The following is a 55759-nucleotide window of genomic DNA, read 5'->3' on the forward strand; positions in this document are numbered from 1 at the left end:
CGGACTCGATGAAGGCCTTCACCATCCACCCGTCCGCGGTGTAGCCGGGCACCTTGATGGCACCCTCGGCGAGGGACTTGTCCTCGTCGACGATCTCGCGCAGGTCCAGGTCGGAGACCGTGCCCCGGCCCTCGCATTGGGCGCACATCCCGCCGTGGTAGACGACGTCGCGCACCACCGTCTTCTGCCCGGCGCCCTTCGCTGTGGTCATCACGCCGCTGGCCTTGCGTTCGGGAACGTTGAACGAGAATGCGGTGGGCGGCCCGATCCTCGGCGTCCCGAGCCTGCTGAAGAGCACGCGCAGCATCGCGTTGGCGTCCGTGACCGTGCCGACGGTTGAGCGCGCGTTCGCGCCCAGCCGCTCCTGGTCCACCACGATCGCGGGTGTGATCCCCTCGAGGTAGTCGTAGTCAGGCCGGGCGAGGTTCGGCATGAACCCCTGCACGAACGTCGAGTACGTCTCGTTGATGAGCCGCTGGGACTCCGCTGCGATCGTGCCGAACACGAGCGAGCTCTTGCCCGAGCCGGAGACACCCGTGAAGACGGTCAGCCGGCGCTTGGGAATATCGAGGTCGATCCCCTGGAGGTTGTTCTCCCGGGCGCCCCGGACGCGGATCAGGTCATGGCTGTCGGCGGCGTGCATGGCAGCAGTCTAGGGTCGCTACCGGAGCCCCTTGGCGGCGGCGTACTGCGCGAGTCTCCCGCTCTGCAGGGCAGCGGCGACTTCGTCGATCCCTGCCTGGTCCGGGATCACGATCGACTGCCCGTCGGGCGAGGTCCCCGTGCCGGCCGTGGGGAGCGTGAAGAAGATGCTCCTGCCCGCGTCGACTCCGCGCAGGCCATACGCGAGCGTGGCCATCTCGCGCGCCGAGAACCCGGGCTCCCCCGTCACATACGGGGTGACCGCGGCGATGACGCGGATCGCGCTCGCGGGGTCGCGCACTTTCCCTCCCCGCAGCAGCGTGTCGATGATGCCGCGCACGAAGGCCTGCTGGTTGCGCACACGCTGGTAGTCGCCGTCCGGGAAGGTGTACCGCTCGCGCACGAACTCGAGCGCCGCCTGACCGCTGAGCGTCATGGGTCCTGCCTTGAAGGTGCTGTGCGTGTCGTGGGTCGCGGTGAAAGATACGGGGACGTTGACCTTGATCCCCCCGAGCGCCTGCGTGAGCCGCTTGAAGCCCTCGAAGTCGATCATGACCCAGTGGCTGATCCGCGTGTGGAGGAGGTTGCCGACGGTGAGGGAGGTCAGCGGAGGACCGCCCATCTCGAGTGCGGCATTGATCTTGGCCGGGCCGTGGCCGGGGATGTCGATCCAGGTGTCGCGCATGATCGAGATGCCGTACACGCGCTTCCGGTCCGCCGGGACGTGGACGAGCATGAGCATGTCCGAGCGGTGGTCCGCGCTTCCGCCGGCGGACTGCCGTGAGGCCGCCTCGCGCGCGTTGCCGCGGATGTCGCTGCCGATCACGAGGACGTTGAGTGCCCCGGGAGGGAGCGCGGGAAGGGTGGCCGCGGGCTTCGCGGTGGGCTTCGGGGTGGCCGACGCCGTAGGGCTGGGCGTCGCTGTCGGCTCGGCGGCGGGTTCGCCGCCCCGGGGCAGGGTGACGAGCATGGCGGCGACGAGTGCGCCGATGAGGGCGAGCAGGCCTGCCACCGCGAAGGCGAGCCGGCGCCGGCCGCCCGGACCACCGGGGGCGCCGCCCATGTCCTCCGGGCCGCCGGTCTCCTCCGCGCCGCTGCCGCCCGAGGCCCCCGCGTCGTCGGGGCCGCTGTTCCCATCGGGGCCGCTGCTCATGGAATCAGAATGGCACTCGGTGGCCGCCGCGGCGAGGGGTGTTTCCGGTTTGTGATGTGCCGGTCAGCAGCAGCCCCGCGCCCGCGCTGGAGGGCACATGCGGACGGCCGGACCGAGAGGTCGACCCCTCCGGTCCGGCCGTTCCTGCCAGTCTGGCTGTTTCCCGCCAGACGGCCTGTGGCCTCAGATGTCCTCGGCCGGGCTCACGGTGAAGGTGTCCGGCCCGCTGCGGGTCACGCGGACGTGCTCGCGCGGGGCGTTCGCCTTCGAGGAGACGTGGGCGATGGCCTCGTCAAGAGTGTGGTCGAGTGTCGCGCGGTCCCAGATCTTCAGGGTCACTGCGTGGGGGTGAGAGTCAAAGGTCATGCGTCGTTGCCTTCCCAGATCCTCAGGAGCGCCGCTCCTGGGCACCTCGTCCTTGAGGCAGCCGTGCTCCAGCCTAGGACGGGCGGCGCCCCACCGGACCCGGCCTGTGACCCACTCCACACGAGCTCTGCATCACACTCCGGGGGCTATCCCTCCCGCCACGTGTCGTCCGGCAGGTGCGAGCCGGCCTGCGGGCCCATCTGGAGCATCCCGCCGTCGACCGTCCATGAGGCGCCGGTGACGTACGCCGCCGCCGGGGAGGCGAGGAACGCGATGACGGCGGCGACCTCGCGCGCGTCGCCCGGGCGGCCCAGAGGGACGCCGGGGCGACGGATGCCGCGGGGATCCTCGTCCTCCTGCCCGGTCATGGGCGTCGCGATCTCCCCCGGAGCCACGGCGTTGGCGGTGATGCCGTGCGATCCCAGCTCGAGGGCCATGGTCTTGATGAGCCCCCCGAGGCCGTGCTTCGCCGCATCGTAGGCCGACGACCCGACGCGCGGCTGGTGCTCGTGGACGCTCGTCACCGCGATCAGCCGCCCGCCGCGGCCTGCGTCCACCATGCGGCGTGCTGCCCTCTGGAGGCAGACGAACGCGCCGTCCAGGTCCGTCGCGACGATCTCCCGCCAGCGCCCGTAGTCCATGTCGAGGAAGGGCTCGTTGGCGCCGGTGCCCGCATTGTTCACGAAGACGTCGAGCCCGCCCAGCTCGCCGGCGAGGCGGTCGACGACCTCACCGCATGCGGGCGCGTCCGCGACGTCGAGCTGGGCGACCACGGCCTTCCGCCCGGAGCGGCGCACCTCCTCGGCGGTCTCCTGGGCGCCCTTCTCGTCGCTGTGCCACGTGATGCCCACGTCCATTCCGGCCTCCGCAAGGGCGACGGCCGTGGCGCGTCCGATCCCGGAGTCCGAACCGGTCACGATCGCGGTGGTGGGCGTGAAGTCCCGCGTGCTCTCAGCGTGCTGTCCAGCGTTCATGGCTGCTCCCCGGTCGTCGACGGGGACGGGCTGCCCGTCCCGCACTCCCCCGAGGGCTACCCGCCGCGGCGTGGACGAAACCCGCGTCCACCGCAGGGCGACCGGTCAGCGACGGCGCGTCCAGTCGAGGAGCCGCTCGAGCGGCCAGGTCGTCACGATCCGCTCGGCCGGTACACCGTTCGCCTCGGCGCGGGCCGCTCCGAGGCGCAGGAAGTCGAGCTGCCCGGGAGCGTGCGCGTCGCTGTCGATCGCGAAGAGGCACCCCGCGTCGAGCGCGGTCTGGATCAGCCGATCCGGCGGGTCCTGGCGCTCCGGGCGCGAGTTGATCTCCACGGCGACCCCGTTCTCCGCGCAGGCCGCGAAGACGCGCTCGGCGTCGAAGGCCGACTCGGACCGGGTGCCGCGCGAGCCCTGGACGAGCCGCCCCGTGCAGTGCCCGAGGACGTCCGTGTGCGGGTCCTCGATTGCCGCGAGCATCCGGCGGGTCATGGGGCCCGCCTCGGAGCGCAGCTTCGAGTGGACGCTCGCCACCACGACGTCGAGGCGTCCGAGGACCTCGGGGGTCTGGTCGAGGGAGCCGTCCAGGAGGATGTCCACCTCGATCCCGGTCAGGAGCCGGAAGGGCCGGTCGCCGTCCTTGCGGAACCCGGCGTTGAGGTCCTCGACGATCCCGAGCTCCGTCTCGAGCCGCTCGGTGCTCAGCCCGTTCGCGATCGTCAGGCTCGGGGAATGGTCTGTCAGGGCGATGTACTCGCGGCCGAGCCTGCGCGCGGTGCGTGCCATGGCCGCGGGCGGCGAACCTCCGTCCGAGAAGTCGCTGTGGCTGTGGAGGTCTCCCCGCAGGAGCCCCTCGAGTTCGGTCGCGGCCCCCTCCTCCCCCGCGCGCTCCCGCAGGTCGGCCAGGTAGGAGGGGACCACGCCGTCGAGCGCCTCGCCGACCACCTGCGCGGTGCGCTCCCCGATGCCGGGGACGCGCCGGAGCGTCCCCGAGCGCACCCGGGAGGCGACGTCGTCGGGCGCCAGCGCCTCGAGCGCAGCGGCGGCGCGCCGGAACGCCTGGACCTTGAACGATGGCGCCTGGCTGCGCTCGAGCAGGAAGGCGATCTCCTCGAGGGCCTCGACCGGGTCCATGGCTCAGCCGTCCCCTCGTGCCGGGGCACGCCGGGCCACGGCGCCGACCGGGACCGTGAGCACCGCGAGCCCGGCCACGATGAGCCCCATCCCGCCCCAGGCAGGCAGGGTGAGCACCTCCCCCACGACGGCGACGGCGAGCACGGCGGCGACCACGGGCTCGGCGAGCGAGACGGTCGTCGCGGTGCTCGCGCCAACGCGGCCCAGCCCATGAGCGAAAAGGACATACCCGGCGAACATCGGCACGACCGCGAGGTAGGCGCCCACCGCAGCGTGCGCCCACGAATCCAGGAACGCCGCGCCGGTGGCTGCGAGGATCGCGAGCAGCGGCACTGCCGCGACGGCGAACATCGCGCCCATCCCCGCTCCGGAGGAGACCCCGCGCTGCATGACGCGGTGCCCTGCCCACGAGTAGAGGGCGTAGGAGGCGGCGGCGACAAGACCGAGGCCGGCCCCGACAACTGTGGACACGCCGTCGCCGGCCTCGCCGCCCTCGCGCGCGAGGCACAGGATGACTGCGCCGGCGATCCCGAGCGCTGCGCCCGCACCCCAGCGCGGCGAGAGGGGGCGGTGGTCCAGGAACCGCTCGAGGAGCGCCGCGATGATGGGCGCCGCGCCAATGGAGACAGCGGTGCCGATCGCGACGCCGGCGAGCCGCATGGACGAGTAGAACGCGAGGGCGTAGACCGCGATCGCGGCACCGCCGGACAGCACCGGACGCCACGAGCGCGCGAGCGCCGACCATCCGGCCTGGATCTGCCGGGACGCCACGGCCGCGAGCAGGAGGCCACCGAAGCCCATTGACGCGGCACCTATCGCCAAGGGGCTCACGGCGGGGGCGAGTGCGGAGGCGGTCCCCGTGGTGCCCCACAGGACCGCTGCGCCGAGGACGGCAGCGACCCCGAGCCCGTGGGCCGGCGGTCCGCCCGCACCGGGCGCGCCCGCGCCCCGCAGCGAATGCGCGGACGGAGGGGCCGAAGCGGTCATGACCTCGATGCTAGCCGCGGTCCGCCGCGCGCGGGAGGCGGCGGGCCCGTCCTAGGCTTGCCCCATGAAGAGCGCACCCCTCAGCACCTGGACCCCCGGCCGGCTGGCCGAGACGGCGGAGGCCCTCGTCGCCGCGGGGGCTCTCCCCCGGATCGTCCAGGCCGGGCATCCCGTGCTGCGCACCCGCGCCCTCCCGTTCGAAGGGCAGTTCTCCGGGGCCCTGCTGGGCGAGCTCGTCGACCTCATGCGGCGCACGATGCACGCGGCACCCGGCGTGGGACTCGCCGCACCGCAGATCGGGCTCCCCCTGCAGCTCGCGGTCCTCGAGGACCAGTGGCCGGTCGACGACGAGGCGGCCGCTGCCCGGGACCGCTCGCCGCTCGCGTTCACCGCGATGCTCAACCCCTCCTGGCATGCCGAGGGTGCGGGGACGGCCCGCTTCTACGAGGGCTGTCTCTCCGTTCGGGGGTACACGGCCGTGGTCGAGCGCGCCTCCCGTGTCGCGGCCCGCTGGACGAGTCCCGACGGCGCCGCCCGCAGCGCGGAGTTTTCGGGCTGGCAGGCGCGGATCGTCCAACACGAGACTGACCATCTGGCGGGGGCGCTCTATCTGGACCGCGCGGAGCTCCGCTCGCTGTGCGCCAACGAGGTGTACACGCAGCGCTGGGCCCACCCCACGCCGGAGCAGGCCGCACAGGAGCTGGGCTTCTAGGGCCGGCCCGGGCATCGGGCCAGCCTGGCCCCATCAGCCGCGCCGGGCCGGCACGGCTACGATGGAGGCCATGCTCTCCGACGCCCTCGACCTCCTGCGCTGCCCGCTATGCGCCGAGGGCTGGGACGCGCGGAGCGGGGACCGCGGTCTCGTGTGCAGGACGGGGCACCGGTTCGACGCCGCCAGGCAGGGATACGCCAACTTCCTCACGGGGCGCGGGAGCCAGTTCACCCCGGACTCGGCCCCCATGGTCCTCGCCCGCGAGCGGTTCCTCGGGTCCGGCCACTACGCCCCGATCGCCGCCGCTCTCGCGCGCGCCTGCGCGGACCTGCCGGAGGACGCAGCAGTCCTCGACGCCGGCGCCGGCACGGGCTACTACCTCGCCGCGGTGCTCAGGGCACGACGCCCGGCACGCGCCGTCGCGCTCGACCTGTCCCCGCACGCTCTGCGGAGGGCGGCGCGGATTCCGGGCACTGCTGCGATCGTCTGGGACCTCTGGCGCCCGTTGCCCCTGGCCGACTCGTGCCTCGACGCGATCCTGAGCGTCTTCGCGCCGCGGAACCTCCCGGAGTTCGCCCGCGTGGCGAAGCCCGGCGCCCTCCTATGTGCTGTCACCCCCCTGCCCGCGCACCTCGCCGAGCTGCGCGGCCGGCTCCCCATGCTGGACGTCCCCTCGGGCAAGGCCGACGCCCTTGAGCGCGAGGCCGCCGAGCACTGGGAGCCCGTGCGCCGGGAGCAGGTGGCCGTGGCGCTTGCCCTGACGCCGGACGACGCCGCGGACCTCGCGCTCATGGGTCCGGCGGGCCACCACGCGCGCCGGGAGGACCTCCGCGAGGCCGCAGAGGGCCCGGGCGCGGCTGGCGGGACGGGCTCGATCGGAACGACTGCCGCGGTCGAGCTCAGCGTGCTGCGGCGCCGCTGACCGGAAGCTCCGTGCCCTCGCCGGGCTCGCGCATGCGTGATGCCGGCTGGACACCCAGGACGCGCAGCGCGAGCTGCACGAGCGGACCGATCCCGAACGCGAACACCGCCGTCCCGATCCCGACCGTCCCGCCGAGGAGCCACCCTGCGATCACGACCGTGACCTCGATCCCGGACCGGACCGCCCATACGGGCCAGCCCGTCCGCGCGACGAGCCCGGTCATGAGTCCGTCGCGGGCGCCGGGCCCGAGCTGCGCCCCGATGTAGAGCGCCGTTGCGAACGCGAGGAGCACCAGGCCCGCGGCGAGGTCGGCGATCTGCCAGGCCACGCCGTCGGCCGCGGGGATCCACGCGAGCCCGAGGTCCGCGAAGACGCCAACGAGCGCGGCATTGGAGAGCGTCCCCCACCCGGGACGGAGCCGCAGCGGGATCCACAGGAGGAGCACGACGGCGCTGATCGCGATCGTTGCGACGCCGAACGTGGCCCCCACAGTCCTCGAGACGCCCTGCGCGAGCACGTCCCACGGCGAGGCCCCGAGCCCCGCGCGAACGATGAGGGCTATCGCGATCCCGTAGGCGAACAGACCCACGTAGAGGCGGAGGAGTCGGGAGGCGAGCCCCTGGCTCGAGAGGAACCGCGTCATGGCGGCTGCCGGGCGGACCGTGCCGCGGGAACGGGGAGTGGGAGAAGGCATGCGTCCATGATGGCGCGGGATTGGCACCGCCCGAAAAGGCCAATCGAGATACCGTGGCCTCATGGTCCGTCTCACTTCCGCGCGCCTCGCCGCCCTCCTCGGCCGCTGGGAGGGCGCCGGGCCCGCCTACGCTGACCTTGCCGACCGCATCCGGCTCCTCGCGCTCGACGGCAGGGTCCTCGACGGCACCCGCCTGCCAGCCGAGCGCGAGCTCGCCCTCGCCCTGGGCCTGAGCCGCACGACCGTCGCCGCGGCGTACGCCCGCCTGCGCGACCTCGGCTGCGCAGCCAGCGTGCGGGGCTCGGGGACCTACATCGCGCTGCCTGCGGCGCCGGCCGTGGCGGCACCGGACGGTGGCGGGCTCGTGGACCTCACCAAGGCGGCGATGCCCGCCGCGTCGATCGTGGCCGAGTGCCTCGGCCTCGCGGCGCGGTCCATCGGCGGCGAGCTCGGCAGCCTCGGCTACGAGCCGGTGGGCCTGCCCCGCCTCCGTGTCGCGGTCGCGGAGCACTTCGAGCGCCGCGGCGTCCCGACCGCTCCGGACCAGATCATGGTCACGACCGGCGCGCAGCACGCCATCTCCCTGCTCGCACGTCTGGCCCTGCGGTCTGGCGGCCGGGCACTCGTCGAGCAGCCCACCTACCCGCATGCTATGGACGTGCTTGCCTCTGTGAGGACACGGCTCGGTGCGCTCCCAGTCTCGGAGGCCGGGTGGGACCTGCCCGCGGCCGAGGCCGCCTTCGCGGCCCGTCCGGAGCTGGCCTATGTCATCCCCGACTTCCACAACCCCACCGGGGCCAGCCTCAGCCCGGAGGGCAGGGAACGCCTCGCGTGGCTCGCGCAGCGCAGCGGGACCCTGCTGGTGGCCGACGAGACCACCGCTCTCCTGGACATCTCCCGCGGTCCGCTCCTCCCCCTTGCGGCGTACTCGGCCCAGGCCGTGACGATCGGAGGGCTCTCCAAGCTCGCGTGGGGCGGCCTGCGCGTGGGATGGATCAGGGCGCCGCGTGCCGTCATCGCGCGACTCGCCCACCTCCGCACGGCCATGGACCTCGGCACCCCGGTGCTCGAGCAGCTCGCGGCCGTCGAACTCCTCGCCCGCGAGGCGCTGCTGGTCGCCGAGCGCCGCTCGGCCCTACGCGAGCGACACGCGGCCCTCACCGAGGCGCTCGCCCAGTCCTTCCCGGAATGGACCGTGCCCAAGGTCGACGGCGGGTCCGCGCTGTGGGTGGACTGCTCGCCCTACTCCTCGTCCCGGCTCGTGCTCGCGGCGAGGGGGCACGGGGTGGCTCTGACGGCCGGCCCGCGCTTCGGCCTGGGCGGGGCGTTCGAGCATCGGCTCCGGCTGCCGTTCACCGCCTCACCGGAAGACCTGCGCGGCGCCATCCTGGCCCTCCGGGCCGCCTCGTCCGAGGGCGGGCCGGCAGAGGTGGCGGCGCCGCTCGTCGCCGTGTGAGAACAGCCCTCCGCGCCCGCTGATTCCAGGGTCCGGTGGGCTAGTGTGGGAAGGGACGGCAGGCAGAGGGAGCGGGCGGAATGGACTGGTTCTCGCAGTACGGCTGGATGCTCTGGCTAGGGCTTGCCCTCGTGCTCGCCGGGGCCGAGACGGTGACGTTGGGCCTGGTGGCGGTGATGCTCAGCGGCGGAGCGCTGGCCGCCGCCGTCGCTGCGCTCCTCGGCGGCCCCGCGTGGCTCCAGGTCCTCCTCTTCGCCGCAGTCTCGGTGGCCATGATCGCGTTCGTGCGGCCCCTCGCGCTACGGCACATGCGGCCGGCGATCGAGGACTCGCGCACCAATGTGGACCGGCTCGTCGGGGCCCGCGCCACGGTCCTCGAGCCCGTGGACGCCTCGCGCGGCCTGGTCAAGATCGGCGGCGAAGTGTGGAGCGCGCGCGCCGAACGCGGGGAATTCCTCCCCGGAGACCCCGTGACCGTCGTCGCGATCGACGGCGCCACCGCGATCGTCGCCTCCACCGGGAACGGCTCCCCTTACAGGGCGCGACCCGGCGAGAGCTGATACCCCGCAAGAACTGACACCCCGCAAGAACCGACACCCGGCAAGAACTGACACACTACGAAGGGGGACCCGTGGAAGGCGTCCTGCTCACCGTCCTGTTCATCGCACTCATCGCGTTCGTCGCGACGGTCCTGGTGCGCGCGGTGCGGATCATCCCGCAGGCGCGCGCGGGGGTCGTGGAACGCCTCGGGAAGTACCAGAGGACGCTCAATCCGGGCCTGACCATCCTCATTCCCTTCGTGGACCGCCTCCTGCCGCTCCTGGACCTCCGCGAGCAGGTCGTCTCGTTCCCGCCCCAGCCCGTCATCACCTCGGACAACCTCGTCGTCTCGATCGACACGGTCGTCTACTTCCAGGTGACCGACCCGCGGGCGGCGACCTACGAGATCGCCAACTACATCCAGGCCGTCGAGCAGCTCACCATCACGACCCTGCGCAACGTCGTCGGCGGACTCAACCTCGAGGAGGCGCTCACCTCCCGCGACCAGATCAACGGCCAACTGCGCGGCGTCCTCGACGAGGCCACAGGGCGCTGGGGCCTGCGCGTGTCCCGCGTGGAGCTCAAGGCGATCGACCCGCCCCACTCCATCCAGGATTCGATGGAGAAGCAGATGCGCGCCGAGCGGGACCGCCGCGCGGCCATCCTGACCGCTGAGGGCACGAAGCAGTCCGCAATCCTCACGGCCGAGGGCGAGCGGCAGTCGCAGATCCTGCGGGCCGAGGGGCAGGCGAAGGCCGCGGTCCTCAAGGCCGACGGCGAGGCACAGGCCATCCAGAAGGTCTTCGACGCGATCCACGCCGGGAACCCGGACCAGAAGCTGCTCGCCTACCAGTACCTCCAGACCCTGCCCAAGATCGCCGAGGGCGACTCCAACAAGCTCTGGATCGTCCCGAGCGAGATCGGCGAGGCGCTCCGGGGGCTCGGCGGCGCGATCGGCGGCCTCGGTGCTGCGCCGGAGGCTCCCGCGGCGCGCCCGGGCTCCTCCCCCGCCGCGGGTTCTGCAACCGGGTCTCCCGCCGCGGGTTCCACGGGCGCAGGCTCGGCGGCCGCGGACGATGACGACCTTCCGCCGCTCACGGCTCCCGGCACCTGAGTCCCTGTGCGGCGGGTGGACAGTCCAGGCTTCAGGCGGCGCGGCGGCAGACGGCGCGCTGCGCACCTATAATGGAACGTCCGCCAGCAGAGACGACGGGAACCGGGCCCGGGGAACACCGCCGGCCCGTGGAGCGTTGGCATCGTCGTCAGGTCATTGCGACCGGCAGAACGCGAGGGAGTAGAAATGAGCGACCGCAGCCTGCGCGGCATGCGTCTGGGTGCACAGTCCATGGAGACCGAGGCCGGCGTCGAGCCGGCTCCGCGTCAGCGCGTCGAGTACCGGTGCGAGGACGGCGAGCAGGTCTTCGTGACCTTCTCGTCCGAGGCCGAGATCCCGCCCGTCTGGACGTCGAAGACCGGCAAGGAGGCCTTCCTCGTCGACGGCGAGCGGCCCACCGACGCCAACGAGAAGGCCGTCCGCACGCACTGGGACATGCTCCTCGAGCGCCGCAGCATTCCCGAGCTCGAGCAGATCCTCGCGGACCGGCTGGAGCTCCTGCGCAGCAAGCGCGGCGCCTGAACCAGAGCCCGCTGGCCCAACGGGTGCACTGAACAGAGGCCCTGAACAGAGGGGCTGAACAGGCTGAGGGGCGGGAACCACGGTTCCCGCCCCTCAGCCTGTCAGCAGCGCATCAGCGTCCTGCTGGCCAGCGCTTCCCTCAGCCGCGGCTCCCGCTCAGCCGCGCGCGGCCGGTGAGCTGCCGCCAGCGCTCGGCGAGGCCCCAGCGCGTGACGTTGAGCATGGCCTCGACCACGATGTTGCCGCTCATCTTCGAGCTGCCGAGCTCGCGCTCGACGAAGGTCACGGGGACCTCGACGACGGTGAGGCCCATCTTGGCAACGCGCCACGCGAGGTCGACCTGGAAGCCGTAGCCCTTCGACTCGATGGCATCGAAGTCGAGCTTCTCGAGCGTCGTGCGACGGAACGCCCGGTAGCCCGCAGTGATGTCCTTGAGGCGCAGGCCGAGCATGATCCGCGCGTAGGTGCTCCCGGTGCGGGAGATCAGCTGGCGGTAGAACGGCCAGTTGACGACCGAGCCGCCCTTGACCCAGCGGGAGCCGATCACGAGGTCCGCTCCGGCCTCGATCTGCGCGAGGAGCGAGGGAAGCTGCTCGGGCTGGTGCGACCCGTCCGCGTCCATCTCGACGACGACGTCGTAGCCGCGCTCGAGCGCCCAGCGGAAGCCCGCGATGTACGCGGCGCCGAGGCCTTCCTTGCCACGGCGGTGCATGACGTGCACCTGCGCGTCCTCGGCTGCGATCCTGTCGGCGAGGGCGCCGGTGCCGTCCGGGCTGTTGTCGTCGGCGACGAGGACATCCGAGGCGGGAACGGCGGAGCGCAGGCGTCCGAGGGTCTTCGGGAGCGACTCGAGCTCGTTGTACGTCGGGATGATCGTCAGGATGCGCACGCAGTCGGCCTTTCGGGGGCTGGATGGGGCAGCGCCGCCCACGGCGGCGCGACTGTCCATTATATCCACCCGATCCGAGGCCTTCCGGCCTGCCGCCCGCACAGCGTTCTGCAGCCGACCAGGCAGGCCCATGCGCCTTCGGGCCAGTGCGCGGGGCTGGCAGCTGGTCAGTCCCCCGAACTGTTTTCTACTGACGCACAGGCCCGCCCCCGTGGCACGTTCTGCCGGGTTGCCCAACCGAACGGGGCCAGCCGCGGGCCAAGAGCCCGATGACACTCGATCCTACGGCGTGTGCGTCCCCTGTCAACCACCGGTTCATCTGGGGTTTCTCGTGTTTGCCCAGTTCGGACCGGCCTTGCGCGGCCGGCCACGGATTTTCGGCCGGAAACCCTCCCGCGGGCCTGCCCAATGCCCCTCAGGCCCGCAGCGCGCCGCCTCAGCTGAGGGAGGGCGCCTGAGCTGAAGGAGGGCGCCTCAGTTGAAGGAGGGCGCCCTGTAGAGCTCCCGACCGTGGTGGAACGTCGCAAGGCACTCCGGGAGCGTCTCGGTGTCGAGCGCCGGCAGGAGCGGCGTCCGGGCCCGCGGATCCGTGCTCCAGGCCTGGACGCGCCCGTCGGCGACCTGGACCATGAGCTCGTCCGCCCGCCACACCGCGAAGCTCGCCGGCGCACCGGGAACGAGCTGGCCCAGCAGTGGATTGGCCGCCCGGGCCGCGCGCCACCCTGCCCGCGTGTGGCCGATGAAGGCCGCGCGCGCGGAGATGCGCTGGCCCGGGTCCGAGTGCATGAGGCACGCGCGCACACTCTCCCATGGGCTCATCGCACACACCGGCGAATCCGAGCCGAAGCAGACCGGGACGCCGGCCGCGTAGAACCGCGCGAACGGGTTCATGCCCGCCCTGCGGCTCCCGAGCCGCTGGTCGTAGAGGCCGCCGGGGTGCCCCCAGGCAGCGTCGAACAGGGGCTGCGCACTCACGGTGACGGCATACTGCGCGAGTGCGGCAGCCTCGGCGTCGCCCGCCAGCTCGACGTGTTCGAGGCGGTGCCCGCTGGCCCGGACCCGGCCCGCACCGACCTGTTCGGCGGCGAGGCCGAAGCCCTCGAGCGCGAGCGCCAGTGCGCCGTCGCCGATCACGTGGAAGCCTCCCTGCACTCCCAGCGTCGAGCACGCCGCGAGGTGGGCGCCGATCTCCCCTGCCGTGAGGTAGGCGTTGCCGCGGTGCCCGGGGGCATCGGCGTAGTCGTCGGAGAGCAGTGCGGTGCGGCTCCCGATCGAGCCGTCCACCGTGAGGTCCCCCGCGAGGCCGAGGACGGGGACACCGAGCGAGTCCAGGAGCGCGCGCGCCTCCTCGGCGCTGCCGACGAGCTCGCCCCAGTACGCCATGACCTCCGGCCGGCTGGCAGCATCCTCGCGCGCGCCGAGCACCTGCAGGTCCTGGAGCCCGCCCAGGTGCGGGGCTGCCTGCTCGACGACGGCGACATAGCCGTTCGCTGCCGCGTGCCCGAGGGCGCGCGAGTGGAGCGCGCGCAGCTCAGCGTCCGTCGCGGGGCGCACGGCGTGGCGCGCGGCCGCCAGGGCGTCCCGCGCCACGACGGCGTCGCGATCCCCCTCCCCCGCTCCGTCGAGCGCCGCGAGGCCGGCAGCGCCTGCGAGGGCCGTGGAGACGAGGGCCGAGTGGACGTCGGTGCGCGTCGCGAGGACCGGGAGGCCGCCGGCTGCGCGGGCCAGCTCGGCAGCGGTCGGGAGGGACGGGTCCTCCCACGCCGACTCGTCCCAGCCGTGCGCGCGCAGGGCGCCCTGGCCCTCGTGCCGGGCGGCTGCGCCTGCCACGGCGTCGAGGAGCTCGGCGCGCGACCGCACGCCCGAGAGGTCGAGAGATGCGAGGGCCTGGCCCGTGTCGGAGAGGTGCACGTGCGAATCGACGAATCCCGGCGCAATGAGGGCGCCGTCGAGGTCCACGATGCGCATCGATGCGTCCGCGAGGGACGCCGCCGCCTCCTCGGACCCGATCCACGCGACCGTCTCTCCGTCCACGAGCATCGCCGACGCGAAGGGGTCCGCCGCGGAGTACACGGAGCCGTTGCGGTAGAGGGTGAGCCTGCGCTCAGCGGACATGGGTGTTCCTTCTCTCGGCCGCGCCGGGCGGCCGCGCTCTCGGGGGGACTATTCGGCGACGGCGGAGTAGGCGACGACCCCGCGCCGCACTCCCCGGATCGCCTCATGGCACAGGCGCGACAGCCGCGGCTCAATGCCCGGGACGTCGGCGAGCTGGTCCAGGAGGTCGATCACCTGCCGCACCCAGCGCACGAAGTCTCCTGCCGCGAGCTCGGTGCCGGAGAGCACGTTCTGGAGGTCACGTCCGCGCGCCCACTTGTACATGGGCCACACGAGCCCGAACTCCGGCTCGGCCGTGCGCGGGAGCCGGTTCTGCTCCTCCACGTCCTCGAGCTCGGACCACTCCCGCAGGATCACGTCCACCGCGACGTCCAGCGAGACGCTCGGCATCTTCGGCGGGAGCCCGCGCTCCTCGCGCTTGGCCTGGTACACCAGGACGCTCACGAGGGCGGCGAGCTCGGCCGCGTCGACGTCCTCGAACGCACCTGCCCGGAGGGCGAGGGCGGTGAGGAGGTCACGGTCCCCGTAGATCCGGCGCAGCTGGGCGCCCGCGGCGGTCACCCCGGAGGCCGAGCCGGTCTCGTCGAGGCAGCCGTAGGCGGCCAGGACGTCGCACACGCGGTCGAACGTCTTCGCGATCGTGTTGGTCCGGTTCTGGATCTGGGAGAGCATCCGGTCGGTCTCCTTGCGGAGCCTGATCCAGCGCTCCGCCCAGCGGGCGTGGTCCTCGCGCTCAGCGCAGCCGTGGCAGGGGTGCGACCGGAGCCGGCGCCGCAGCTCCTGGATGCGCTTCTCGCTGTCCTCGTAGCCTCCGGCGAACGCGAAGTCGCGTCGCGACCGCTTGGGCCTGCGTGCCTCGTCGCCACCTGCGCGGGCACGGGCGACGGCGTGGGCAAGCGAGGCGGCGAGGTCGCGTCGGTCCTTGGGCCGCTTCGGGTCGAAGCCCTTGGGGATCCGGATCCGGGCGAGCGGCTCGAGCGGGCCGTCGACGTCGTGGAACCCGATCCGCCGCAGGTTCCGGTCGTCCGTGAGCACTTGGGGACGCGGGTCGCGCGCATTCGTGTCCGAATTGAGGACCACTGCGGTCCCGGCGAGGCGGCCCTGGCCGATCTCGACCACGTCCCCGGGCGCAAGGCGCGCGAGCGAGTCGACCGTCATGGTGCGCCGCGCACGGCCGGCCTCGCGGGACGCGAACTTCTCGGCGTCGCCGAGCTCCTCACGGATGCGGGAGTACTCGGAGAAGTCCCCGAGATGGCAGGTCATGGCCTTCTCGTAGCCGGCGAGCGACTCCTCGCGGCTGCGGACCTGGCGCGCGAGGCCCACGACGGAGCGGTCAGCCTGGAACTGCGCGAAGGACGTCTCGAGGATCTCCCGGGCACGCGACCGCCCGAACTGGGCCACGAGGTTGATGCTCATGTTGTATGTGGGCCGGAAGCTCGAGTTGAGCGGGTAGGTGCGCCGCGAGGCGAGGCCGGCAAGCGCAGCGGGGTCGAGTCCCGGCCGCCAGAGCACCACGGCATGGCCCTCGACGTCGATCCCCCGCCGGCCGGCGCGTCCTGTCAGCTGGGTGTACTCCCCCGCGGTGATGTCCACGTGGGCCTCGCCGTTGAACTTCTCGAGCTTCTCGATCACCACGCTCCGGGCGGGCATGTTGATCCCGAGGGCGAGGGTCTCGGTGGCGAAGACCGCCTTGACCAGACCGGCCGCGAAGAGCTTCTCGACGACCTCCTTGAACGTGGGCAGCAGGCCTGCATGGTGCGCGGCGATCCCCCGCAGGAGTCCCTCGCGCCACGACCAGAAGCCCAGGACGGCCATGTCCGCGGCCGGGATGTCCTTGGCTGCCTCGTCGACGGCGACCGCGATCTCCGCGCGCTCCCGCTCGTCGGTCAGGTCGAGGCCCGCGTCGAGGCACTGCTGGACGGCGGCGTCGCACCCGGCGCGGGAGAAGATGAACACGATGGCGGGAAGGAGGCCGCGGCGCGCGAGCGTCTGGATGGTCTGGGGCCGGCTCGAGCGGGTCCCCGCGAGCGGGCGCGCGTCATCGGGACGTCCGGGGCCCGTGCGAAGCGACTGCTTCTCGCCGCGCTGGCGCTCCTCACGACGGCGGGCCCGGCCGCCGTGCCCGAACCGCCCCCTGTACTGCTGCTGGGTCTCCCGGCGCGCAAGCTCGACGAGCTCCGGATTGACTGCGGTCAGCTCGCTCACGGCCGCCGACCGGACCCGGGGCGCACCGCCGTCCGCGCGGCTGTCCGCACCGGCAGGGGTCTCGGCACGGGGCTCCCGGCCGTCCGCAGCCGGCCCCTCGTCAGGATCCGGCCCGCGGTCGTGGGCGTCTGCGAGGGCCTCGAAGTCGCCGCGGGTCGCGAAGAGGTCCACGAGCTCCCGGCCTGCGAGGACGTGCTGCCACAGCGGCACGGGACGGTGCTCGGAGACGATGATGTCCGTCTCGCCGCGCACGGTGTCCAGCCATGCGCCGAACTCCTCGGCGTTGGACACCGTGGCGCTGAGGGAGACGAGCCGGACCTCCCGCGGGAGGTGGATGATGACCTCTTCCCACACCGCGCCGCGGAAGCGGTCGGCGAGGTAGTGCACCTCGTCCATCACCACGTAGCCGAGGCCGGCGAGGGTGTCCGAGTCCGCGTAGAGCATGTTCCGCAGCACCTCGGTGGTCATGACCACGATCGGTGCCTCTCCGTTGACCGTCGTGTCCCCCGTGAGGAGGCCCACGCGGTCCGCGCCGTGCACAGCGGAGAGCTCGGCGAACTTCTGGTTCGAGAGCGCCTTGATAGGGGTCGTGTAGAACGCCTTGAGGCCCTGGGTGAGGGCGAGGTGGACGGCGAACTCCCCGACGATCGTCTTCCCGGCCCCGGTAGGAGCCGCGACGAGCACGCCGCGGCCGGCCTCGAGGGACCGGCAGGCCTCCTTCTGGAACTCGTCGAGCGGGAAGCCGACGGTCGCGGCGAAGGCGCCGAGCTCGGTCTTGGCGAAGGCCCTGCGCTCTGCGGCGGCCGCGTAGCGCTCGGCGGGGGACGGGTTCTCGGCGGCCGTGGACATGCCACCAGCCTAGTCCCCCACAGGCTCAGAACTTCTCGAGATCCTCCCGGGAGGTCGCGGTGTCCGCGCCTGCCTCCGCCTCCGCGGTCCGCTTCGCGTCACGGCGCTCGCGGCGACGGTCGTTCAGGAGGCAGATGCCGATTGCCGCGAAGAACAGCACGAGCAGCGGCCCCGCGAGCATGAACATCGACAGCGCATCGGCGCCGGGGGCGGCGATCGCGGCGAGCACGAAGACGAGGAACACTGTGATGCGCCAGGCCTTGAGGATCGCCTTGCCGGAGACCAGGCCGATCGCGTTCACGGCGACCAGCAGGACCGGTACGAGGAACGCGAAGCCGAGGAAGAGCAGCATGCGCGTGACGAAGTCCACGTAGTCGCGTCCGTCGATGATGTTCGAGAAGCCCTCGGGGGTGAACTGGGTGAGCGCCCGGACGACCTGCGGCGTCACGAGCCAGCCGACCCACACGCCTGCGAGGAACAGCGGCACGCCCGCGGCCATGTAGCCGAGAGTGTAGCGCCGCTCCTTCCTCGTGAGCCCGGGGAGCACGAAGGCCCAGACCTGGTAGATCCACACCGGGCTCGAGACCACGATCCCAATGAGGATCGAGAGCTGGAGCTTGAAGTCGAAGGGCGAGGCGATGGATCCGAAGTTCACCGATGCAGTGCCGCCAGTGTGCTCCGAGATCTGCCGGACGGGCTCCTGGAGGGCCTCGAGCACCGGGTCGTAGAGGAACCATCCCGCGATCGCTCCGAGGACGATCCCGATCGCGGACTTGATCAGCCTGTTCTTGAGCTCCCTGAGGTGCTCGAGCAGCGGCATCCGGCCTTCAGGGTTGGCCTTCCGCCCCTTGACTGCGGCCACGCTCAGGCGCGAGGAGCAGGGCCGTTGCCCTGGTCAGTGCCCTTGGGCGGGATGACCTTGCCTTCCACAGGCTGCTCGCCCGACGCGGTGGAGGACGACGGCGTGTCCTTGCCGTCGTTCTTCATCTCCTTGACCTCGGATTTGAGGATGCGCATGGACTGGCCGAGGCTGCGTGCCATGCCGGGGAGCTTCGGCGCGGCAAAGAGGAGCAGCGCCACGATGATGATGATGACGATCGGCCAGGGCCCATCGAAGAGTCGTCCCACGAGGAATCCTTTCGTTGATGCAAGTCTAGTCGAGCCCGAGGTCGGCGAGGGACTGGGGCTGGCCCCTCAGGGCCCGCCGCTGCACCCGCCGGTCGCGCCGCGCGAGCCGGCGCTCCTCACGGCCTTCCGCATACTCCCGCCGCACCTGCGCCGGGTCCGCGAAGACCGCGCTCCCCGGTGCCGGGCCCGCGGACGGGGCGAGCCCGCCGTCGTCCGGGTCCAGGGCGCGCGAGGACGGCATGACCCGCTCGAGCTCGGTGCCGAATGCCTCCATGGTGCGCAGTCCCTTCCGCACGATGAACACCGCGCCGAGTACCAGGACGAGCAGGGCGCACGCGCCCAGCGCCACCCAGATGAGGACCCACGACCACCACGGCACCAGACCAGCCTACCGTCCGCTGGGGGCGCGCCCGTACCGCGCGAGGGCGCGCTCAAGCCATGCCCGGGAGGCCGTGATGGCCGCCTCCGGGGCCTCGAGCGCGATCGCGCCGCCGAACTGCGCGAGGAACGCCGCGAGCCACGCCGGGTCCGCCACTGTGAGCCGCACCCGCCTGCTGCCGTCCACGAGGTCGCGCCCCTCCTCGGCCTCGACGGTCGACTCCGCCCATCGAGCCTCGGGTGCGAACCGCACAGTGACGTCGAGGTCGCCCGGGTGGCGCATGAACACGGCCTCCCCTGCGGCCGCGGCACCCTCCGGGACGGGACGCTCCTCGGCCGGCTCGAGGGCGACGATCCGGTCCACCCGGAACATGCGGCCCTCCTGCGCGCGATGGCAGTAGCTGTTGGCGTACCAGCGGTCCCCATCGGAGATGACCCGGAGAGGCGTGATGTCCCGCGTGGTGACCTCGTCCTTGGTCGGGTTCATGTAGGTCAGCGAGAGCGTGCGGCCCTCGCGCGCCGCGTCGAGCAGCACCGGGAGGAGGTGCGCGTTGCGGGACGGGTCGGTACGGACAAGGACCTGGGGCACACCCCTCTCCCCGAGGGCGGCAGCGGCAACCCTGTCCATGAGCTGCATGAGGGTCCCGCTCGCAGCGCCCGCGAGCGGCAGCAGCGCCTGGAGCCCGAGCTGCAGGGTCACGGCCTCTGCGGCGCTCAGGCGGCGCGGGCGGGCGAGCTCGTCCGCGTTGGCAATCGAGACGACATCGTCCTCGACGAGCACCTCGATGTAGCTCTGGAAGCCGCCCGCGTCCGTGGGCCCGGTCTCGGCGAGCAGCTGAAGCTCCTGCCGGACCTGCCGAGGCTTCAGACCGAACCGTGCGGCGATCTCGCCCACCGTGACCGGCCCCGCGAGGAGGAAGGGGACGAGGTCGGTGAGCCGGTCGAGGCGCTCCGCGCTCGTGGTCATGCGCCGGGGCGCCGGCGCATGGGGTGCCTCCGGCGCACCGGGGGTGCCGAGGGCGCCGAGGGCGCCCTCGAGCCGGCGCACCACAGCGTCCGCGAGCTCGGGCGGGTCCTCGACCACGACCGCGTCGCCGAAGCCGGCGAGGGTCTCCGCCATGACCGTCACGTCGCGGAAGACGAGGTCGCCGAGGTCCCAGCCCTCCGGCCCCGCCCCGGCCGGCTTCCACTCGCGCCTGAGGCCGAGCGCCCGGTCCTCCGCAAGGCGTACCCGCGCGGTCCGCTCCGGCAGTGCCTCGAGGCTCTCGAGCGCAGCGTGCACCGCACCGGCCGGCGGGGGCGGGAACGCTTCCGGCTCTCCCGCAGTGACCTCTCCCCGGATGCGGGAAAGGCGGAACAGGCGGGTACCGCCCCTGTCCAGGTCATGCCCGGCAAGGTACCACTGGCCGTAGCGCTGCCCGAGGCCCCATGGCTGGACCCGCCGCCTCAGCAGTTCGCCCGTGCTCGCGGCCTCGTACTCGAACGTCACCTCGGCGCCGTTCTCCGCCGCCTCGAGGAGCGCCTCCCACGCCGGCTCGTCGAGCTTCAGGCGGGGCTGGATCGCCGAGGGCGGGGTCTCCGGAAGGGCCCCGGCCGCCTCGAGGCGCCGCAGGGCGCGCTGGGCGCCCTGCCCGGCAACGGCGCCGTCGCACGCGAGGGCGGCGAGGGCGAGCCACGCCGACTCCTCGGCGGTGAAGCGCTGGGGCGGAAGCTGGAAGCCCTGGGCGTCGATCGTGTACATCGTGGTCGTCTCGGCGCTCTCGAGGCGCTCGTAGCCTTCGAACTCGCGCAGGTCCGCGCCCATCGCCCGCAGTTCGGCCTTGTCCCGTTCGAACATCCGCAGCACTGACTCGAGCTCGTCGTCGGGCCCACGCGCGGCCCACGGCGAGGCGTCATGCCCGTACACGTCTCTGAGGATCCGCTCCCTGGACAGGCCGCGGTCGGTGCGCAGGAGTGCGATCAGCAGGTTGAGGAGGCGCGTGGTCTTTGCTTCGGACACATCCCTGAGGCTATACGGAAACGGGCGGAGGACAGCCCACGCTGCCCTCCGCCCGTCGCGCCGCTGCACGCGCCGCGGCCACCGGCGACGGAGGCGGCTGCTCCTAGCGGACGCCGACGAGGTCCACGACGAAGATGAGTGCCTCGTCGGGCTTGATCGCCCCGCCCGCGCCGCGCGAGCCGTAGGCCAGCTCGGAGGGGATCTCGAGGCGGCGGCGGCCGCCCACCTTCATGCCGAGCAGGCCCTGGTCCCAGCCCTGGATGACCTGGCCCACGCCGACACGGAAGTCGAGCGGGGTCCCGCGGTTCCACGAGGCGTCGAACTCCTCGCCCGTGGACCATGCCACGCCGACGTAGTGCGCTGAGACGGTGTCTCCGGGGGCGACCTCACGGCCCTCGCCCTCGATGAGGTCGATCACCTTGAGCTCCGCGGGGACCTCGCCCTCGGGGAAGTCGATCTCGGGCTTCGTGCGGTCGTACTCGCGCTGTCCGAAGGACATGGCGGCTCCTTCTCTCTCGTTGTTCAGGGTGTTTCCGTGCAGGTGAGACTACTTGACGCCGAGTATGTCCACGACGAAGACGAGGTCGCCCTTGGCCTTCCCCTTGCCTTCCTTGCCGTACGCCTGGTCGGCGGGGATCACGAGCAGCACGCGGGATCCGACCTTCTTCCCTGCAAGGCCCTTGGTCCACCCCTGGATCACACCCTGAAGGCTGAAGGTCGCGGGCTCGCCGCGGTCGAAGCTCGAATCGAACTTCACGCCATCGGAGAGGTTCACGCCCACGTAGTTGGCAACGACGGAATCGGTTTCCTCGACGGTGTCCCCGGACCCCTTGATGAGGTCCTGCGAGACAAGCTCGGTCGGCTTCGCCGCGCCCTTCACGTCGATCTGGGGAACGCCCTTGTCGTCCTCGGTCACCGTGGGCAGGCCCTCGGGGAGCTCGGTCACGGCCTCGCCCTCCGGCTTCGAGAGCGGCTGCGGTGTGTCCTTCGCGGAGAGGACCTTGATGACCAGAAGAGTCGACGCAGGCGCGGGGGTCGCGCCTGCCTGCTGCTGGGGCGGAGCGGCGAACGCGAGGTAGGAGCCGACCTTGGCCCCCAGGAAGCCGTTGTACACCGCGGCCCCATTGGTCTTGAGGTCCTCGGAGAGCTCGACCTCCTCGGTGGCCCCATCCTTGAAGGTGTCCTTGAGGACCTTCCCGTCTCTCCCGTCGAGGGCGACATAGCCGATCTCGACGGTCTGGCCCTCCTTCACCCGGTCTCCGTCGCCCTCGTGGACCATCTTGATGGTCTGCTCGTTGACGGCGAGGGGCTTGTCGAATTCGACGGCGGGAGCCTGCTCCCCCGGCGTGACCTTGAGAGAGTCGAAGGCCGCTAGCTCTCCTGCCGCGGTGCTGGTGGGCTCGGAGCCGCCGCAGCCGGCCACGAAGAGGGCGAGCGGCAGCAGCAGGGCGATGAGTCGGCGCACTGGTCAACTTCCTGTGGTGGGATCCGCCGGAGGGCGGGGGTCAAGTGCCGCGAAGGCCACTCTAGGCTAGCGGATCAGCCTGTGAAGGGCCTGAGGGAGTCCAGGAGCTCGTCGACCCGTGGGTCCTCGTTCACGAACGGGTCCTTGCACAGGATGGTGTGGTGGGCGCGGTCGTTGAGCTTCAGGTGGACCCAGTCGACCGTGTAGTCGACGCCCGCCGCCTGGGCGGCCTTGACGAAGCGGCCTCGCAGTCTGGCCCGGGTGGTCTGGGGCGGTGAGGCCACGGCCCGGGCGACCGCGGCGTCGTCGACCACCCTCGCCGCGTCGCCGCGCTTCTGGAGGAGGAAGAACAGGCCACGGTCCGGGCTGATGTCGTGGTAGGTGAGGTCGAGCTGTGCGACGCGTGCCGAGTCCAGATCCACCCCGTGCCCCTGCATGTACCGGTCGATGAGCTTCTTCTTGATCGCCCAGTCCACCTCGGTGTCGATCGCGGAGGCGTCCTGCGACTCGACCGCGTCCAGAGTCCGCTCCCACAGGTCCAGGATGCGCGGCACATGGGGCGTGTGTGCGCCGTTCGCCTGCACGAACTCCCCCGCCTTCGCCAGGTACATGCGCTGCAGCTCGAGGGCCGTGGTCTGCTGGCCGTTGGCGAGCCGTACCGGTGCGCGGCCCGTGATGTCGTGGGAGATCTCCCTGATGCTGCGGATCGGGTTCTCCATGCGGGTGTCGCGCATGATCACACCAGCCTCGATCATGCGCAGCACGAGGTCCACTGTGCCGAGCTTCATCATGGTGGTCGTCTCGGACATCGAGGAGTCGCCCACGATCACGTGGAGCCGCCGGTAGTGCTCGGCGTCCGCGTGCGGCTCGTCCCGGGTGTTGATGATCGGCCGCGAACGCGTCGTGGCGGAGGAGAGGCCCTCCCAGATGTGGTCGGCGCGCTGCGAGAACGCGTACAGGGGCCCGTGTGCGGTGCGCAGCACTTTGCCTGCTCCGCACAGGAGCTGGCGCGTGACCAGGAACGGGATGAGGATCTCGGCGAGCCGGGCGAACTCCGTCCGCCGCGGGATGAGGTAGTTCTCATGGCTGCCGTAGGAGTTCCCCGCGGTGTCCGTGTTGTTCTTGAACAGGTACACCCGCCCGTCGAAGCCCTCCTCGGCGAGCCTGCGCTCGGCCTCTCCGATCAGTTCGACGAGGATGCGCTCGCCCGCCCGGTCATGCGCGACGAGCTGGGCGATGTCGTCGCACTCAGCGGTCGCGTACTCGGGGTGGGAGCCGACGTCGAGGTACAGCCGGGACCCGTTCGCGAGGAAGACATTGGAGGAGCGGCCCCAGCTCACCACCTTCCGGAACAGGTAGCGGGCCACTTCCTCGGGGGCGAGAGGCCGGCCGTTGGGGCTCGAGTACGCGATCCCGAACTCGGTCTCCACTCCGTAGATGCGCCGGTCCACTCAGCTGGCCCTGTCTGTCGTCGAGTCGTCGAGGAACCTGTGGAGCTCGTCCTCGGTGATCCGGCGGAAAGCCCTGCGCACGCCCCGCGCGGTCTCGGCGTCGCGGTCCAGGACGGCGACCTCGAGGCTGACCGGGTCGGTCCGGTCTTCGCGCAGCGCTGCTGCCGCGAGCCTGATGGCCTCGCCGTAGGACGCCTGCGCGTCCCACCCCCTGACCATCGTCTCGGCGACGCGCTCGGCAGCGCCGCCCATCACCACGAAGCGGCTCTCGTCCGCGATCGAGCCGTCGAACGTGAGCCTGAAGAGGTGGTCCTCCTCGACCCCGCCCCCGACCTCCGCGACGGTGAGCTCGACCTCGAACGGCTTCTGCTCGGCTGTGAACACCGCGCCGAGGCTCTGGGCGTACACGCTCGCGAGGCCTCGGCCCGTCACGTCCTCGCGGTCGTACGAATACCCCCGGACATCCGCATAGCGCACGCCGGCCTGGCGCAGGCTCTCGAACTCGTTGTACTTGCCGACGGCGGCGAATGCGATCCGGTCGTAGATCTCGCCGATCTTGTGCAGCGAGGGCGAGGGGTTCTCGGCCACGAGCGCGATCCCCTCGCGACACGAGACCACCACGACCGAGCGGCCGCGGGCGATCCCCTTCCGGGCGAAGTCCGCCCGGTCCTTCATGAGCTGCTCGGGCGAGACGTAGAACGGCTGGGTCATCTCACGCCTCCCGTCCAGCCACGCTGCGGGCCGCGATCACGTCGCCGGCGACCGCGGCGAGCTCCCGCTCCCCCACGCGGCGGCCGCCCGCGCGGGTCACGGTATGAACCACGGGCCAGAGCTGGCGGACCGGGTCCGGCCCGCCTGTCGCGGAGTCGTCGTCGGCTGCGTCGTAGAGCGCCTCGACGGCGACCCGCACGGCGTCGTCCTCCGAGAGGCCGGGACGCCAGAGCTTCTTGAGCGCGCCCCGCGCGAACACGGAGCCGGAGCCCACCGAGTGGTGCTCGATCTCCTCGTAGCGCCCGCCGGTGACGTCGTAGGAGAAGAGCCGGCCCACGCCGGAGTCCAGGTCGAAGCCCGCGAAGAGCGGCACGACCGCGAGGCCCTGGAGGGCGAGGGGAAGGTTGCCGCGGATCATCGCCCCGAGCCTCGTCGCCTTGCCCTCGAGGCTCAGCAGCGTGCCCTCCATCTTCTCGTAGTGCTCGAGCTCGACCTGGAAGAGGCGGGCGATGTCGATCGCGATACCGGCCGTGCCCGCGATGCCGAGAACCGAGAAGCGGTCCGCAGCGAACACCTTCTCGATGTGGCGGCTTGCAATCACGTTGCCCATCGTCGCGCGGCGGTCGCCCGCCATAAGTACGCCACCGGCGAAAGAGCAGGCCACGATCGTGGTGCCGTGGGGGGCGATCGCCGACGCGTCCGCAGGCAGGCTCCGGGAAGCGGGCAGGAGGTCAGGACGCGAGGCGGCCAGATGCTCCATGAAGGACGAGGTGGCGCCGGCCACGACGCGCTGCGCGAGGAAGTCGTTCATGGGCGCCCTACTGGCCGCCCTTCTGGACGAAGCCGCGGACGAACTCCTCGGCATTCGTCTCCAGGACATCGTCGATCTCGTCCAGCAGATCGTCGACACCCTGCGTGGCCGCGGACTCCTGTGCACCGGCGGCCGGGGCTGCGGGGACGTCGGCCTCGACAGCTTCCTCGTCGGTGCGCGGCTGACTGCTCTTGTGCTCCTGACCGGCCATGGTCATCTCCTTGCGTCGGGCGCCGTGGGGGCGGCGCCGGGGTCTGACAGTCTCCCTGCTCCTCATACTGCCACGTTTGGCGGCTATGTCACGGGCCCTGTCACAGGCCCTGCGCGCCGCGCCCCCGCGCTACGTCCTCCGCTCCCCGAGGAGCGCCGCGAGGAACCCCTCCAGGTCCGCGTGCTCCTCGAAGAGGCGCCCGGTCAGCGCCTTCGTCCCCCGCAGCGGCTCGCGGGTCGGGACGCGCTGCAGGCGGTAGCTGTTGGGCGGCGCGAACACCACCGAGTCCCAGCTCGCGCTCGCGACGCCGTCGGGAAAGCGCTGGATGCTCTTCCCACGGAACCACGCGCGGGTGTCTTCCGGAGGCTCGACGACGGCGGCAGCAACGGCGTCGTCCGAGGCCAGCGTCTCGAGCGCGCCGCGGGCGGCGAGGCGCCTCGCGATCCCGCGCTCGGGACGCACGTCCGACCACTGGATGTCGACCAGGCCGAGGCGCGCGTCGCCCCACGCGAGCCCGTCCCTCGCGCGGTACCCGTCCAGGACACGCATCTTGGCGAGCCACTCGACGCTGCGGGCCGCCGAATCGAGATCGTCGCCGAGGTCCGTGAGCGCCGCCTCCCATCTCCGGAGGACGTCCGCGGTGTGGCCGTCCCCGCCGTGCTCGGCGCCGACACCCTCGTCCGCCGCCAGCTTGGCAGCGGCCTCGAGGTACATCCACTGGAGCTCGAGCGCACTCACGCGCCGCCCGTCGATGAGGCGGACAGTCTCCGCAAGGGACGTGTCGTGGCTGATGCGGTGCATCGCGTCGACGGGCTCGTGGACCCGCACCTGGGGCGCGCGGCCCGCCTCGATGAGGCTCAGCACGAGAGCGGTGGTGCCGAACTTGAGGTAGTTGGACACGTGGCTCACGTTCGCATCGCCCACGATCACGTGGAGGCGACGGTACTTCTCCGCGACCGCATGCGGCTCGTCCCTCGTGTTGATGATGGGACGGCGCATGGTCGTCTCGAGGCCGACCTCCGCCTCGAAGTAGTCGGCACGCTGGCTGATCTGGTAGCCGGGCTTGGAACCGTCCTGCCCGAGCCCCACCCGCCCGGCGCCGCAGACGATCTGGCGTGAGACGAAGAAGGGTGTAAGGCCGGCGACCAGCTCCCCGAACGGCACCGAGCGCGGCACGAGGTAGTTCTCGTGGGACCCGTACGAGGCTCCCTTGCCGTCCGTGTTGTTCTTGTACAGGTTGACCGGGCTCTCGCTCGTGGCGAGGGCCCGGACGGCGGCGAGGGCCACGGAGTCCCCCGCGACGTCCCAGACGAGCGCGTCGCGGGGATTGGTCACTTCAGGGCTCGAGTACTCGGGATGGGCGTGGTCGACGTACAGACGGGCCCCGTTGCCGAGGACGAGGTTCATGAGCGCGGGCTCCTGGTCGCCGTCGAGCTCGATCTCCGCCGGTCCGTGGGCCAGGGCCACCGCCTCGGCAGTCAGGACGGGCTCGGCGTCGGTCAGCTGGTCCGGTGTCGCGTCCGCACGGCTCACCGTCCACCCCCGGGCGTCGCGCAGAGGCGACTCGTCGGTGTAGTCCCAGCCCGTACCGGCCTCGGCGCGCCCCTGGCCCTTCGTCGCGCGCGAGTAGGCGGCAATCACCTGGGACGAGAGGTAGGTGGCATTCGCGCCGAGGTGTCCCGGAGCGTGGATCCCGTACTCGGTCTCTGAGCCCATGACGCGCAGGGCGCCTCCTGCCGGGAGGCCGGCGCTCGTGTCGCTCGTCATCGTGCTCCCTAGAGGTACTGGCCGGTGCTCGGCGTCGTCTCGATGGTCCTGCCCGGTTCGCTGCCTTCCTTGCCCTGGATGATCGTGCGGATGTAGGTGATCCGCTCGCCCTTCTTGCCCGAGATGCGGGCCCAGTCGTCGGGGTTGGTCGTGTTCGGCATGTCCTCGTGCTCGCGGAACTCGTCCGCGACGGCGCGCAGGAGATGGTCCATCCTCAGGCCCTTCGACCCGGTGGTGAGGAGCTCCTTGATCGCGGCCTTCTTCGCCCTGTCCACGACGTTCTGGATGACCGCGCCCGAGTTGAAGTCCTTGAAGTAGAGGATCTCGGTGTCGCCGTTCGCGTAGGTGACCTCGAGGTACTCGGTGGACCTGTCCGCCGCGTACATCGCCTCGACCGTGCGCTGGATCATCATCTGCACCGTGGCGTCCGCATCCCCTCCGTGCTCGGCGAGGTCCGAGGGGTGCAGCGGCAGGTCTGCCGTGAGGTACTTCGAGAAGATGTCCGCCGCAGCCTCGGCATCGGGGCGGTGGATCTTGATCTTCACATCCAGGCGGCCGGGCCGCAGGATGGCCGGGTCGATCATGTCCTCGCGGTTGGACGCGCCGATGACGATGACGTTGTCGAGCCGCTCCACGCCGTCGATCTCGCTCAGCAGCTGCGGCACGATCGTCGTCTCGACGTCGGAGGACACGCCCGTCCCGCGCGTGCGGAACAGCGAGTCCATCTCGTCGAAGAAGACCACGACCGGGCTGCCGTCCGAGGCCTTCTCGCGCGCACGCGAGAAGATGAGCCGGATGTGCCGCTCCGTCTCGCCGACGTACTTGTCGAGGAGCTCCGGCCCCTTGATGTTGAGGAAGTAGCTCTTGACGTCGGTGCTGCCGGCACGCTCCATCGCCCGGCCCGCGAGCGAGTTCGCGACCGCCTTGGCGATGAGGGTCTTGCCGCAGCCCGGAGGACCGTAGAGCAGGATGCCCTTGGGCGCCTTGAGCCCGTGCTCACGGTAGAGGTCGGGATGGAGGAACGGCAGCTCGACGGCGTCGCGGATCTGCTCGATCTGGGAGGCGAGGCCCCCGATGTCCTGGTAGCTGATGTCCGGGACCTCTTCGAGGACGAGGTTCTCGACCTCCGAGCGCGGGACCTTCTCGAGGGCGTAGCCCGTGCGGTTGTCCACGGAGACGGCATCCCCGACGCGCAGGTGCTCGAGCTGGAGCGGGCCCGAGAGGCGGACAACGCGCTCCTCGTCGCCCCTGCCGATGACGAGGATGCGGTCGCTCCCGAGGAGCTCCTTGACGGTCACGAGCTCGCCGGAACGCTCGTATCCGAGGCCGGCCACGATCTCGAAGGCCTCGTTGAGCAGGACCTCCTGCCCAACGCTGAGCTCCTGGATCGAGACGAGGGGGCTCAGGCCCACGCGCATCTTGCGCCCCGAGGTCACCACGTCCGCGCTCTCATCCGTCACTGCGGCGGCCGCGCCGCCGGCGGGACGCCTGCGGTTGAGCTGGACGATGCTCCCGAAGCTGTACGGCGGCTGTCCCTCATGCTCGAGGGCGGACTTGAGGCGGACGATCTCCGCCTTGGCTGCCTTGAGCATCTCGGTCATGCGCGTGTTGTTGCCTGTCGCCGAGGCCAGCTGCCGGTCCAGCGCCCGGAGCTTGTCCCGGAGCACGTTGATCTGCCGCTCGGCGATCCCCAGCTGCTCGGCGTGCGCCGACGGCGGCGTGTCGGGGCCGCTGCCGGCCTTCTCGTTCTCCACCATCGCGATCACTCCCTCTCCATCTGGGGCTGGCCCGCGCGGACCGTTCCTGTATCCGTCTACTGCCCGGATCTGCCCTGATGAAAAGACAGTAGCGCTCCCGGACCGCGACGGCGGGCCCGCGGCCGGTCGGTAACCGAAGAGTTACACCGAGGTGTCCTGCTGGCCCTCCTGTCCGGGCACGCCCGCCCGGGCGTCCCGCGCGGCGCGGCGCAGCTTGCGGTCCGAGACGGGCCGCTCCCCCACGGACTCGGGCGTCCAGGCGTTGAGGTCCTCCTCGCTGAACTCGGCCTTGTTGCGCTTCTTGCGGACGAGGGGCGAGACGCCCTCCGCGAGGCGCCGGGTCACGAGGAGGAACCCGGTGTGGCCGACCATGCGGTGCTCGGGGCGGACGGCGAGGCCCTCGAGGTGCCACCCGCGCACCATGGACTCCCACGCGTCGGGCTCCGTGAACCGGCCGTCGGCGCGGATGGCCTCGGCGGTGCGGGAGAGCTGGGTGGCCGTGGCGACGTAGTTGACCCACACCCCGCCCGGGGCGAGGACGGTCGCGACGGCGTCGAGGCACTCCCAGGGCGCCAGCATGTCCAGGACCACGCGGTCCACGCTGCCCGGCTCCTCGGCCTTGACCACCTCGTCCTGGAAGTCGCCAAGGGAGATGCGCCATGCCGGGTGCGGGCCGCCGAAGATCGTCTCGACGTTGCCGCGCGCGATGTCCGCGAACTCCTGGCGCCGTTCGAACGAGTGGAGGTACCCGCCGTCGCCCACGGCCCGCAGCAGCGAGATGGAGAGCGCCCCCGAACCCACGCCGGCCTCGACGACGCGCGCACCCGGGAAGATGTCCGCCATCGTCACGATCTGGCCGGCGTCCTTGGGGTAGACGACGGCGGCGCCGCGCGGCATCGACAGGACGAAGTCGGACAGGAGGGGGCGCAGCGCCTGGTACTGGTGTCCTGCCGTGTTGGTCACGACCGACCCGTCCGGGCGCCCGATGATCTCGCTGTGGTTCAGGAAGCCCTTGTGGGTGTGGAACGCTCCGCCTTCGGCGAGGGTCACGGTATTCATGCGTCCCCGCTCGTCGGTCAGCTGCACGCGCTCGCCCGCACGGAAGGGGCCGCGGCGGAAGGCCGCCCCGGTGGGTCCGTCCGCTGCGGCGGGCTGGGTGCTCTCGGTCATGGTGTCCTCTCTGCATCTCCGCCGGGACGCCGGCGGGTGGTCGGGGGAAGGCTAGCGGCCGGAGCGGCCGGAGATCGCGGCGATGACGTCCCGCTGGGTCAGGAGGCCGATGACGCGGCCTGCAGCGTCCACGACCGCATACTCCGTGCCGGAGAGCTGGGCGAGGTACTGCACGAGCTCCTGCCCCGCCGCCGTCTCCGGCACATAGGACCCGGGCGCGAGCGCGTAGCCGACCGCCGTCACGGGAGTCGTGGCACGGAGCGCGGGGGGCACCCGCTCCACGGCGGAGGGGTCGATGACGCCCTGCGGCTTCCCGTCCGGTGCGCAGAGGACGACGGCGATCCCGTCCAGGGCGCCGACGCCGACCGCCTGCTCGACCGTGGCCGAGTTCGGGATGCCGACAGCGGGCGCCGCGAGCTGGCCCGCGACGACGGCGGGGAGCCGGGTCCGGATGCCGGCGTGCCGGATGGCTGCGGACGCGCCCTGCCACAGGAACGCCGAGACGAGGATGAGCACCATGGCGAACGGCAGGTCGACCGGCTGGCCCTGGAGCCCGGGGAGCACCACGCCGAGGAGGATGATCCCGACGACGATCGCGCGGCCTGCCCAACCGGCGGCGATGGTGCCCTTCTCCTGCGAGCCGGTGGCCCGCCACACGGCGCTCTCGACGATCCGCCCGCCGTCCAGCGGGAGCCCGGGGAGGACGTTGAACACCGCGATGAGGAAGTTGGCCCACATGAAGATGTTCACGAGGATGTCCGCGACCCCGGTGAGGTGCACGAAGGTCACGACGAGCCATGCGCCGCCGGCGAGCACGAAATTGGCCGCAGGGCCGGCCAGGGCGACCGCGACGGACTTGCCGGGGCTCGCGGTGAAGGCCTCGAACTGGGTGTGCCCGCCCCACAGGTTCAGGACGATCTTCTGGCTGGGCCAGCCGAAGGACTTCGCCGTGAGGGCGTGTGCGAGCTCGTGCACGAGGACGGAGAGCAGCAGAAGAACCGCGTACGCGAAGGCGACGAGGTAGGCGCCTGCCCCGAGGTACGGCTGGCGGTCCTGGAGCGTGGGCCCGTACACGACGACCGTGAACGCTGCGATGACGAACCACGAGTACGCGAGGATGACGGGGACTCCGGCGATCCGGCCGAGGCGGATGCCCTCGCGGCGCCCCTCGGCCTCATGGCCGCCGCTCACGAACCGCTCTCCCCCGCCGGGCCGGGGCCGCGCTCGGCCGCGAGGGCACACCGGTCCAGAACGGCCGCGAGGTCGGCCGGCGTACGGCCCTCGAGGGTCTGCCAGTGCTCGGCGCCGAGGTCCACGGGGATGGCGAGTGCATTGGGCACCACAATGGTCGTCAGGCCCGCGGCAACGGCGGAGGCCGCCCCGGGCAGTGAGTCCTCGACGGCGATGCAGTCGGCAGGGCTGAGCGTCTCGCCCAGCGCCGCAGAGAGGAGCTCGACGCCGCGCTCGTAGGGCTCGGGGTGCGGCTTGCCCTGGGACACGGCGTCGCCCGTCACGGTCGCGGTGAACGTCCCGGCGGGAAGGTGGCCGAGGATCCGGCGGACCATGGGCGCCTCCGACATCGTCACGAGGGCGCACGGCACGCCCTCGGCGGAGAGGGCCTCGAGCATCTCGCGTGCGCCCGGCCGCCACGGGACGGCCTCGCTGAGCCGCTCGACCACTCGGGCGGTGAGCGTGTCGATGATCTCGCGCACCTCGAGCCGGACTCCTGCCTCCTGCAGGATGCCCGCCGAGGTCGGCAGCGCCTGGCCCACGAGGCGCATCGCCTGCTCGTGGGTCCACGTCCCGCCGAAGCGGTCGACCAGCTCGTGCTCGGCCTCGATCCAGTAGGGCTCCGTGTCCACGAGCGTGCCGTCCATGTCCCACAGGACTGCGCGCAGCGGGGCGTGCCCGCTCTGCGCAGAGGCAGTCGGGGCAGGCTGGATCTCGGCGGGGCCGTGGGCGGGGAGGCGCATGGGGACAAGTCTACGGTGGCTGGGCCGGCCCTCCGGCCGCTGGCGCTAGTCTGGACCGATGAACGAGTTCGACGCCGACGCCCCGGCACCGCACCCCGGTCTCTTCCCGACGCCGCAGGCCGGCGAACGGGTCACCGTGATGCTGGCCGCGTTCGAGGGCTGGAACGACGCCGGCGAGGCCGCGAGCGATGCGCTGCGGTTCCTCCGCCGGCACTTCTCTGCGCAGAAGGTCGGCGCGATCGACGCCGACGACTACTACGACTTCCAGTTCACCCGCCCCACCGTGCGCCGTTCCGGCACGGGGCGGCGGCGCATCAAGTGGCCCACCACCAAGGTCTCCACGGCGCGACTCGAGAACCTGCCCGTCGACCTCGTGTTCGTCCAGGGCACGGAGCCGTCCTACCGGTGGCGTGCCTTCACGGACGAGCTCCTCGAGTACGTCGAGGACCTCGAGGTGGACTACCTCGTGGTCATCGGGGCACTGCTGGCCGACGTCCCGCATTCGCGCCCGATCCCCGTCACGGCGACCTCCGAGGACGAGACGCTGCGCGAGCGGCTCTCGATCGAGGCCAGCCAGTACGAGGGCCCGACCGGGATCGTGGGGGTCTTCGCCGACGTCGCGGACCACCATGGGACCCCGACCGTCTCGCTCTGGGCGGCCGTCCCGCACTACGTGGCACAGGCCCCCTCGCCCAAGGCCCAGCTGGCCCTCCTGCACCGCATCGAGGAGCTCCTGCAGATCCCGCTCGACACGAACGAGCTCGCCGAGGACGCCGAGGCGTGGGAGCGGGGCGTCAACGAGCTCGCGACCGAGGACCCCGAGGTCGCGGCCTACATCCACCAGCTCGAGGAGGCCAAGGACACGGCTGACCTCCCCGAGGCCACAGGCGAGTCGATCGCCCGCGAGTTCGAGCGCTACCTCAAGCGCCGCGGCAAGGAGAACCCCGGCAGGGAGTCCTAGCGCTGGCACACCGGGGCGGTGCCGCCCCCTACAGCGCCACGCCGAGGAGCGCGTCGAGCGCGGCGGTGACCAGCCCGCCGTCGTGCGCGCTCGCCTGGCCGCCCGCAGCACTGTCGCCCGCAGCGCTGTCCTGTGCCCACTTGTCCACGGCCGCGAGGGCACGGGGAGCGTCCAGGTCGTCTGCGAGGGCCGTGCGCAGCTCGGCGAGGAGCGGCTCGCCGGAGCCGGGCAGGGCGCGCACGACGGCGGCCCGCCAGTCCGCGAGCCGGCGCACCGAGGCGTCGAGCAGGTCCTGCGTCCACTCCCAGTCGGAGCGGTAGTGGTTGGAGAGGATGGCGACGCGGATCGCCGCCGGGTCCACGCCGGCCGCGCGCAGCTTCGACACGAGCACGAGGTTCCCCCGCGACTTGCTCATCTTCTCGCCGTCGAGCCCGACCATGCCCGTGTGGGCGAAGTGCTTCGCGAGCGGGGTGTGGTCCATGCTCCACGCGTGCCCGGCGCCCATCTCATGGTGCGGGAAGGCCAGGTCCGAGCCGCCGCCCTGGACGGTGAAGGGCGCGGGCAGGAAGCGCCGCGCGATGACCGTGCACTCGATGTGCCAGCCGGGCCGCCCCGGCCCGAGGGTCCCGCCGTCCCAGTGCGGCTCGCCGAGGCGCGCCTCGCGCCACAGGATCGGGTCGAGCGGGCTGTGCTTGCCGGGGCGCTCGGGGTCGCCGCCGCGGTCGCCGAACACCTCGATCATCTCGGCCACCGTGAGGTGCGAGACGTGCCCGAGCCGCCAGGCCTCCTCCGAGTCGGCGCGGCGTGTGGCCTCGGTCACGTCGTAGTAGATGTCGCCGTCGGGCTCCCCCTCCGCGCCGGCGAGCTGGTACGCGAGGCCCGCATCGAGGAGCTTCTCGACCTCGGGGACGATCCACGGGATGGACTCGACCGCGCCGATGTAGTGGTCCGGTGCGAGCACCCGCAGCGCCTCCATGTCCGACTGGAAGAGGTCGATCTGCTGGTGCGCGAGCGTGCGCCAGTCGACGCCGGTCGCGTCCGCGCGCTCGAGCAGCGGATCGTCCACGTCGGTCGTGTTCTGCACGTACGCCACCGTGCTGCCGGCGTCGCGCCACACCCGGTTGAGCAGGTCGAACGCGACATACGTCGACGCGTGCCCCAGATGGGTGGCGTCATAGGGGGTGATCCCGCAGACGTACATGGACTGCTCGGGGGCCGCGGGGATCTCCACCGTGTCCTGCAGCCGCGAGTCGTAGAGCCTCACGGGGCCGCCGGTGCCGGGCAGCTGCGGGACAGGGGTCTGGCGCCAGGTCTTCACCCGACCAGCCTAGTGGCCCGCCGTGATGACCCCGAATCCGAGGAGCACGTACAGAAGGGCGCCCAGCCCGATCCGGTACCACACGAAGAGCTGGTAGGACCTGGATGAGATGTACCGCATGAACCACCCGATGATGACGAAGCCCACCACGAACGCGATCCCGGTCGCGAGGGCGGTCTCGGCAAGGCCGTACGGGCCCGAGCCGAACCCGTCGCGCAGGCTCTTGGCGAGCTGGTACAGGCCCGAGCCGAAGACCGCAGGGATGGCGAGCAGGAACGAGTAGCGGGCGGCCGCCTCGCGCGTGTAGCCCATGAAGAGTCCCGCAGTGATGGTGCCGCCGGAGCGGGAGACGCCCGGGATGAGGGCTAGCGCCTGGGCGAATCCGTAGATCACCCCGTGGCGCGTGCCGAGCCGGTCGAGCGTGCGGACGCGCCGGCCCAGAGCGTCGGCGGCCGCGAGGATGAGGCCGAAGACGATGAGGGTCGTGGCCGTGATCCACAGGCTGCGGAACACGGTCTCGATCTGGTCCTGGAAGAGCAGTCCGAGGACCACGATGGGCAAGCTGCCGATGATCACGAGCCAGCCCATGCGGGCGTCCGGGTCGTTCCGCGGCACGCGGCCCGTGAGGGCACCGGACCACGCCCCGACGATCCTCACGATGTCACGCCAGAAGTAGATGATCACCGCCGTCTCGGTGCCGAGCTGGGTGATCGCCGTGAATGCCGCGCCCGGGTCCTGGGCGTTCGGCAGGAACTCCCCCACGATCCGCAGGTGCGCGCTCGAGGAGATGGGCAGGAACTCGGTCAGGCCCTGGATGAGCCCGAGGAAGGCCGCTTCGAGGAAATTCACCCTCGCCACTCTAGTGGGCGGCCCGGGCGGCTAGCGCCCGCCGCCCTCCCCGCCCCCGGTGTCGTCATCGTCCTCGTCGTCCTCGTCCTCGTCACCGTCGTCCGTGTCGAGGAGGTCCAGCGGGAGGTCCTCGCCGTAGGCGTCGTACAGGGCCTCGGCGTAGACCTCGAATGCGTCGGCGATGCCGAAGTACGCCGCCTCAACGGCCGGGTCGTCGTCGGAGCGCCGCGACGCCGAGGCCACGAGGTGTTCCTCGAGAGCGGCTGTCAGCGAACTCAGGGCCACGCGCGGGTCGATGCTCATGGGGCAACGGTAATCTGAAACAACGCACCATGGGGAGATTCGCACCATGGGGAGATTCTGAGGAAGCGAGGGCCATGAAGGAACGGATCCTCACCACCACGCCGTTCACGGACCCGGTGAAGAGCGGGGTGTCACGGCAGTACGAGTACCTGGTCCTGTCCGTGGGCCCCGGCGACTCGCTCACCGACGCGCGCCAGCGTGTGCGCGAGCACTCCGAGTACGGGCGCTGGGAACTCGAGCGCTCGCGCCTGTACATGGGCGGCGGCCGCCAGTACTGGCTCCGGCGCAAGGTGATGCTCGTGGAGCGGACGGCCTAGGCCCGCGCGGTCCGGGCCTGCCTGCGGCTCAGGGCTCGAGCGGGCCGAGGAGGTCCTTGGCCACGGTCGCGTGCGCCGACTCCGGGTCGGACGGGTGGTACAGCCCTGCCAGGACGTCCCGGTAGAGGCGCTCGAGCTCGCCCCCGCGGAAGTACGCCCCTCCCCCGCCCACGCGCAGCGCGGTGTCCACCACGTCCTTCGCGGTGCTCGCCGCCCGGTGCTTGAGCCCGCTCAGGGCGCGGAACCAGCCCGCGCCGCGGTCCACGCCGGCATCGAGGTCCGCCGCCACCCGCTCGAGCTGCGGCAGCACGGCGTCGAGCGCCATGGCCGCCTCGGCGAGTTGCCAGCGGATGTCCGGGTCCTGCGCATAGGGGCGCCCGCCGCTGCGATGCGAACGACGCCGGTGCGCGGCTTCCACGGCGAGCTGCAGCGCCCGCTCGGCGAGGCCCGTGTAGACCGCAGCCAGGAGGGTCTCGAACACGGCGAACACGCCGAACACGAGGAGGTCCGGCGACGGGCCCACGGGCAGCCGGCGCACGATCCGGTCCGCCGGGGCGTGGACGCCCTCGAGCACGGTGGTGCAGGACTGGGTGGCGCGCATGCCGAGCGTGTCCCAGTCCTCGAGGTGGCGCCAGCCCGGCTGATCGCGGCGGATGAAGCCCCACACGAGGAGCGGCTCCTCGCCGGAGGTGTCCTTCCCGAACGTCCCGAGCCGGGTCCAGCGCGGGGCCAGCGAGGTGAAGACCTTGGTCCCCGTGAAGCGGTACCCGCCGTCCGGCTGCGGCACCGCGTCCGTGAGGGAGTCGAACAGGACGGCGTCGTTGCCCGCCTCGGACACGCCGAAGGCGAAGACCTCCCCCGCACCGGCCTCCTCGAGCACGAAGGCGAGCGAGTCGTCGCCGCGGTCGGCCAGGAGCCGCGCGACCCCGGTCCAGACGAGGTGCATGTTGACGGCTAGGGCCGTGGCGGGCGCCGCGGCGGCGAGGCGGCGCTGGAAGCGCACGACGTCGTCGAGCCCCGCCCCGAGGCCGCCCACCTCGCGCGGGACGAACGCCGCGAGGTACCCCACCGCCGCGAGGGCGTCGAGGTCCTCGTGCGGGAACCCGTTGCGCTCGTCGTAGCCGGCCGCGCGGGAGCGGATCGCCTCGAGGAGAGAGTCGGGGAGAGCCTCTGCGGCGTCGATGCGATGGCTCATGCCGCCCCGTCAGTATGCCGTGAGCAGGCGGCGGAGGACCCGGGTGCCGAAGCGGAGGGACTCGGCGGGGACACGCTCGTCGACCCCGTGGAACATGCCCGTGAAGTCCAGCTCCGGCGGCAGCTGCAGCGGCGCGAAGCCGTAGCCGGTGATCCCGAGGCGGCTCAGCGACTTGTTGTCCGTGCCTCCTGAGAGCGTGTACGGGAGGACTGTCGCGCCCGGGTCCTCGGCCTCGAGCGAGGCGACCATGGCGTCGACGAGAGAGCCCGAGAACGGTGTCTCGAGCGCCACGTCATGGTGGACGTAGCTGAACTCGACGCCCTCGCCTGCGAGTTCGCGGAGCTTCGCAAGGACGAGCTCGTCCTGGCCGGGGAGCGTCCGGACGTCCACGCGCGCCTCGGCCGAGCCGGGGATCACATTCTCCTTGTAGCCGGCCTTGAGCATCGTGGGGTTGGACGTGTTCTGCAGGGTCGCGCCCACGAAGCGGGCGAGGGTGCCGAGCTCCTTGAGGAGCACCTCGGGGTCGTCGGGATCGAACTCGATGCCGGTCAGCTCGGTCACGCCGTCGAGGAAGCGGCGCGTGGTGTCGGTGAGCTCGATGGGCCAGCGGTGCCCGCCGATGTTCGCGACCGCGCGGGCGAGGGTGGTCACGGCGTTGTCGGCGTTGGTCTGGGAGCCGTGGCCGGCGCGGCCGGCCGCGGTGAGGCGGAGCCACGCGAGGCCCTTCTCGGCCGTCTGGAGGAGGTACGCGCGCCGGCCGCCGATCTCTGCCGAGAAGCCGCCGACCTCGCTGATCGCCTCCCGCGCACCTTCGAAGAGCTCGGGACGGTTGTCCACGGCCCAGCGGGCGCCGTACGTCCCGCCGGCCTCCTCGTCGGCGAACATCGCGACGACGATGTCACGCCTCGGGCGGGTCCCCGTGCGCTGCATCTCACGCACCACGGACAGGATCATGGCGTCCATGTCCTTCATGTCCACGGCACCCCGGCCCCAGATGAGGCCGTCGCGGAGCTCGGCGCCGAACGGGTCGACGCTCCAGTCCTCCTTCTGGGCCGGGACCACGTCGAGGTGGCCGTGCACGACGAGGGCGGGCGCGCTCGGGTCGGTCCCCTCCATGCGGGCGACGACGGAGGCCCGGCCGGGTGCCGCCTCGAAGATCTCGGGGGCCAGGCCGGCGTCCGCGAGCAGCGCTGCGGTGTACTCCGCGGCGGCACGCTCGCCCGGGCCCGCGTTGTCGCCGTAGTTGGACGTGTCGAAGCGGATGAGGTCCTGGCAGATGCCGACGACCTCGTCCTCGGCGCGGATCTGCGCGGCGCCCGACACGTTCTGGGCGGTGCTCTCGGTCATGGGGCCTCCTCGGGTGGCGGTGTGCCCAGCCTAGTCCGGTGGGCGCGCCTCGGCGCCACTCTCGACGGGCCGGTTCCGGGCTCGGCGATTTCAGCTTCCGGTCGGAATCGTGTAGAGTCTTTCTCGCTGCCCGGGAGGGAAACACATGGTGTTGATCGCTCGGTATGCTGCCTGCGCGGGTGGCGGAATGGCAGACGCGCTAGCTTGAGGTGCTAGTGCCCGGATAGGGCGTGGGGGTTCAAGTCCCCCTCCGCGCACCACGTGAAGCCCCGGTCTTCGGACCGGGGCTTCTGTGCTTCCCGGGCGGTTCCTGGCCAGCTTTCCGGCTGCGGCAGCGTCCCGTGCTGCTCGCGCCCCGCTCCCCCGCTGCCCCCTTGGAATGGTCATCAGCACCCCCGGGATGGTGTATTGTTTTATATCGCTGCCGGGGCGGCGAACAGAAGTTCACCCTCCTCGGATGTCACCTGCGCGGGTGGCGGAATGGCAGACGCGCTAGCTTGAGGTGCTAGTGCCCGGATAGGGCGTGGGGGTTCAAGTCCCCCTCCGCGCACAGAACGGGAAGGCCCGGGAATCCACGGATTCCCGGGCCTTCCGTGTTTCCCGTTGCAGGTTCCTTGTTCCGGCGCGCTTCCAGCCGCTGCCGGCGAGGTGCTGCTCCCGCTCAGGCCAGTGAGAGCGAGTACGACACCACGAACCCTGCGGCCGTGCTGAGCGCCACGGCAGGACCGCCGTGTTCGTACGCCTCCGGCATGAGCGTGTCGGCGAGGGAGGCGATCACGGCGCCGGCGGCGAAGGCGAGCGGCAGCGAGACCGTCTCAGGGTCTGCCCCGGAAAGGGGGCCGGCCCCGAGCACCACGGCCGCGACGAGCAGCACGCCGCAGACGGCCCAGAGCCCGACGATCGCGGGGGACGACATGCGCTCCTTCATCGACGCGGCCCCGACGAGCGCCTCGGGGAGGTTGGACACGAAGATCGCGGCCAGGAGCGCGAGGCCGCCCGTCCCCTCGCCGAGGGACACGCCGAGCGCAACGTTCTCCGGCACGCCGTCGAGCGTCACGGCGGCGAGGAGGGCGAGCCCGGCCGCGCCCCGCGCCGACGCCTTCGACGCCGGGCGCTCCTGGGCCGCGGCGTCGGTGTCGAGCTTGGCGCTCCCCCGAAACTCGTCCGCCGGCGCGGTCCGCTTGCCGGGCTGCGCCCAACGGTCCAGGAGCGCGCTCAGGACGGTGAAGACGATGGCGCCGAGGAACAGCCCGAGGGCGGCCCGCCAGATGCCGCCGCGCTCGTAGGAGTCCTCGAACAGCTCGAACGCGAGGGCTGTGATGAGGGCGCCCGCCGCGAACGAGAGCAGGATGGCCAGGACGCGCTTGGGCAGTTCGAAGCGCACTCCGATGAGCGCGCCGATGATCAGGGCGCTGGACGCCACGGCGCCGAACAGCAGCGAGGTCCACATGGGGGCACCCTTACCCAGAGCCAGCGCTTCTAGGCAGGCGCGGCACTGTGGACCGGTACCGGCAGCACCGGCCACGCGACGGGCGAGACGTGGCCACGCGAGTAGCGAGAAGTGGCCGCGCGATAGGCGAGAAGTGGCCACGCGAGGGGCGGGACGTGGCCACGCGAGGGGCGGGACGTGGCCACGCGAGGGGCGGGACGTGGCCACGCGAGGGGCGGGACGTGGCCACGCGAGGAGTAGGCGCCGCGGGCTCTCAGGCGAGCCGCGCCACGCTCCCCACGAAGTGCCGCCGCCCCGACTTGCCGTTCCAGCCCACGAAGTCGCTGCGCTCCCACGCCCCGTCCCCGTCCACCGTGTCGGTGATGTTCACCGACACCGAGGCGGGCAGGAAGACGGGCGCCTCGAAGACGATCTCCCACACGAAGGAGTCGCCCTTCGCGGAGCCCACCTCGGAGAGCACCCGCGAGGCCGAGTACATGCCATGCGCGATCGACCGCCGCATGCCGAGCGCCTTCGCTGAGAGCACCGAGAGGTGGATGGGATTGAAGTCGCCCGAGACGCCCGCGTACTCGCGCCCGATGTCCACCCCGAGCCGCCACAGCGCCGTCGGCTGCGGGGGCCGGAAGTCCTCGCGCGGCGCCGGCGCGCCGGGCTTGTCGATCCCGGCCAGGAAGGTGCCCTTCGCGAGGTACGTCGAGACCCCCCGCCACACGGGCTCCCCACCCTGGGCCCGCCGCACCTCGGCGACCACCTCGACCTGGGTGCCGGCCCGGTGCCCGGACAGGTTCTCGGCCCACGCGGCGATCGCGAGCTCGTCCGCGTGCGTCACGGGCTCGCGGTACTCGACCCGGTTGCGCAGGTGGACCATGCCGAGCAGCGGCAGCGGGAAGTCCTCGCGCGCCATGACGCTCATCGCCACGGGGAACGCGAGCGTGTGCAGGTAGCCGGCCGGCACCACGTCCCGCACGGGCTCGCGCAGGAGGTGCTGGTACGCGGTGAGCCTGGCCAGGTCCGGGCGCACGACGCCGACCCGGTGCCTCGCGTCCGGCAGTCGCCGTGCGCCGTCCCTGCGCGAGATGAGCAGGCGGGCGGCTTCCGCGGCGGCGCCCGCGTAGAGCTTTGCGAGGCTCGGGACCTCGGCGAGCTCGACCGTCTCGTGAGGCCCGGAGGCCCGGGTCGCCTCCGGCAGGCGGCCGCTCATCACTGCCCCACCATGTTCTGCCCGCACACCCGCAGCACGTTCCCGGAGATGCCGCCGGCGGCGTCCGAGGCCAGGAACGCGATGGCCTCCGCGACGTCCACCGGCTGGCCGCCCTGCTGGAGCGAGTTCAGCCGGCGCGCCACTTCCCGGGTGGCGAACGGGATCCGCGCAGTCATCTCGGTCTCGATGAATCCGGGGGCCACGGCGTTGGCGGTCCCGCCCGTCGCGGCGAGCCGGGCCGCCGTCGAGCGGACCATGCCCACGACCCCGGCCTTGGACGCCGCGTAGTTCGTCTGCCCTCGGTTGCCCGCGATCCCCGAGGTGGAGGCCACCGAGACGATCCGGAATCCCTCGCCGAGCCTGCCGGAGGCCAGCAGGGCCTCGTTGATCCTCAGCTGGGAGGCGATGTTCACGGCAATGACCGAGTCCCACTTGGCCGCGTCCATGTTGGCCAGGAGCTTGTCCCGCGTGATGCCCGCGTTGTGCACGAGGATGTCCAGGCCCCCGTGGCGGTGCAGGGCGTGTTCGAGGATCCGCTCCCCCGCCTCGGGCTTCGTGATGTCCAGCTGGAGCGCCGTCCCGCGGACCTCGTTGACCACCTTCGCGAGCGCGTCCCCGGCTGCTGGCACGTCGACGCCGACCACGGTGGCGCCGTCGCGGGCGAGGGTGCGCGCGATCGCGGCGCCGATCCCGCGCGCCGCGCCCGTGACCACCGCGACCTTGCCCGCGAGCGGCCTGTCCCAGCTGGCGCCCATGACCTCTCCAGGCAGCGCACCGTCCGCAGGCAGCCCGCCCTTCGCGGTGCCGACGGTGAGGAACTGGCCGTCCACGAACGCCGAACGGCCCGAGAGCAGGAAGCGCAGTGCCCCGAGGGCGCTCGGCGCATCCGCGGGCACGCCCTCCGCGAGGAGGATCCCGTTCCCGGTCGCACCGCTGCGCAGCTCCTTCGCGAGGGAGCGGAGGATGCCCTCCACGCCCGCCCGGGCAGCAGCGAGCGCAGGTCCGTCCTGGGTCGAGGACCTGCGCGAGACCGTCACGACGCGCCCGCTCGGGGCGAGTGAGCGCAGCGCCTTCCCCGCCGTCAGGACCGGGGCCGAGAGGTCCTCCGGCCGCTCGATCCCGTCGAGGGCCAGGACGATCGCGCCGAGCCTGCCGCCCGTGGTGGGCCTAGCGCCTCCGGTGGGCGCGGTGGAAGGCGAGATGGACGACGACGGCGAGTCCCCGCCGTCGTGCGCCTCACCGGACGCGCGGCGCACCTCGATGTCCCAGCCCTTGAGTGCGGTCTCGAGGGCATCAGCGGCTTGGCCCGTGCCAATGATGAGGACGGGTCCGGGCGTCAACGGCGCGCCGGGCTCGTAGCGGCGAAGGGCCACCGGCTGCGGGAGCCCGAGCCTCTTCGCGAGGTCGCGGCCCCAGCCGCGGGAGACGAACTCTGTGTACTTGTCAGCCATGCCTGCTCCCCCTTCCCGCTCAGCGTCCCTCGAGGACGGCAGCCACGCCGAGTCCGCCCGCCGCGCACACCGAGATGAGGCCGCGCGCGGGCCGCCCGAGGTCCCCGGCCTGGGTGCGCTCGTGGAGCTGCTTGGCGAGGGTCGCGACGATGCGGCCGCCGGTCGCGGCGAAGGGGTGCCCGGCGGCGAGCGAGGACCCGTTGACGTTCAGCTTGGCGCGGTCCACCTTGCCGAACGCGCCGTCGAGCCCAAGGCGCTCGCGCCCGAACTCCTCGTCCTCCCATGCGCCGAGTGCGGCGAGGACGGTGCCGGCGAACGCCTCGTGGATCTCGAAGTAGTCGATGTCCTCGAGGGTCAGCCCCAGCCGGCCCAGCAGGCGCGGGACGGCGAAGACCGGGGCCATGAGCAGGCCGTCCTTGCCGTGCACGAAGTCCACGGCCGCGGCCTCCCCGTCCACGACCTCGGCGAGGACCGGGAGGTCCCGCTGGGCGGCCCAGTCCTCGGAGGCCAGGAGCACGGCGGCGGCGCCGTCGGTGAGCGGGGTGGAATTGCCGGCGGTCATCGTGGCCTCGGCGCCCAGGTGGCGCCCGAACACCGGGGCGAGCTTGGCCAGCTTCTCGGCGGACGTGTCGGGGCGGAGGTTCGAATCCCTCGCGAGGCCGCGGTAGGGGGTGACGAGATCGTCGAAGAACCCGCGCTCGTAGGCGGCGGCGAGGTTGCGGTGGGAGGCGAGGGCGAGCTCGTCCTGGGCCTCCCGCGTGATGCCCCACTGCTTGGTGGTGAGGGCCTGGTGCTCGCCCATCGACAGGCCCGTGCGGGGCTCCCCGGTGCCGGGGGCGCTCGGGGCGAGGTCCTTGGGCCGGATCTTCGCGACGGCCTTGAGCCGCTGCTGGAGCGTCTTGGCGCGGTGGAGCTCGAGGACGGCGCGGCGCAGGCCCTCGCTCACCACGATGGGCGCATCCGAGGCGGAGTCGACGCCGCCGGCGATCGCGGAGTCGATGCGGCCCAGCCGGATCTTGTCTGCGAGCCCGAGGACCGCCTCGAGGCCTGTGGCGCAGGCCTGCTGGAGGTCATAGGCGGGGGTCTCAGGGCTCAGGGCCGAGCCGAGCACGGCCTCCCGCGCCAGGTTGAAGTCCCGCGTGTGCTTGAGGACGGCCCCTGCTGCGACCTCGCCGATGCGCTCGTCCTGGAGGCCGAAGCGGGCCACGAGGCCGTCCAGTGCGGCGGTGAGCATGTCCAGGTTGCTCGTGTCGGTGTACGCGCCGTTGGCGCGGGCGAACGGGATGCGGTTGCCGCCGACGACGACGGCCTTGCGGGTGGTGGGCATTTGCTTCCTCCGGGTGTGACCTGAGTTACCGATACCTAGCGTACCTGATACGCTGGGTATCGTGAACCGCCTCACACCGGAGAATCCCAGCCCCCCGCCTCCCGTGGACGGCCGCGCCTCGCGCTGGGCGAACCACCGGGAAGAACGGCGTGCCGAGCTCATCCGCGCCGCGCGCCGCGCAGTGCACCGGCTCGGCCCCGACGTCCCCATGGAGGAGATCGCCGCCGCCGCAGGCACCTCGAAGTCGGTCTTCTACCGGTATTTCCGGGACAAGGCCGGGCTCCAGACCGCGATGGGCGAGCTGGTCCTCGCACAGATGCAGGCGCGCATCGCCGAGGCGGCCGCCTCCGCGGATGCGCCCTACGAGGGACTGCGCGCCATGGTCAGTGCCTACCTGGGCATGGCCGTCCGCTCGCCCCACGTGTACGAGTTCGTGACCCGGGTCCCCGCGACCGCGGGCACCGTGCCGGACGGCCCCGGCGCCTCTGGGGGCATCGGCCCGGCCGCTGGCCCCTCGGAGGCCTTCGGGAGCTTCTTCGAGGCGGTCACCGAACTGATCGAAGCGCCCATGCGCCGCCATCTCGACCCCGCCAACCGCGTCACGCTCGACTGCTGGCCGACTGCGGCCATCGGCCTCGTCCGTGCCGCGGGCGAGCGCTGGCTTGCCACGCCGGCCGGCGAGCGCGCGAGCCTCGAGACCATGTCCCAGACCATCGCCGACTGGCTCTTCACCGGCATCGCAGCCCAGGCTGCCGTGCCCGCCGGGGACCCCGCCGTCGGCCACCACACCTGATTCGAGGAGCACCATGACCGCCAACCCCGCCGATTCCCTGCCCGAGAGCCCCGAGGCCGACTTCCCCGACGCCGAGCAGTCGCCCCAGGTGGACGTCGCGGCGCTCGGCGAGATGCTGCTGGGCAGATGGGCCGACGCGCGGCGCAAGGCCCGCGAGGTCGCCGCGATGCCGGCGCTGCACAAGGTGGAGGGCCTCACCCATACCGAGCACCGCGAGCGCGTGTTCGGCCAGCTCAAAGTCCTCGTCGACGAGGGGGCCGTGCACCGCGCCTTCCCGCAGGAGTTCGGGGGGCAGGACGACCACGGGGCGAACATCGCCGGCTTCGAGGAGCTCGTCACGGCGGACCCGTCGCTGCAGATCAAGGCCGGCGTCCAATGGGGCCTCTTCGGCGCCGCCGTGCTGCACCTCGGCACCGAGGAGCACCACCGCGCGTGGCTCCCGGCGATCATGAGCCTCGAGGTGCCGGGCGCGTTCGCGATGACGGAGATCGGCCACGGCTCGGATGTCGCGAGCATCGCCACCACCGCTGCCTACGACCCCGAGGCGCAGGAGTTCGTCATCAACACCCCGTTCCGTGCGGCGTGGAAGGACTACCTCGGCAACGCCGCGAAGGACGGGCTCGCCGCCGTCGTGTTCGCGCAGCTGATCGTCAAGGGCGTCAACCACGGTGTCCACGCGTTCTACGTGCCGATCCGAGACCCCCAGACCAAGGAGTGCCTGCCCGGGATCCGGAGCGAAGACGACGGGATCAAGGGCGGCCTCAACGGGATCGACAACGGCAGGCTCGCGTTCGAGGACGTCCGTGTGCCCCGCACGAACCTGCTCGACCGCTACGGGCACGTCTCCGAGGACGGGACGTACACCTCCCCGATCGCGAGCCCGGGGCGCCGGTTCTTCACGATGCTCGGCACGCTCGTGCAGGGCCGCGTCTCCCTCGACGGCGCGGCGGTTGCGGCGTCCAAGCTCGCCCTCACCGCAGCCGTGCGGTACGCGGCGGAGCGGCGCCAGTTCAACGCGTCCTCCCCCACCGAGGAAGAGGTCCTCCTCGACTACCAGCGCCACCAGCGCCGGCTCCTCCCCCTCATCGCCGCGACCTACGCGATGGGATTCGCCCACGAGGAGCTGCTCGCGAAGTTCGACGGCGTGTTCTCCGGTGCGCAGGACACGGACGAGGACCGCCAGGACCTCGAGACCTTCGCCGCCGCGCTCAAGCCCCTCTCCACGTGGCACGCGCTCGAGACGCTCCAGGAGTGCCGCGAGGCGTGCGGCGGCTCCGGGTTCATGATCGAGAACCGGTTCGCGTCCCTCCGCGCCGACCTGGACATCTACGTCACTTTCGAGGGCGACAACAACGTGCTCCTCCAGCTGGTGGCCAAGCGGCTCCTCAACGACTACGCGAAGGAGTTCCGCACGATGAGCGTGGGTGCGCTCGCGAAGTTCGCGCTCGGCCAGGCGCGCGGCATGGCGTACAAGACCGGGCTCGGGGCAGTGGGCCAGTTCATCGCCGACTCGGGGCGGGCCCAGCGCTCCGCCCTCGCACTGCGCCACCCGGACACGCAGCGCCTGCTGCTCGCCGAGCGGGTCCAGACCATGGTCGCCCAGGCGGCGCAGGCCCTGCAGGGGGCGCACCGGCTTCCCCAGGCCGAGGCGGCCGCGCGCTTCAATGCCCATCAGGACGAGCTCATCGAGGCGGCTCGCGCCCACGCCGAGCTCCTCCAGTGGGAGGCCTTCACCGAGGCCCTCGAGGAGGTCCGCGACCCGGGGACCCGCCAGGTCCTCACATGGCTGCGGGACCTGTTCGGCCTCACGCTCATCGAGAAGCACCTCGCGTGGCACCTCATGAACGGGCGTCTGAGCATGCAGCGGGGGCGCACCATAGGCGAGTACATCAACCGCCTTCTCGCCAAGCTGCGCCCCCACGCGATCGACCTCGTCGACGCATTCGGGTACCGCGATGAGCACCTGCGCGCGACCATCGCCACAGGCATCGAGGGCCGCCGCCAGGCCGAGGCCGCCGAGTACTACCGCGAGCTGCGGGCCTCGGGCCGGGCGCCTGTCTCGGAGAAGGCCCTGTCGAAGAAGTAGGCCGGCCAGGAAGTCGGAGCCGGGCCGCCCTTCACCCGGCGCCGCAGCCAGGTCTAGCCTGAAGACGGACCCGGCCACCGGGGCCGGGCCGTCTGGCGAGGAGGAACCCAATGGGCGAAGGATGGGGCCGAAGGGGCCCGTGGGACATGCCCGAGCACCTGCGGCGCTTCGGAGTTCCCGAGCCGCTGCGCCGCTTCGTGGAGGGCGACTGGGAGACCGGGTGGATGCGCGTCGAGGAGTTCCGCGACGGGGAGACCCTCGTCGTCCGGGTCGACGCACCCGGCATCGACCCCGAGAACGACGTCGAGGTGACGGTCCAGGAGGGAACACTCAGCATCCGGACCGAGCGCCGGGAGAGCCCCGAGGACAGCCTCAAGGACGGGTACCGCAGCGAGTTCCGCTATGGCCAGTTCTCACGGACCGTCGAGCTGCCGCGCGGCGCCCGCAGCGAGGACGTGAAGGCCTCCTACCGGGACGGCGTGCTCGAGGTCCGCGTCCCGATCGCCCCCGAGGCGGGGCCGGAACCCACGCGCGTCACGGTCAACCGCAGCTGACAGCGCCAGGCCCCGCACGGCGGGCACGACGACGGCGACGTCCCACCGCGGCGGGAGGTCGCCGTCGTCGTGCCTTGCCTAGAGGACGCTCCGGTACACGTCCAGCGTCGTGTCCGCGATGCTCTCCCACGAGAAGTGCTGCTCGGCGCGGGTGCGGCCCGCCTCGCCCATCTGCCGCGCACGGGCCGGGTCCGAGACCACCTCGGTGAGGGCGGCGGCGAAGTCGGTGACGAACTTCTCCGGGTCCAACGGCGTGCCGGTGCCGTCGGTGACCTGCTCGATCGGGACGAGGAGCCCCGTGGTGCCGTGGTCCACGACCTCGGGGATGCCGCCCGTGGCCGTCGCGACGACGGCGGCCCCGCACGCCATCGCCTCGAGGTTCACGATGCCGAGGGGCTCGTAGATGCTCGGGCACGCGAACGCGGTGGCATGCGAGAGGACCTGGATGAGCTCGTCCCGCGGGAGCATGCGCTCGATCAGCACCACGCCCTCCCGCTCGGCGCGGAGCCCGTCGATGAGCTCAGCCGTCTCCGCCGCGAGCTCGGGCGTGTCCGCCGCGCCGAGGCACAGGACGAGCTGGACGTCCGCGGGAAGCTTCGCCGCAGCGCGCAGGAGGTAGGGGACGCCCTTCTGCCGCGTGTTGCGGCCCACGAAGACCACCGAGGGCTTCTCGGGGTCGATCCCGAGCCCTCGGATATGGTCCGTCGACTCGTCGCGGGACCAGCGGGACACATCGATCCCGTTGTGGACCACCTGGACCTTCGCTGGGTCCACGTCCGGGTAGCAGCGCAGGATGTCCTCGCGCATGCCGTTCGACACGGCGATGATGGCGTCCGCGGCCTCGTACGCCGTCTTCTCGACCCACGAGGAGACCCGGTAGCCTCCAGCGAGCTGCTCGGCCTTCCACGGGCGCAGGGGCTCGAGGCTGTGCGCGCTCACCACGTGCGGGATGCCGTGGAGGAGCTTCGCAAGGTGGCCGGCCATGTTGGCGTACCACGTGTGCGAGTGCACGAGATCGGCCCCCGCCACGTCCGGGACGATCCCGAGGTCTACCCCGAGCGTCTGGATCGCGGCGTTCGCGCCCGCGAGGTGCTCGGGCACGGGATACGAGGACACCCGGGCGCCGTCCACCACCGGTTCGCGCTCGGCGCCGAACGCGTGCACGTGCAGATCGACCCTGCGGGCCAGGACCCGGCTCAGCTCTGCCACGTGCACGCCTGCCCCGCCGTAGATCTCCGGGGGGAATTCCTTGGTCACAATGTCGATTCGCACGGCTTCAACGTAGTCGGTGATTGCAGCGTGATCTAGTGTGAAGACGTCCGGGCCCCGCAGCCGCGGGACGCGGGTTACACGAGCATGAACGAGAAATGACGGGGGTTGCACCGTGGCGCCGAAGAAAGTCCTGGCGATTGTGCTGGCCGGTGGCGAGGGGAAGCGGCTCATGCCCCTCACCGCGGACAGGGCGAAGCCCGCTGTTCCATTCGCCGGCGGCTACCGGCTCATCGATTTCGCACTCTCCAACCTGGTCAACTCCGGGTACCGGCACATCGTTGTGCTGACCCAGTACAAGTCCCACAGCCTCGACCGGCACATCTCCGAGACGTGGCGGCTCTCCACGCTCCTGCAGAACTACGTGGCATCGGTGCCCGCCCAGCAGCGAGTCGGCAAGAGCTGGTTCCTCGGCAGCGCCAACGCCATCTACCAGTCGCTCAACCTCATCCACGACGACCAGCCCGACATCGTCGTCGTGGTCGGCGCGGACCACGTGTACCGCATGGACTTCGACCAGATGGTCGAGGCGCACATTGCCTCGGGCGCGAAGGCCACCGTCGCCGCCGTGCGCCAGCCGCTCAGCATGGCCAACCAGTTCGGCGTCATCGAGACCGACGACGCCGACCCGGGCCGGATCGGCGCGTTCGTCGAGAAGCCAGCGAGCACGCCCGGACTCCCTGACGACCCCGACTCGTTCCTCGCCTCCATGGGCAACTACGTGTTCGACGCCGATGCGCTCGTCGAGGCTCTCCGGAGGGATGCCGAGCGGCTGGACACGAAGCACGACATGGGCGGAGACATCATCCCCGACTTCGTCGAGCGCGGCGAGGCCGGCGTCTACGACTTCACGAAGAACGAGATCCCCGGCGCCACCGAGCGGGACCGCACGTACTGGCGGGACGTGGGCACGCTCGACTCGTTCTACGACGCCCACATGGACCTCATCTCCCCGCTGCCCGTCTTCAACCTCTACAACTCGCAGTGGCCCATCTTCACCCGCCAGAGCGTCTCCCCGCCGGCGAAGTTCGTCCGCGGCGAGGGCGGGACCGTCGGCAGCGCCCTGGACTCCATCGTCGCGAGCGGCGTCGTGGTGAGCGGCGGGATCGTCGAGGGGTCCGTGCTCTCCCACGACGTGCGCGTCGACAGCACCGCGCGGGTCATGGACTCGGTGCTCATGGACTCGGTCGTGGTCGGCGCCGGCGCAATCATCCACCGCGCCATCCTGGACAAGAACGTGGTGGTCCCGCTGGGGACCACCATCGGCGTGGACCACAAGCTGGACCGGGCGCGCGGGTTCACGGTCACCGAGTCCGGCATCACGGTGCTCGCGAAGGGCCAGGAGGTCCCGGAGCCCGACGCCGACGAGCGTCGCCTTGCCGCGGCGTGGGCCGCGAAGATCCCGGCCGCGCTCGACGCCGCTGCAGCCGAGGTTCCCGAGGCCGTCGAGCTGCTCCAGGAGTCCCTCGCCACGGGCGCCGCGCGGGTCGCGGCCGAGGGGGACACGCCGTCGTCCGAATCCAGGACCGCGCCGCCCTCCGCGACGGACAGCGCCAGGGCGGACGGGGCGGCGCGGGGCGGAGCCACCACGGACGACCCGGCACGCGAGGACCGTCAGGCAGCCGACCGCTGAGCCACGGGCGGGGGCAGCCTGCGCCGCCCCTGCCCCGGCAGATTCCGGGGCAGCGCGCGCCGTGCCGCCCCCGGTAGAATGGGAGGCCATGAGCTCCCCCGACCTTCCCGCCGAACTCAGCCCTGAGGAAATCCAGGCCGCCCTCAAGGTCCTCGGCACCATCCACACGTACGACGAGGAGCACCCCGACTACGTCGCGGTGCGGCGCGCCACCGGCAAGATGTTCAAGGCCCACCGGCGGTTCACGCGCACCCAGAAGCGGGACGCGGTCTCCGCGGCAGACAAGGCCGTCATCGCGCAGACCGCCACCGCGGCGCCGGACCGGATCGACGACGAGACGAAGGGCAACAAGCTCAAGCCCTCCACGACCGGGAAGGTCGCCGGGCACCTGATCCGCTCGCGCCCGTGCTACATCTGCAAGCAGCACTACACCCAGGTCGACGCGTTCTACCACCAGCTCTGCCCCGAGTGCGCCGCGATGAGCCACGCCAAGCGGGATGCCCGCACCGACCTCACGGGGCGGCGGGCCCTTCTCACGGGCGGGCGGGCCAAGATCGGCATGTACATCGCGCTGCGGCTCCTGCGGGACGGCGCCCACACCACCATCACCACCCGGTTCCCCAGGGACGCGGCGCGGCGGTTCGCGGCGATGGAGGACTCGGCCGAATGGCTCGACCGGCTCACGATCGTGGGGATCGACCTGCGCGACCCGTCCCAGGTCATCGCGCTCACGGACGCCCTCGACGCCGAGGGTCCGCTCGACATCATCATCAACAACGCAGCGCAGACGGTACGGCGGTCAGGCAACGCCTACAAGCCGCTCGTCGACGCGGAGGACGAGCCGCTGCCCGCCGAGCTGCTCTCCGGCCAGGGCGGGCCGAAGCTGCTCACGTTCGGCCACGCGCATGACAAGCACCCGCTCTCGATCGCTGGCTCGGTGACCGAGCACCCCGTCCTCGCGGGCGACGCAGTGACCGCGCTTGCGCTCTCGACCGGCTCTGCCTCGCTCGAGCGGATCGAGGCCGGGACCGCGATCGACGCCGGCGGGCTCGTCCCCGACCTCGCGACCATCAATTCCTGGACGCAGGTCGTGGACCAGGTGGACCCGCTCGAGATGCTCGAGGTGCAGCTGTGCAACGTCACGGCTCCCTTCCTGCTCGTGAGCCGGCTGCGTGCCGCCATGCGGCGTTCGACGGCGCGGCGCAAGTACGTGGTCAACGTCTCCGCGATGGAGGGGCAGTTCGGGCGCAAGTACAAGGGCGCCGGGCACCCGCACACAAACATGGCCAAGGCGTCGCTGAACATGATGACGCGGACGAGCGCCGGGGAGATGTTCGAGACCGACCGGATCCTCATGACCGCGGTCGACACGGGATGGATCACGGACGAGCGGCCCCATTACACGAAGGTGCGCCTCGCTGACGAGGGCTTCCATGCGCCGCTCGACCTCGTGGACGGTGCCGCGCGCGTGTACGACCCGATCGTCATGGGTGAGGCCGGGACCGACCAGTACGGGGTGTTCCTCAAGGACTACAAGCCCTCCCCCTGGTGACCTGACGCCCGCCACTTGGTGCGGGGTCCCGTCCCGCCTGATACGGGGTCCCGTCCGGCCTGATATGGGGTCCCGTCCCCTCCCATACGGGGTCCCGTCCCCTCCCATACAGGGTCCCGTCCTATGCTGCCCGTCGTTGGATCATGAGCGCCCGCAGCTCCCTGCGGGGTCGTGCGAAGTCGTCCACCAGGTCTGCCGCGGTCACCCTGATCGTCGCCCAGCCCCGCCGGCCGAATCGCGCATCCCGCCAGTCATCCTTCAGGGCCTGCTCAGGACTCGCGTGGTGCTCGCCCTCATACTGAAGGGCGATGCGGAGGTCCCGATATCCCTGATCTGCGCTCGGCGAACAAGGATCATCCGGGTCGAGGACGATCTGCAGCTCGGGCTCGGGGAAGCCATGGGCTATGAGACTCAGCCGCAGCAGGGTCTCGGGCACAGAGTCCGAACCAACGCGCATGTCGGCAAGAGCGTCCTTGCAGCGTCCGACCCCTTTGACCTTCCGGTGAGAACGGAGCAGCTCCAGCAGCTGGCCCTTTGTTGCGTATGGCTCCGAACGTGCTTCGAACTCAGGACGGGGAATGCGGATGAGCTGGTCGCCGAGAGCAATGAGCGCCGCGGGCGAGAGTTCTCTCGCAAGATCCAACCATGTCCGGGCCGGGCTGGACAGCCTGCGTCCCTCGGACACAACGACTTCGCCAGGCAGGATCCGGACGCGATGTCCCACGACATCCGGCCTCCGAACCCGTGGAAGGTGGGTCGGCTTGCTGAGGTGGACTTTCGAGTGCTCATCGACCCACGGTGGGAGCCAGAAGCCGTACAAATGGGCTGCCGTGCGGTGTGAGCCCCAAGCGTCCGGCTGGATGCTCAGGTGAGTCCCGAGACGCTGGCCGAGGTCGAGCCCGGAGGTGTCGACCGGCTCGTAGATGCCCCGGCTGGTCTGCCGGACATCCTCGAGCCGCAGCTGGCGGACGTCGATGCCGAGCGCCCTCGCCTCTTCCGATGTGAAGCTCCGCTGCAGGAGGAGCTGCCGATCCGATCCATCTGACATGGGCCCATGGTGGCACGAACCGCCGGATCGCTTCCGAAGTTATCCACAGGCGGGGGACGGGACCCCACAACGCATGGGACGCGACCCCACAACCAACGGGACGGGACCCCATAACCGACGGGACGGGACCCCACAGCGGGGGCGGGTCAGGCGAGGCGCGTGGTCTCCACCGAGACCTCCAGGTGCGAGCCGCCTCCGCCCGAGAGGATCCCCTTCAGCGGCGGCACATCCCGGTAGTCCCGCCCGCGCGCCACGGTCACGTGGAAGTCGCCGGCCGGCTTGTGGTTGGTCGGATCCCAGCTGCGCCATTCGCCGTCCCACCACTCGAGCCACGCGTGGGACTGCCCGGCAACGGCCTCCCCGATGGCCGCCGAGGACCGCGGGTGGAGGTAGCCGGAGATGTACCTGGCAGGGATCCCGAGGCTGCGCAGCGAACCGATCGCGAGGTGTGCGAGGTCCTGGCACACGCCCTCGCGCTGCTTCCAGGCCTGCTCCGCGTTCGTGGTGACCGCTGTGCTCCCCGGCACGTACCGCATCTCGCTGCGCATCCACTCGAACACGGCATGGGCGGCGGCGTTCGGGTCCAGCCCATCGGCGATCTTCGGGACGAGGCCCAGCACCTCCGGACCGGGGCCGGACAGGCGGGACTGCGGGAGCCAGTCGCTGAACTGGTCCTCGACCTCGGGGCTGCGCAGCGCTTCCCACGGGACGATCTCGCCCTCGGCAGGCACCCGCTCGACTCGGTGGACCTCGACCGTCGTGGTCGAGACGACCTCGAGGAACTCGTGCGGGATCTGCATGTCGAAAGCGGTGACCCGCGTGCCCCAGTAGTCCTTGTAGGAGCTCACGGCGGCCTGTGACGGGGAGACCCGCACGTGCGATTCGAGCACCACCTGCTGGGGCTCGGTCAGCGGGGTCATGCGCGCCTCGTTGTAGCTGAGCGTGACCCGGCGGTTGTACCGGTACGCGGTACGGTGGACGATTCCCAGACGGGTCATGACACCTCTCCGACCCAGGCCTCTTCGTCGGCCTGATTGAAGTACTTGCGGGAGATCGCGTCGGAGGCCTGGGCCACGGCCTTCTGCACGCGCTCCATGTGCTCGGGCAGCTCGACCATGAGGTCGTCCGTCCGGTGGAACTCGAGGAACGTGCGCGCCTGCCCGACGATCCGCCGCGCGTCGTTGATGAACCCCACGCGCTGGTCCGAGGGATCGAGCTTCTCGAGCGCCCGGTCCGCATCGCGGAGGGCGTAGACGATCGAGCGGGGGAAGAGCCGGTCCATGAGGAGGAACTCGGCCGCGTGCCGGTCGTCGAACGCCGCCCGCCGCGTGCGCAGGAAGGACTCGTAGGCCCCCGCGCAGCGCAGCATGTTGACCCAGGACATCCCGGCCGTGTGCACCTCGCGCGTCGAGAGCATGCGCGCGGTCATGTCCGCCCGCTCGAGCGAGCGGCCGAGGACCATGAACTGCCAGCCCTCGTCGTGGCTCATGGTCGTGTCGGCGTGGCCGCGGACCATCGCGGTCCGCTCGAGGACCCAGTTGCAGAAGCGGTACGTGCCCACCACGTCCCTGCGGTGCTGGCCCAGGCCGTAGTACGTGGTGTTGAGGCACTCCCACAGGCTCGAGGACACGGTCTCCCGCGCCCGTCTGGCATTCTCGCGGGCGGCGGCGAGGGACCCTGCGATGCTGGTCGCGTGGGAGCGATCGTACGCGAGCGCGTGGAGGAGGTCGTTGAGGCCGAACTCGTCCTTGTCAGGACGGGAGCCCATGACGCCGAGGAGCTCCTGGGCGACCTCGTGCTGCTCCTCGGGCGGGATGTGGTTGAGCCGCTCGAGGTGCACGTCGAGGATCCTCGCGGTCCCGTCGGCGCGCTCGACGTAGCGGCCGATCCAGAACAGGGATTCAGCGATGCGGCTGAGCATCTCGGCCTCCTCGGGAAGTGTGGTCGGGGTAGGGCGGACGACGGCGGGATCCCGCCACGGCGGGCACGCTCACTGCTGCTGCTCTGTCTGCTCGGCCTGGCGGTCCCGCCAGCTGCTCTCGACCGGCCAGACGCTCGTGCGCTCCCGGATGCTGATGGAGTGCCGCGGCTCCGCCTCGATCGGGACGTCCGAGGACTGGGCGAGCACCCACGTGTCCTTCGAGCCGCCCCCCTGGCTCGAGTTGACGATGAGCGAGCCCTCCTTGAGCGCAACGCGCGTGAGTCCGCCGGGGAGCACCCAGACGTTCTCGCCGTCGTTCACCGCGAAGGGGCGCAGGTCCACGTGGCGGGGGCCGAACCGATCCCCGGAGAGCGTGGGGACGGTCGAGAGCTGGAGGACGGGCTGGGCGATCCACCCGCGCGGATCGGCGAGCACGCGGCCGCGCAGCGTCTCGAGCTCCTCGTGCGTGGCGTCCGGCCCGATCACGAGTCCCTTGCCGCCGGAGCCGTCCACGGGCTTGACGACGAGCTCGTCGAGCCGGTCCATGACCTCCTCGCGCGCATCGGGCTCCTCGAGCCTGAACGTGTCGACGTTGGCGATGATCGGCTCTTCGCCGAGGTAGTAGCGGATGAGGTCCGGCACGTACGAGTAGACGAGCTTGTCGTCGGCGACCCCGTTGCCCACTGCGTTCGCGATCGTGACCCCTCCGGCGCGCGCGGCGTTGACCAGCCCCGGGCATCCCAGCATCGAGTCCGACCGGAACTGGAGCGGGTCGAGGAAGTCGTCGTCGATCCGCTTGTAGATCACGTCCACGCGCTGCTCGCCCGCGGTGGTGCGCATGTAGACGCGGTTGCCGCGGCAGATGAGGTCGCGGCCCTCGACGAGTTCGACGCCCATGAGGCCGGCCAGGAGCGTGTGCTCGAAGTAGGCGGAGTTGAACACGCCGGGGGTGAGGACGACGACGGTCGGGTCGTCCACGCCGGCCGGCGCGGTCTTGCGCAGTGCTGAGAGGAGCCGGCGCGGGTACTCCTCGACGGGGCGGATGGGCTGCTGGCTGAACGCTTCGGGCAGGCCCTTGGCCATGGCCCGCCG

51 protein-coding genes, 2 tRNA genes and 1 pseudogene (2 of these 54 only partly in view) are annotated in these 55759 nt (G+C 71.6%); 15 read left to right on the plus strand and 39 right to left on the minus strand.

Going from position 1 to position 55759, the window contains the following annotated elements:
- From ABCQ75_RS11185 to ABCQ75_RS11210, 6 genes are all read right to left on the minus strand, one after another.
- A protein-coding gene (locus ABCQ75_RS11185) for an ATP-binding cassette domain-containing protein (RefSeq protein ID WP_345885453.1) crosses the window boundary here: on the minus strand, positions 1–643 show its 5' end (the start). It extends 1709 nt beyond the left edge of the window; 643 of the gene's 2352 nt are visible here — the first part of the coding sequence; it begins with the start codon at positions 641–643; its stop codon lies off the left edge, out of view.
- 18 nt (positions 644–661) lie between these two features.
- Positions 662–1795 (minus strand): LCP family protein, encoded by a 1134-nt coding sequence (locus ABCQ75_RS11190; RefSeq protein ID WP_345885454.1) that lies wholly within the window; start codon positions 1793–1795, stop codon positions 662–664.
- 183 nt (positions 1796–1978) lie between these two features.
- Positions 1979–2161: a hypothetical protein gene (locus tag ABCQ75_RS11195; protein ID WP_345885455.1), complete on the minus strand. Its 183-nt coding sequence runs from the start codon at positions 2159–2161 to the stop codon at positions 1979–1981.
- 146 nt (positions 2162–2307) lie between these two features.
- Positions 2308–3135, minus strand: a complete 828-nt coding sequence (locus ABCQ75_RS11200) for an SDR family oxidoreductase (RefSeq protein WP_345885456.1) — start codon at positions 3133–3135, stop codon at positions 2308–2310.
- Positions 3136–3240: 105 nt separating this feature from the next.
- Positions 3241–4266: a PHP domain-containing protein gene (locus ABCQ75_RS11205; protein WP_345885457.1), complete on the minus strand. Its 1026-nt coding sequence runs from the start codon at positions 4264–4266 to the stop codon at positions 3241–3243.
- A 3-nt stretch (positions 4267–4269) separates the two neighbouring features.
- Positions 4270–5253, minus strand: a complete 984-nt coding sequence (locus ABCQ75_RS11210) for a DMT family transporter (protein WP_345885458.1) — start codon at positions 5251–5253, stop codon at positions 4270–4272.
- 64 nt (positions 5254–5317) lie between these two features.
- Here ABCQ75_RS11210 and ABCQ75_RS11215 point away from each other — a divergent pair, with 64 nt between their 5' ends.
- On the plus strand, positions 5318–5965 hold the full coding sequence (locus tag ABCQ75_RS11215; RefSeq protein ID WP_345885459.1) for a peptide deformylase: 648 nt from the start codon (positions 5318–5320) through the stop codon (positions 5963–5965).
- A gap of 70 nt (positions 5966–6035) precedes the next feature.
- On the plus strand, positions 6036–6887 hold the full coding sequence (locus tag ABCQ75_RS11220; RefSeq protein ID WP_345885460.1) for a methyltransferase domain-containing protein: 852 nt from the start codon (positions 6036–6038) through the stop codon (positions 6885–6887).
- Here ABCQ75_RS11220 and yczE read toward each other — a convergent pair.
- A complete protein-coding gene (gene yczE / locus ABCQ75_RS11225; protein ID WP_345885461.1) occupies positions 6865–7581 on the minus strand; it encodes a membrane protein YczE in 717 nt (238 codons plus the stop codon). The two genes, ABCQ75_RS11220 and yczE, sit on opposite strands and share 23 nt — an antisense overlap.
- Before the next feature lie 61 nt (positions 7582–7642).
- Between yczE and yczR the strand changes: the two genes are divergently transcribed.
- The 4 genes from yczR to ABCQ75_RS11245 all read left to right on the plus strand — a co-directional run bounded on the left by yczR (position 7643) and on the right by ABCQ75_RS11245 (position 11213).
- On the plus strand, positions 7643–9037 hold the full coding sequence (gene yczR / locus ABCQ75_RS11230; protein ID WP_345885462.1) for a MocR-like transcription factor YczR: 1395 nt from the start codon (positions 7643–7645) through the stop codon (positions 9035–9037).
- Between the two features lie 80 nt (positions 9038–9117).
- Positions 9118–9597, plus strand: a complete 480-nt coding sequence (locus ABCQ75_RS11235) for an NfeD family protein (protein WP_345885463.1) — start codon at positions 9118–9120, stop codon at positions 9595–9597.
- A 71-nt stretch (positions 9598–9668) separates the two neighbouring features.
- Entirely contained in the window at positions 9669–10691 is a 1023-nt protein-coding gene (locus ABCQ75_RS11240) for an SPFH domain-containing protein (RefSeq protein ID WP_345885464.1), read from the plus strand.
- A gap of 186 nt (positions 10692–10877) precedes the next feature.
- On the plus strand, positions 10878–11213 hold the full coding sequence (locus ABCQ75_RS11245; protein WP_345885465.1) for an RNA polymerase-binding protein RbpA: 336 nt from the start codon (positions 10878–10880) through the stop codon (positions 11211–11213).
- A 139-nt stretch (positions 11214–11352) separates the two neighbouring features.
- Here ABCQ75_RS11245 and ABCQ75_RS11250 read toward each other — a convergent pair whose 3' ends face one another.
- The 18 genes from ABCQ75_RS11250 to ABCQ75_RS11335 all read right to left on the minus strand — a co-directional run bounded on the left by ABCQ75_RS11250 (position 11353) and on the right by ABCQ75_RS11335 (position 32092).
- Positions 11353–12102 carry a polyprenol monophosphomannose synthase gene (locus ABCQ75_RS11250; RefSeq protein ID WP_345885466.1) on the minus strand — a complete coding sequence of 250 codons (750 nt, stop codon included), beginning with the start codon at positions 12100–12102 and terminating at the stop codon, positions 11353–11355.
- 474 nt (positions 12103–12576) lie between these two features.
- On the minus strand, positions 12577–14217 hold the full coding sequence (locus ABCQ75_RS11255) for an amidohydrolase (RefSeq protein WP_345885467.1): 1641 nt from the start codon (positions 14215–14217) through the stop codon (positions 12577–12579).
- A 48-nt stretch (positions 14218–14265) separates the two neighbouring features.
- The gene (locus ABCQ75_RS11260) at positions 14266–17271 is read right to left on the minus strand and encodes a DEAD/DEAH box helicase (protein ID WP_345885468.1); all 3006 of its coding nucleotides are present in this window, start codon (positions 17269–17271) and stop codon (positions 14266–14268) included.
- A gap of 25 nt (positions 17272–17296) precedes the next feature.
- Positions 17297–18091: a twin-arginine translocase subunit TatC gene (gene tatC, locus ABCQ75_RS11265; protein ID WP_345885511.1), complete on the minus strand. Its 795-nt coding sequence runs from the start codon at positions 18089–18091 to the stop codon at positions 17297–17299.
- A gap of 44 nt (positions 18092–18135) precedes the next feature.
- Entirely contained in the window at positions 18136–18399 is a 264-nt protein-coding gene (gene tatA, locus ABCQ75_RS11270) for a Sec-independent protein translocase subunit TatA (protein WP_345885469.1), read from the minus strand.
- 25 nt (positions 18400–18424) lie between these two features.
- Positions 18425–18778, minus strand: a complete 354-nt coding sequence (locus tag ABCQ75_RS11275; protein ID WP_345885470.1) for a hypothetical protein — start codon at positions 18776–18778, stop codon at positions 18425–18427.
- Between the two features lie 9 nt (positions 18779–18787).
- Positions 18788–20776, minus strand: a complete 1989-nt coding sequence (locus ABCQ75_RS11280) for a helix-turn-helix transcriptional regulator (protein WP_345885471.1) — start codon at positions 20774–20776, stop codon at positions 18788–18790.
- A 103-nt stretch (positions 20777–20879) separates the two neighbouring features.
- Positions 20880–21275, minus strand: a complete 396-nt coding sequence (locus tag ABCQ75_RS11285; protein WP_345885472.1) for an FKBP-type peptidyl-prolyl cis-trans isomerase — start codon at positions 21273–21275, stop codon at positions 20880–20882.
- Between the two features lie 48 nt (positions 21276–21323).
- Entirely contained in the window at positions 21324–22241 is a 918-nt protein-coding gene (locus ABCQ75_RS11290) for an FKBP-type peptidyl-prolyl cis-trans isomerase (RefSeq protein ID WP_345885473.1), read from the minus strand.
- Positions 22242–22315: 74 nt separating this feature from the next.
- A complete protein-coding gene (gene pafA, locus ABCQ75_RS11295) occupies positions 22316–23692 on the minus strand; it encodes a Pup--protein ligase (RefSeq protein ID WP_345885474.1) in 1377 nt (458 codons plus the stop codon).
- On the minus strand, positions 23693–24403 hold the full coding sequence (gene prcA / locus ABCQ75_RS11300; RefSeq protein WP_345885475.1) for a proteasome subunit alpha: 711 nt from the start codon (positions 24401–24403) through the stop codon (positions 23693–23695).
- 1 nt (position 24404) lies between these two features.
- A complete protein-coding gene (gene prcB / locus ABCQ75_RS11305) occupies positions 24405–25214 on the minus strand; it encodes a proteasome subunit beta (protein WP_345885476.1) in 810 nt (269 codons plus the stop codon).
- 7 nt (positions 25215–25221) lie between these two features.
- Positions 25222–25425 carry a ubiquitin-like protein Pup gene (locus ABCQ75_RS11310; RefSeq protein ID WP_345885477.1) on the minus strand — a complete coding sequence of 68 codons (204 nt, stop codon included), beginning with the start codon at positions 25423–25425 and terminating at the stop codon, positions 25222–25224.
- A 129-nt stretch (positions 25426–25554) separates the two neighbouring features.
- Positions 25555–27192: a depupylase/deamidase Dop gene (gene dop / locus ABCQ75_RS11315; protein WP_345885478.1), complete on the minus strand. Its 1638-nt coding sequence runs from the start codon at positions 27190–27192 to the stop codon at positions 25555–25557.
- 8 nt (positions 27193–27200) lie between these two features.
- Positions 27201–28949, minus strand: a complete 1749-nt coding sequence (gene arc / locus ABCQ75_RS11320; RefSeq protein ID WP_345885512.1) for a proteasome ATPase — start codon at positions 28947–28949, stop codon at positions 27201–27203.
- 141 nt (positions 28950–29090) lie between these two features.
- Complete coding sequence (locus tag ABCQ75_RS11325; RefSeq protein ID WP_345885479.1) at positions 29091–30119, minus strand: tRNA (adenine-N1)-methyltransferase; 1029 nt, start codon at positions 30117–30119, stop codon at positions 29091–29093.
- 51 nt (positions 30120–30170) lie between these two features.
- Entirely contained in the window at positions 30171–31310 is a 1140-nt protein-coding gene (locus ABCQ75_RS11330; RefSeq protein ID WP_345885480.1) for a site-2 protease family protein, read from the minus strand.
- Positions 31307–32092, minus strand: coding sequence for an HAD family hydrolase (locus tag ABCQ75_RS11335; protein WP_345885481.1), 786 nt, complete (start codon positions 32090–32092; stop codon positions 31307–31309). Before ABCQ75_RS11335 ends, ABCQ75_RS11330 begins: the two co-directional genes overlap by 4 nt.
- A 58-nt stretch (positions 32093–32150) precedes the next feature.
- Between ABCQ75_RS11335 and ABCQ75_RS11340 the strand changes: the two genes are divergently transcribed.
- Positions 32151–33053, plus strand: coding sequence for a PAC2 family protein (locus ABCQ75_RS11340; RefSeq protein ID WP_345885482.1), 903 nt, complete (start codon positions 32151–32153; stop codon positions 33051–33053).
- Positions 33054–33081: 28 nt separating this feature from the next.
- On the opposite strand, the gene mshC is transcribed toward ABCQ75_RS11340, so the two are convergent.
- From mshC to ABCQ75_RS11355, 3 genes are read right to left on the minus strand one after another with little or no spacing between them, the layout of a single operon-like run.
- Positions 33082–34371 (minus strand): cysteine--1-D-myo-inosityl 2-amino-2-deoxy-alpha-D-glucopyranoside ligase, encoded by a 1290-nt coding sequence (gene mshC, locus ABCQ75_RS11345; protein ID WP_345885483.1) that lies wholly within the window; start codon positions 34369–34371, stop codon positions 33082–33084.
- 9 nt (positions 34372–34380) lie between these two features.
- Complete coding sequence (locus ABCQ75_RS11350; RefSeq protein WP_345885484.1) at positions 34381–35220, minus strand: undecaprenyl-diphosphate phosphatase; 840 nt, start codon at positions 35218–35220, stop codon at positions 34381–34383.
- Between the two features lie 30 nt (positions 35221–35250).
- The gene (locus tag ABCQ75_RS11355; protein ID WP_345885485.1) at positions 35251–35523 is read right to left on the minus strand and encodes a hypothetical protein; all 273 of its coding nucleotides are present in this window, start codon (positions 35521–35523) and stop codon (positions 35251–35253) included.
- Positions 35524–35597: 74 nt separating this feature from the next.
- Here ABCQ75_RS11355 and ABCQ75_RS11360 point away from each other — a divergent pair, with 74 nt between their 5' ends.
- Positions 35598–35840: a DUF5703 family protein gene (locus tag ABCQ75_RS11360; protein WP_345885486.1), complete on the plus strand. Its 243-nt coding sequence runs from the start codon at positions 35598–35600 to the stop codon at positions 35838–35840.
- A 28-nt stretch (positions 35841–35868) separates the two neighbouring features.
- Here ABCQ75_RS11360 and ABCQ75_RS11365 read toward each other — a convergent pair whose 3' ends face one another.
- Together ABCQ75_RS11365 and ABCQ75_RS11370 are read right to left on the minus strand one after the other, a co-directional pair.
- Positions 35869–37035, minus strand: a complete 1167-nt coding sequence (locus ABCQ75_RS11365; RefSeq protein WP_427916088.1) for an acyl-CoA dehydrogenase family protein — start codon at positions 37033–37035, stop codon at positions 35869–35871.
- Positions 37036–37044: 9 nt separating this feature from the next.
- The gene (locus ABCQ75_RS11370; protein WP_345885487.1) at positions 37045–38382 is read right to left on the minus strand and encodes a M20/M25/M40 family metallo-hydrolase; all 1338 of its coding nucleotides are present in this window, start codon (positions 38380–38382) and stop codon (positions 37045–37047) included.
- A gap of 173 nt (positions 38383–38555) precedes the next feature.
- On the opposite strand from ABCQ75_RS11370, the gene ABCQ75_RS11375 reads away from it, so the two are divergent.
- Positions 38556–38642: transfer RNA gene (locus tag ABCQ75_RS11375), tRNA-Leu, on the plus strand.
- 206 nt (positions 38643–38848) lie between these two features.
- Positions 38849–38932, plus strand: a tRNA-Leu gene (locus tag ABCQ75_RS11380).
- Positions 38933–39043: 111 nt separating this feature from the next.
- Here the strand turns inward: ABCQ75_RS11380 and ABCQ75_RS11385 are convergent.
- The 4 genes from ABCQ75_RS11385 to ABCQ75_RS11400 form a co-directional block, all read right to left on the minus strand.
- Positions 39044–39832 (minus strand): ZIP family metal transporter, encoded by a 789-nt coding sequence (locus ABCQ75_RS11385; RefSeq protein ID WP_345885488.1) that lies wholly within the window; start codon positions 39830–39832, stop codon positions 39044–39046.
- 253 nt (positions 39833–40085) lie between these two features.
- Entirely contained in the window at positions 40086–41033 is a 948-nt protein-coding gene (locus ABCQ75_RS11390; RefSeq protein WP_345885489.1) for a MaoC family dehydratase, read from the minus strand.
- Complete coding sequence (locus ABCQ75_RS11395) at positions 41033–42484, minus strand: 3-oxoacyl-ACP reductase (protein WP_345885490.1); 1452 nt, start codon at positions 42482–42484, stop codon at positions 41033–41035. The genes ABCQ75_RS11390 and ABCQ75_RS11395 overlap by 1 nt, the downstream gene beginning before the upstream one ends.
- Before the next feature lie 19 nt (positions 42485–42503).
- A complete protein-coding gene (locus ABCQ75_RS11400) occupies positions 42504–43811 on the minus strand; it encodes an acetyl-CoA C-acetyltransferase (protein ID WP_345885491.1) in 1308 nt (435 codons plus the stop codon).
- Between the two features lie 61 nt (positions 43812–43872).
- Here ABCQ75_RS11400 and ABCQ75_RS11405 point away from each other — a divergent pair, with 61 nt between their 5' ends.
- From ABCQ75_RS11405 to ABCQ75_RS11415, 3 genes are all read left to right on the plus strand, one after another.
- On the plus strand, positions 43873–44604 hold the full coding sequence (locus tag ABCQ75_RS11405; protein ID WP_345885492.1) for a TetR/AcrR family transcriptional regulator: 732 nt from the start codon (positions 43873–43875) through the stop codon (positions 44602–44604).
- A gap of 13 nt (positions 44605–44617) precedes the next feature.
- Positions 44618–46690 (plus strand): acyl-CoA dehydrogenase family protein, encoded by a 2073-nt coding sequence (locus ABCQ75_RS11410; RefSeq protein ID WP_345885493.1) that lies wholly within the window; start codon positions 44618–44620, stop codon positions 46688–46690.
- Positions 46691–46836: 146 nt separating this feature from the next.
- The gene (locus ABCQ75_RS11415; RefSeq protein WP_345885494.1) at positions 46837–47244 is read left to right on the plus strand and encodes an Hsp20/alpha crystallin family protein; all 408 of its coding nucleotides are present in this window, start codon (positions 46837–46839) and stop codon (positions 47242–47244) included.
- A gap of 78 nt (positions 47245–47322) precedes the next feature.
- Here the strand turns inward: ABCQ75_RS11415 and glgA are convergent, their stop codons facing one another.
- A complete protein-coding gene (gene glgA, locus ABCQ75_RS11420; protein ID WP_345885495.1) occupies positions 47323–48516 on the minus strand; it encodes a glycogen synthase in 1194 nt (397 codons plus the stop codon).
- A gap of 169 nt (positions 48517–48685) precedes the next feature.
- Here glgA and ABCQ75_RS11425 point away from each other — a divergent pair.
- Positions 48686–49877, plus strand: a pseudogene (locus ABCQ75_RS11425) (glucose-1-phosphate adenylyltransferase); the annotation flags it as partial.
- A 357-nt stretch (positions 49878–50234) separates the two neighbouring features.
- On the plus strand, positions 50235–51698 hold the full coding sequence (locus ABCQ75_RS11430) for an SDR family NAD(P)-dependent oxidoreductase (RefSeq protein WP_345885496.1): 1464 nt from the start codon (positions 50235–50237) through the stop codon (positions 51696–51698).
- A gap of 121 nt (positions 51699–51819) precedes the next feature.
- Here ABCQ75_RS11430 and ABCQ75_RS11435 read toward each other — a convergent pair whose 3' ends face one another.
- The 4 genes from ABCQ75_RS11435 to ABCQ75_RS11450 all read right to left on the minus strand — a co-directional run.
- A complete protein-coding gene (locus ABCQ75_RS11435; RefSeq protein WP_345885497.1) occupies positions 51820–52746 on the minus strand; it encodes a hypothetical protein in 927 nt (308 codons plus the stop codon).
- A 146-nt stretch (positions 52747–52892) separates the two neighbouring features.
- Entirely contained in the window at positions 52893–53744 is an 852-nt protein-coding gene (locus ABCQ75_RS11440; protein WP_345885498.1) for a transglutaminase family protein, read from the minus strand.
- Positions 53741–54667 (minus strand): alpha-E domain-containing protein, encoded by a 927-nt coding sequence (locus tag ABCQ75_RS11445; RefSeq protein ID WP_345885499.1) that lies wholly within the window; start codon positions 54665–54667, stop codon positions 53741–53743. The genes ABCQ75_RS11440 and ABCQ75_RS11445 overlap by 4 nt, the downstream gene beginning before the upstream one ends.
- A 69-nt stretch (positions 54668–54736) precedes the next feature.
- Positions 54737–55759 carry the 3' portion of a circularly permuted type 2 ATP-grasp protein gene (locus ABCQ75_RS11450; RefSeq protein WP_345885500.1) on the minus strand. Its footprint extends 543 nt past the window's final position, so 1023 of the gene's 1566 nt are visible here — the last part of the coding sequence; the start codon falls outside the window, past its right edge — the gene reads right to left on this strand; the stop codon is at positions 54737–54739.

The organism is Sinomonas halotolerans, from assembly GCF_039615075.1.
In the GTDB taxonomy this organism is placed as follows: Bacteria; Actinomycetota; Actinomycetes; order Actinomycetales; family Micrococcaceae; genus Sinomonas; species Sinomonas halotolerans.

Bases quoted from the DNA above. Each gene is read 5' to 3' on its own strand.
- ABCQ75_RS11255 (WP_345885467.1), bottom strand. From the start codon at position 14,217: ATGTCCGCTGAGCGCAGGCTCACCCTCTACCGCAACGGCTCCGTGTAC.
- ABCQ75_RS11210 (WP_345885458.1), bottom strand. From the start codon at position 5,253: ATGACCGCTTCGGCCCCTCCGTCCGCGCATTCGCTGCGGGGCGCGGGC.
- ABCQ75_RS11340 (WP_345885482.1), top strand. From the start codon at position 32,151: ATGAACGAGTTCGACGCCGACGCCCCGGCACCGCACCCCGGTCTCTTC.
- tatC (WP_345885511.1), bottom strand. From the start codon at position 18,091: ATGCCGCTGCTCGAGCACCTCAGGGAGCTCAAGAACAGGCTGATCAAG.
- ABCQ75_RS11325 (WP_345885479.1), bottom strand. From the start codon at position 30,119: ATGACCGAGAGCACCCAGCCCGCCGCAGCGGACGGACCCACCGGGGCG.
- ABCQ75_RS11440 (WP_345885498.1), bottom strand. From the start codon at position 53,744: ATGACCCGTCTGGGAATCGTCCACCGTACCGCGTACCGGTACAACCGC.
- ABCQ75_RS11390 (WP_345885489.1), bottom strand. From the start codon at position 41,033: ATGAGCGGCCGCCTGCCGGAGGCGACCCGGGCCTCCGGGCCTCACGAG.
- dop (WP_345885478.1), bottom strand. From the start codon at position 27,192: ATGACGAGCGACACGAGCGCCGGCCTCCCGGCAGGAGGCGCCCTGCGC.
- ABCQ75_RS11215 (WP_345885459.1), top strand. From the start codon at position 5,318: ATGAAGAGCGCACCCCTCAGCACCTGGACCCCCGGCCGGCTGGCCGAG.
- yczE (WP_345885461.1), bottom strand. From the start codon at position 7,581: ATGCCTTCTCCCACTCCCCGTTCCCGCGGCACGGTCCGCCCGGCAGCC.
- ABCQ75_RS11370 (WP_345885487.1), bottom strand. From the start codon at position 38,382: ATGACCGAGAGCACCGCCCAGAACGTGTCGGGCGCCGCGCAGATCCGC.
- ABCQ75_RS11410 (WP_345885493.1), top strand. From the start codon at position 44,618: ATGACCGCCAACCCCGCCGATTCCCTGCCCGAGAGCCCCGAGGCCGAC.
- ABCQ75_RS11360 (WP_345885486.1), top strand. From the start codon at position 35,598: ATGAAGGAACGGATCCTCACCACCACGCCGTTCACGGACCCGGTGAAG.
- ABCQ75_RS11415 (WP_345885494.1), top strand. From the start codon at position 46,837: ATGCCCGAGCACCTGCGGCGCTTCGGAGTTCCCGAGCCGCTGCGCCGC.
- arc (WP_345885512.1), bottom strand. From the start codon at position 28,949: ATGGTGGAGAACGAGAAGGCCGGCAGCGGCCCCGACACGCCGCCGTCG.
- ABCQ75_RS11395 (WP_345885490.1), bottom strand. From the start codon at position 42,484: ATGGCTGACAAGTACACAGAGTTCGTCTCCCGCGGCTGGGGCCGCGAC.
- prcB (WP_345885476.1), bottom strand. From the start codon at position 25,214: ATGAACGACTTCCTCGCGCAGCGCGTCGTGGCCGGCGCCACCTCGTCC.
- ABCQ75_RS11190 (WP_345885454.1), bottom strand. From the start codon at position 1,795: ATGAGCAGCGGCCCCGATGGGAACAGCGGCCCCGACGACGCGGGGGCC.
- ABCQ75_RS11260 (WP_345885468.1), bottom strand. From the start codon at position 17,271: ATGTCCACGGCCGCCGAGAACCCGTCCCCCGCCGAGCGCTACGCGGCC.
- ABCQ75_RS11245 (WP_345885465.1), top strand. From the start codon at position 10,878: ATGAGCGACCGCAGCCTGCGCGGCATGCGTCTGGGTGCACAGTCCATG.
- ABCQ75_RS11435 (WP_345885497.1), bottom strand. From the start codon at position 52,746: ATGTCAGATGGATCGGATCGGCAGCTCCTCCTGCAGCGGAGCTTCACA.
- ABCQ75_RS11335 (WP_345885481.1), bottom strand. From the start codon at position 32,092: ATGCGCCTCCCCGCCCACGGCCCCGCCGAGATCCAGCCTGCCCCGACT.
- ABCQ75_RS11445 (WP_345885499.1), bottom strand. From the start codon at position 54,667: ATGCTCAGCCGCATCGCTGAATCCCTGTTCTGGATCGGCCGCTACGTC.
- ABCQ75_RS11205 (WP_345885457.1), bottom strand. From the start codon at position 4,266: ATGGACCCGGTCGAGGCCCTCGAGGAGATCGCCTTCCTGCTCGAGCGC.
- ABCQ75_RS11200 (WP_345885456.1), bottom strand. From the start codon at position 3,135: ATGAACGCTGGACAGCACGCTGAGAGCACGCGGGACTTCACGCCCACC.
- ABCQ75_RS11385 (WP_345885488.1), bottom strand. From the start codon at position 39,832: ATGTGGACCTCGCTGCTGTTCGGCGCCGTGGCGTCCAGCGCCCTGATC.
- ABCQ75_RS11355 (WP_345885485.1), bottom strand. From the start codon at position 35,523: ATGAGCATCGACCCGCGCGTGGCCCTGAGTTCGCTGACAGCCGCTCTC.
- ABCQ75_RS11235 (WP_345885463.1), top strand. From the start codon at position 9,118: ATGGACTGGTTCTCGCAGTACGGCTGGATGCTCTGGCTAGGGCTTGCC.
- ABCQ75_RS11400 (WP_345885491.1), bottom strand. From the start codon at position 43,811: ATGCCCACCACCCGCAAGGCCGTCGTCGTCGGCGGCAACCGCATCCCG.
- ABCQ75_RS11310 (WP_345885477.1), bottom strand. From the start codon at position 25,425: ATGGCCGGTCAGGAGCACAAGAGCAGTCAGCCGCGCACCGACGAGGAA.
- ABCQ75_RS11195 (WP_345885455.1), bottom strand. From the start codon at position 2,161: ATGACCTTTGACTCTCACCCCCACGCAGTGACCCTGAAGATCTGGGAC.
- prcA (WP_345885475.1), bottom strand. From the start codon at position 24,403: ATGACCCAGCCGTTCTACGTCTCGCCCGAGCAGCTCATGAAGGACCGG.
- ABCQ75_RS11430 (WP_345885496.1), top strand. From the start codon at position 50,235: ATGAGCTCCCCCGACCTTCCCGCCGAACTCAGCCCTGAGGAAATCCAG.
- ABCQ75_RS11220 (WP_345885460.1), top strand. From the start codon at position 6,036: ATGCTCTCCGACGCCCTCGACCTCCTGCGCTGCCCGCTATGCGCCGAG.
- ABCQ75_RS11365 (WP_427916088.1), bottom strand. From the start codon at position 37,035: ATGAGCCATCGCATCGACGCCGCAGAGGCTCTCCCCGACTCTCTCCTC.
- yczR (WP_345885462.1), top strand. From the start codon at position 7,643: ATGGTCCGTCTCACTTCCGCGCGCCTCGCCGCCCTCCTCGGCCGCTGG.
- ABCQ75_RS11285 (WP_345885472.1), bottom strand. From the start codon at position 21,275: ATGTCCTTCGGACAGCGCGAGTACGACCGCACGAAGCCCGAGATCGAC.